At 35.3% G+C, this 57,671-nt stretch carries 42 protein-coding genes (1 of these 42 cut by a window edge); 13 read left to right on the top strand and 29 right to left on the bottom strand.

Annotated features, from left to right (window positions below; all coding sequences use genetic code 11):
* From LV89_RS03955 to dinB, 4 genes are all read left to right on the top strand, one after another.
* Window positions 1-975, top strand: partial view of a methyltransferase RsmF C-terminal domain-like protein gene (locus LV89_RS03955; RefSeq protein WP_109741567.1) — the 3' portion only. It extends 411 nt beyond the left edge of the window; 975 of the gene's 1,386 nt are visible here — the last part of the coding sequence; its start codon lies off the left edge, out of view; the stop codon is at window positions 973-975.
* 337 nt (window positions 976-1,312) lie between these two features.
* Window positions 1,313-3,415 (top strand): DUF349 domain-containing protein, encoded by a 2,103-nt coding sequence (locus tag LV89_RS03950; protein WP_229201468.1) that lies wholly within the window; start codon window positions 1,313-1,315, stop codon window positions 3,413-3,415.
* 345 nt (window positions 3,416-3,760) lie between these two features.
* Window positions 3,761-5,596, top strand: a complete 1,836-nt coding sequence (locus LV89_RS03945) for an ABC transporter ATP-binding protein (protein WP_109741565.1) — start codon at window positions 3,761-3,763, stop codon at window positions 5,594-5,596.
* 140 nt (window positions 5,597-5,736) lie between these two features.
* The gene (gene dinB, locus LV89_RS03940; protein WP_109741564.1) at window positions 5,737-6,801 is read left to right on the top strand and encodes a DNA polymerase IV; all 1,065 of its coding nucleotides are present in this window, start codon (window positions 5,737-5,739) and stop codon (window positions 6,799-6,801) included.
* 60 nt (window positions 6,802-6,861) lie between these two features.
* On the opposite strand, the gene LV89_RS03935 is transcribed toward dinB, so the two are convergent.
* The 4 genes from LV89_RS03935 to LV89_RS03920 form a co-directional block, all read right to left on the bottom strand.
* Complete coding sequence (locus LV89_RS03935; RefSeq protein ID WP_109741563.1) at window positions 6,862-7,845, bottom strand: pyruvate dehydrogenase complex E1 component subunit beta; 984 nt, start codon at window positions 7,843-7,845, stop codon at window positions 6,862-6,864.
* 189 nt (window positions 7,846-8,034) lie between these two features.
* Entirely contained in the window at window positions 8,035-9,261 is a 1,227-nt protein-coding gene (locus LV89_RS03930; RefSeq protein ID WP_109741562.1) for a DUF418 domain-containing protein, read from the bottom strand.
* An 89-nt stretch (window positions 9,262-9,350) separates the two neighbouring features.
* The gene (locus LV89_RS03925) at window positions 9,351-10,298 is read right to left on the bottom strand and encodes an NAD(P)/FAD-dependent oxidoreductase (protein ID WP_158279504.1); all 948 of its coding nucleotides are present in this window, start codon (window positions 10,296-10,298) and stop codon (window positions 9,351-9,353) included.
* A gap of 199 nt (window positions 10,299-10,497) precedes the next feature.
* Window positions 10,498-13,260 carry a TonB-dependent receptor gene (locus LV89_RS03920; RefSeq protein ID WP_109741560.1) on the bottom strand — a complete coding sequence of 921 codons (2,763 nt, stop codon included), beginning with the start codon at window positions 13,258-13,260 and terminating at the stop codon, window positions 10,498-10,500.
* Between the two features lie 626 nt (window positions 13,261-13,886).
* Between LV89_RS03920 and LV89_RS03915 the strand changes: the two genes are divergently transcribed.
* Window positions 13,887-14,126, top strand: a complete 240-nt coding sequence (locus tag LV89_RS03915) for a DUF1456 family protein (RefSeq protein WP_109741559.1) — start codon at window positions 13,887-13,889, stop codon at window positions 14,124-14,126.
* 136 nt (window positions 14,127-14,262) lie between these two features.
* On the opposite strand, the gene LV89_RS03910 is transcribed toward LV89_RS03915, so the two are convergent.
* From LV89_RS03910 to LV89_RS03895, 4 genes are all read right to left on the bottom strand, one after another.
* Window positions 14,263-14,751 carry a PH domain-containing protein gene (locus tag LV89_RS03910; protein ID WP_109741558.1) on the bottom strand — a complete coding sequence of 163 codons (489 nt, stop codon included), beginning with the start codon at window positions 14,749-14,751 and terminating at the stop codon, window positions 14,263-14,265.
* A gap of 41 nt (window positions 14,752-14,792) precedes the next feature.
* The gene (locus LV89_RS03905) at window positions 14,793-15,497 is read right to left on the bottom strand and encodes a LytR/AlgR family response regulator transcription factor (protein ID WP_109741557.1); all 705 of its coding nucleotides are present in this window, start codon (window positions 15,495-15,497) and stop codon (window positions 14,793-14,795) included.
* Window positions 15,498-15,700: 203 nt separating this feature from the next.
* The gene (locus tag LV89_RS03900; protein ID WP_109741556.1) at window positions 15,701-16,885 is read right to left on the bottom strand and encodes a sensor histidine kinase; all 1,185 of its coding nucleotides are present in this window, start codon (window positions 16,883-16,885) and stop codon (window positions 15,701-15,703) included.
* Window position 16,886: 1 nt separating this feature from the next.
* Window positions 16,887-17,636: a CPBP family intramembrane glutamic endopeptidase gene (locus LV89_RS03895; protein ID WP_109741555.1), complete on the bottom strand. Its 750-nt coding sequence runs from the start codon at window positions 17,634-17,636 to the stop codon at window positions 16,887-16,889.
* Between the two features lie 176 nt (window positions 17,637-17,812).
* Between LV89_RS03895 and LV89_RS25525 the strand changes: the two genes are divergently transcribed.
* Window positions 17,813-18,640 carry an endonuclease/exonuclease/phosphatase family protein gene (locus tag LV89_RS25525; protein WP_211321142.1) on the top strand — a complete coding sequence of 276 codons (828 nt, stop codon included), beginning with the start codon at window positions 17,813-17,815 and terminating at the stop codon, window positions 18,638-18,640.
* 1 nt (window position 18,641) lies between these two features.
* Window positions 18,642-19,037 (top strand): hypothetical protein, encoded by a 396-nt coding sequence (locus LV89_RS03885; protein WP_109741554.1) that lies wholly within the window; start codon window positions 18,642-18,644, stop codon window positions 19,035-19,037.
* Window positions 19,038-19,121: 84 nt separating this feature from the next.
* Here LV89_RS03885 and acs read toward each other — a convergent pair whose 3' ends face one another.
* The 9 genes from acs to LV89_RS03830 all read right to left on the bottom strand — a co-directional run bounded on the left by acs (window position 19,122) and on the right by LV89_RS03830 (window position 32,961).
* Entirely contained in the window at window positions 19,122-21,041 is a 1,920-nt protein-coding gene (gene acs / locus LV89_RS03880; RefSeq protein WP_262509850.1) for an acetate--CoA ligase, read from the bottom strand.
* Between the two features lie 286 nt (window positions 21,042-21,327).
* A complete protein-coding gene (locus LV89_RS03875) occupies window positions 21,328-23,226 on the bottom strand; it encodes a propionyl-CoA synthetase (RefSeq protein ID WP_109741553.1) in 1,899 nt (632 codons plus the stop codon).
* A gap of 145 nt (window positions 23,227-23,371) precedes the next feature.
* Window positions 23,372-23,767 (bottom strand): response regulator transcription factor, encoded by a 396-nt coding sequence (locus tag LV89_RS03870; RefSeq protein WP_109741552.1) that lies wholly within the window; start codon window positions 23,765-23,767, stop codon window positions 23,372-23,374.
* A gap of 63 nt (window positions 23,768-23,830) precedes the next feature.
* The gene (locus LV89_RS03865) at window positions 23,831-26,539 is read right to left on the bottom strand and encodes a sensor histidine kinase (RefSeq protein WP_109741551.1); all 2,709 of its coding nucleotides are present in this window, start codon (window positions 26,537-26,539) and stop codon (window positions 23,831-23,833) included.
* Between the two features lie 441 nt (window positions 26,540-26,980).
* The gene (locus LV89_RS03855) at window positions 26,981-27,205 is read right to left on the bottom strand and encodes a DUF6814 family protein (protein WP_109741549.1); all 225 of its coding nucleotides are present in this window, start codon (window positions 27,203-27,205) and stop codon (window positions 26,981-26,983) included.
* Window positions 27,206-27,540: 335 nt separating this feature from the next.
* Window positions 27,541-29,118 carry an MFS transporter gene (locus LV89_RS03845; RefSeq protein ID WP_109741548.1) on the bottom strand — a complete coding sequence of 526 codons (1,578 nt, stop codon included), beginning with the start codon at window positions 29,116-29,118 and terminating at the stop codon, window positions 27,541-27,543.
* A gap of 39 nt (window positions 29,119-29,157) precedes the next feature.
* A complete protein-coding gene (locus tag LV89_RS03840; RefSeq protein WP_146199070.1) occupies window positions 29,158-30,639 on the bottom strand; it encodes a hypothetical protein in 1,482 nt (493 codons plus the stop codon).
* A gap of 211 nt (window positions 30,640-30,850) precedes the next feature.
* Entirely contained in the window at window positions 30,851-31,270 is a 420-nt protein-coding gene (locus LV89_RS03835) for an IS1/IS1595 family N-terminal zinc-binding domain-containing protein (protein ID WP_109741546.1), read from the bottom strand.
* 197 nt (window positions 31,271-31,467) lie between these two features.
* The gene (locus LV89_RS03830) at window positions 31,468-32,961 is read right to left on the bottom strand and encodes a helix-turn-helix domain-containing protein (protein WP_109741545.1); all 1,494 of its coding nucleotides are present in this window, start codon (window positions 32,959-32,961) and stop codon (window positions 31,468-31,470) included.
* 303 nt (window positions 32,962-33,264) lie between these two features.
* Between LV89_RS03830 and aceB the strand changes: the two genes are divergently transcribed.
* Together aceB and aceA are read left to right on the top strand one after the other, a co-directional pair.
* A complete protein-coding gene (aceB, locus tag LV89_RS03825; RefSeq protein ID WP_109741544.1) occupies window positions 33,265-34,884 on the top strand; it encodes a malate synthase A in 1,620 nt (539 codons plus the stop codon).
* Window positions 34,885-34,992: 108 nt separating this feature from the next.
* Entirely contained in the window at window positions 34,993-36,282 is a 1,290-nt protein-coding gene (aceA, locus tag LV89_RS03820) for an isocitrate lyase (RefSeq protein WP_374755132.1), read from the top strand.
* Window positions 36,283-36,477: 195 nt separating this feature from the next.
* On the opposite strand, the gene LV89_RS03815 is transcribed toward aceA, so the two are convergent.
* On the bottom strand, window positions 36,478-39,447 hold the full coding sequence (locus tag LV89_RS03815; RefSeq protein ID WP_109741543.1) for a TonB-dependent receptor domain-containing protein: 2,970 nt from the start codon (window positions 39,445-39,447) through the stop codon (window positions 36,478-36,480).
* 617 nt (window positions 39,448-40,064) lie between these two features.
* On the opposite strand from LV89_RS03815, the gene pckA reads away from it, so the two are divergent.
* The gene (gene pckA, locus LV89_RS03810; RefSeq protein ID WP_229201467.1) at window positions 40,065-41,642 is read left to right on the top strand and encodes a phosphoenolpyruvate carboxykinase (ATP); all 1,578 of its coding nucleotides are present in this window, start codon (window positions 40,065-40,067) and stop codon (window positions 41,640-41,642) included.
* Window positions 41,643-41,899: 257 nt separating this feature from the next.
* The gene (gene fbp / locus LV89_RS03805; RefSeq protein ID WP_109741542.1) at window positions 41,900-42,937 is read left to right on the top strand and encodes a class 1 fructose-bisphosphatase; all 1,038 of its coding nucleotides are present in this window, start codon (window positions 41,900-41,902) and stop codon (window positions 42,935-42,937) included.
* Between the two features lie 226 nt (window positions 42,938-43,163).
* Here fbp and LV89_RS03800 read toward each other — a convergent pair whose 3' ends face one another.
* The gene (locus LV89_RS03800) at window positions 43,164-44,141 is read right to left on the bottom strand and encodes an acyl-ACP desaturase (RefSeq protein WP_109741541.1); all 978 of its coding nucleotides are present in this window, start codon (window positions 44,139-44,141) and stop codon (window positions 43,164-43,166) included.
* Window positions 44,142-44,595: 454 nt separating this feature from the next.
* On the opposite strand from LV89_RS03800, the gene LV89_RS03795 reads away from it, so the two are divergent.
* A complete protein-coding gene (locus tag LV89_RS03795) occupies window positions 44,596-46,479 on the top strand; it encodes a T9SS type B sorting domain-containing protein (RefSeq protein WP_109741540.1) in 1,884 nt (627 codons plus the stop codon).
* Between the two features lie 382 nt (window positions 46,480-46,861).
* Here LV89_RS03795 and LV89_RS03790 read toward each other — a convergent pair whose 3' ends face one another.
* Together LV89_RS03790 and LV89_RS03785 are read right to left on the bottom strand one after the other, a co-directional pair.
* Window positions 46,862-48,235: a M20/M25/M40 family metallo-hydrolase gene (locus tag LV89_RS03790; protein WP_109741539.1), complete on the bottom strand. Its 1,374-nt coding sequence runs from the start codon at window positions 48,233-48,235 to the stop codon at window positions 46,862-46,864.
* 77 nt (window positions 48,236-48,312) lie between these two features.
* On the bottom strand, window positions 48,313-49,089 hold the full coding sequence (locus LV89_RS03785; protein WP_109741538.1) for a polysaccharide deacetylase family protein: 777 nt from the start codon (window positions 49,087-49,089) through the stop codon (window positions 48,313-48,315).
* A 145-nt stretch (window positions 49,090-49,234) separates the two neighbouring features.
* Here LV89_RS03785 and pgeF point away from each other — a divergent pair, with 145 nt between their 5' ends.
* Complete coding sequence (gene pgeF, locus LV89_RS03780) at window positions 49,235-49,984, top strand: peptidoglycan editing factor PgeF (protein WP_109741667.1); 750 nt, start codon at window positions 49,235-49,237, stop codon at window positions 49,982-49,984.
* A 199-nt stretch (window positions 49,985-50,183) separates the two neighbouring features.
* Here pgeF and LV89_RS03775 read toward each other — a convergent pair whose 3' ends face one another.
* From LV89_RS03775 to LV89_RS03740, 8 genes are all read right to left on the bottom strand, one after another.
* Window positions 50,184-51,068, bottom strand: coding sequence for a carbon-nitrogen hydrolase (locus LV89_RS03775; RefSeq protein ID WP_109741537.1), 885 nt, complete (start codon window positions 51,066-51,068; stop codon window positions 50,184-50,186).
* A gap of 8 nt (window positions 51,069-51,076) precedes the next feature.
* Entirely contained in the window at window positions 51,077-51,484 is a 408-nt protein-coding gene (locus LV89_RS03770) for an HNH endonuclease (RefSeq protein WP_109741536.1), read from the bottom strand.
* The gene (locus LV89_RS03765) at window positions 51,481-51,720 is read right to left on the bottom strand and encodes a hypothetical protein (RefSeq protein ID WP_109741535.1); all 240 of its coding nucleotides are present in this window, start codon (window positions 51,718-51,720) and stop codon (window positions 51,481-51,483) included. The genes LV89_RS03770 and LV89_RS03765 overlap by 4 nt, the downstream gene beginning before the upstream one ends.
* Before the next feature lie 24 nt (window positions 51,721-51,744).
* A complete protein-coding gene (locus LV89_RS03760) occupies window positions 51,745-52,719 on the bottom strand; it encodes a glycosyltransferase family 9 protein (protein WP_109741534.1) in 975 nt (324 codons plus the stop codon).
* A 1-nt stretch (window position 52,720) separates the two neighbouring features.
* Window positions 52,721-53,116: a type II toxin-antitoxin system VapC family toxin gene (gene vapC / locus LV89_RS03755; RefSeq protein WP_229201466.1), complete on the bottom strand. Its 396-nt coding sequence runs from the start codon at window positions 53,114-53,116 to the stop codon at window positions 52,721-52,723.
* A complete protein-coding gene (locus LV89_RS03750) occupies window positions 53,113-53,319 on the bottom strand; it encodes a type II toxin-antitoxin system VapB family antitoxin (RefSeq protein WP_109741533.1) in 207 nt (68 codons plus the stop codon). The genes vapC and LV89_RS03750 overlap by 4 nt, the downstream gene beginning before the upstream one ends.
* A 94-nt stretch (window positions 53,320-53,413) precedes the next feature.
* The gene (locus tag LV89_RS03745) at window positions 53,414-55,318 is read right to left on the bottom strand and encodes a hypothetical protein (protein WP_146199069.1); all 1,905 of its coding nucleotides are present in this window, start codon (window positions 55,316-55,318) and stop codon (window positions 53,414-53,416) included.
* Window positions 55,319-55,453: 135 nt separating this feature from the next.
* Window positions 55,454-57,349, bottom strand: coding sequence for an outer membrane protein assembly factor BamB family protein (locus LV89_RS03740; protein WP_109741665.1), 1,896 nt, complete (start codon window positions 57,347-57,349; stop codon window positions 55,454-55,456).
* Between the last annotated feature and the right edge of the window lie 322 nt (window positions 57,350-57,671).

Here is a 57,671-nt window from a genome sequence, read left to right as displayed (position 1 = left end):
ATAAGCAATGAAGTTATCAGGTCGAGAGCCAATATTTTAGCTGATAATTTAACCCGTTGGGGAACAATGAATACCGTTGTGACCAATAATGACCCTAAAGATTTTGCACGATTAACAGGATTCTTTGATGTTTTAGTGATTGATGCACCTTGTTCGGGTTCGGGACTTTTTCGTAAAGACCCAGAAGCCATCAACGAATGGTCATTGGATAATGTTACGATGTGTTCTTTACGTCAAAAACGAATTATTGGAGATGTTTGGGCAAGTTTAAAAGAGGGCGGAACGTTGATATATTCGACGTGTTCCTATTCAGAAGCAGAAAATGAAGACATTGTAAAATGGATTTGCGAAGAATTTGGAGCTAAAAATTTAACACTTGATATTGCTAATTTTCAAATAAATACAGATTTAGAAAATACTAAAGCACAATCGTCACTTCGTTTTTATCCTGACCAAATCAAAGGAGAAGGTTTTTTTATTGCTGCTTTCAAAAAGCTAAATTCAGAAAAAGAAACATTTATTCGTTCGGGGAAACCTATCAAAAATAATAGCAGAAGAACAGAAAGAGAAATCTTTAGAACTTGGGTAAACGGAATTGACAATTTTACGTGGTTTGAAAAAAATGATGACTATTTTTTAATAAATCCAGACCATGAACATATCATTAAGTTGTTACAGTCAAACCTTTATTTACGCAAAGCAGGAATCAGAATGGGAAAAATTGCAGGAAAAGATTTAATTCCTGACCATGAATTGGCATTGAGTTTGTATCTTTCTGAAAATATTGCTCGCCGTGAACTCAGTAGAGAACAAGCCATTTCGTATTTACGAAGAGATGATTTTACTCTCGAACAAGCTCAAAAAGGATGGTCATTGATGACTTATGAAGACCATGGTTTAGGTTGGGCGAAAATCTTACCAAACAGAATTAACAATTATTATCCAAAAGAGTTAAGAATTTTGAGTAGAGCTTAGTGTACAAAAAGACGATAACAAACTAATTATCAATATTTTAAATTTCGAGTACAATCTTATTAACAATCTTTTAACTTTGTAAAATAATAACTCTTTTAGTTAAATTACAGATTAAGAAAGTATTTTACATATTTTTGTAGCGAAATAAAGAGACCACAATAATTAACTGTATGTCAGCAGGTTATTTAAAGTAGAGAATATTATTAGATGTTAGGATTTAGTAGTTAGGAATTAGTACAGTAAGCCACTATTCCGCAACAAAGTAATTATTTCCAAACATTAGATTATTTATCAACTAAAAAAGCCTGATAATAATGTTTATCTCAAATTAACGGTCTTGGTCAAGCATACCGATAAACCGTCAAAAGAACGCATGATTAACGAAGAAGCAAAAGAAATTAAAGAAGAAGTCGAAGCACAAGCTATCGAAACAAGTGAAGCTACTGAGCAAGTAGAAACACCAGTAAGTGAGGTATCAGAAACCTCTGAAACCGCCCAAGAAGTAATTGCTGAAACAGTTGTGGAAACGCCTGTTGAACCAGTAGCAGAACCTATTGCAGAAGCAGTAGAAGTTGCTGAATCAGTAATTGAAACTACACCTATTGAAGTAGTAACTCCAGAAGCCGAAGTTGCAGAAGCTCCAGCAGTTGACTATTCTAATTTTGGCAAAAAAGATTTTGTTCAAGCATTAGAAAAATTATTGGCTGAAGTAAAAGAAAGTCCTTCAGTAGGTTCTTTCAGACGCTCTGAAGACACTTTGAAAGAAGTACGTCCACTTTTTGAACAAATCAAGTCAACTGAAAAAGCAGAAGCTCTTGCAAAATTCAAAGCTGAAAATGAAAATTCAGAAGAAGGTTTTGATTACAAATTCGATGCTGATGTTGAACAATTTGACGCACTTTTCAAGGCATTAAAAGATGAACGTTCTAAGTATTTCCAAAGTATCGAGAAAGAAAAAGATAAGAACTTCAATCAAAAAACCGAGCTTATCAATCGCCTACGTACATTGGTAGAAGGTGAAGATAGCAACGACCCTGCACACATCAAGTCAGGTTTTAACGAATTCAAGAAAATTCAAGACGAATGGAAAGCCGCAGGGAATATCAATTCTCCGCACAACAATACTTTATGGCAAACTTTCCACGCCTTAGTTGATAGATTTTATAGTAACCGTAGTATTTATTTCGAATTATTAGAACTTGACCGCAAACGTAATCTTCAACAAAAGATTGAACTTTGTACCAAGATTGAAAAAATTTCGGAAGCCTCTAAAACAGAAACCGTTACAGGTAAAATGTTGGACGAAGCAGTTGCGGCTTTTGAAGAATACAAACACATTGGACCAGCTCCAAAAGAAGAAAACGAATTAATTTGGCAACGTGTTAAAGATGCTTTAGATGTAATTTATGGCAAACGCCGTGAGCAATCAGAAGCATCAAAAGCAGAAGCAGAACAAGTTTTTGCCTTGAAAGCTTCAATTGCTGAATTGATTGAACCGTTTGCAAGCTTCAATTCAAGTTCAATTTCAGAATGGAACGACCGTACAAAAGCTCTTTTGGCTCTTCAAGACCAATGGAACAATGTAAAAGGTTTCATGCCGAAAGAAAAAGGCAAAGAATTGAGCGACAAATTCTGGGCTGACATCAAAACTTTCTTCCGTAATAAAACTGAATTCTTTAAAGTTTTAGAATCAAAACGTGAGGAAAATTTAGTAGCTAAAACGGCAATTATTACTGAAGTTGAAACACTTTTAGCGAGCGGAGACGAATCGCAAGAAGCAACCAATACCGTAATTCGTTTACAAAAAGAATTCCGTGAAATTGGTCATGTTCCTGAAAAAGATAAAGATTCAATTTACGAAAAATTCAAAACTGCTTGTGATGCGTTCTTTAACGCTAAACGTGCTAAGAATCAGACAGTTGAAAAAGACTTTGAAGCTAATTTAGAAAAGAAAACTGCACTTTGCGAGTTAATTGAGTCTGAGTCAGTAGAAGGTGCAAATACGGCAAGATTAGCAGAATTTAAGTCGGAATGGTCAGCAATTGGTTTTGTTCCAAAGAAAGATATGCAAACAATTGGTAAGCGTTATATCAATGCTATCAATAAGTATGTAAGTGCAATGGGCAAACTTTCAAGCAAAGAAAAAGAGCAATTGACAATTCAAGAAGGCGGTTCTCGTCCTCCACGTGGCGAACGTCCAGAGCGTCATGAGCGTAACGACAGAGGTGGAAATAGAGATTATAACTCAAATAATTCTGGTGGTGGAAATAACGATGTTCGTCGTAAAATTCAAAATATTGAAAACGACATTGCAACTTATAGAAACAACTTAGAATTCTTTGCGAAATCTAAAAATGCTGATAAATTACGTCAAGATGTTGAAGCTAAAATCCAAGCGGCTGAAAAAGAATTGGCAAAATTGAAAGAGCAAGCGAAATAAAAAGTATTAGGTTTTGGGACTTAGGGATTAGTAAACTAAAATCTTAAAATCAATATTTGTTTTCTTCCAATATAAAAATAGGCGAGCAGAAATGTTCGCCTATTTTGTTGTATGAACCCAATTTTAATTCTCTCCGTTATTCAATAAGTGGTGATTAGTTATTGGTGATTAGAAAACTGGTAAAATGTGTATTTCCAAAATTTCAACGCTGACAGGGTTTTTCAACCCTGTCAGCGTTAGGCGGATAAATTCATTAAATTGACTGCATTAGAATACTATTCATCCTGAAAATGTAATATAATAGAGATAAGCAAATAATTCCCCGACTTAATTAACAACCATTCAATGGCTCGAAACTCTCCCAATAATCTCCCAGAAAATAAACCAAATATTCGTGAACGTCTAAAAGCATTAGCCAATTTACCCGCATTTTTGAAAGAAGTTTATCAGACTTCTCCGAGTTTGACTATTGGCAATACTTTGCTTCGGTTATTGCGTTCTTTAATGCCCGTTTCGTCATTATATGTAGCAAAATTGATTATTGATGAAGTAATTTTACAGGTCAGTAATACCCCAAAAGACTTTCATCATTTGTATTTATTAATCGGTGCTGAATTTGCATTGGCAATCATTGGTGATTTATTAGCAAGAGGTATTAGTCTGACAGATAGCCTTTTAGGAGATTTATTTGCTAATAGAACATCAGTTCAATTGATGAAACACGCAGCCTCTTTGGACTTGGCACAATTTGAAGATGCTACTTTTTACGATAAACTTGAGCGTGCCAGACAACAAACCGCTGGACGAACGATTTTACTTTCGCAGACACTCGCACAAGGGCAAGATGCCATCACGATGGGATTATTATTGGTTGGTCTTATTGCTTTCAATCCTTGGTTAATTTTGCTTTTATTAGTTGCCGTTATCCCTTCATTTTTAGGAGAATTACACTTCAATGCCAAAAGCTATTCCCTGCAATATGGCTGGACTCCCCAACGGAGAGAGTTAGATTATTACCGTTTTATCGGGGCAAGTGACGATACCGCCAAAGAGGTAAAATTATTCGGACTTTCAGATTTTTTAATCGACCGATTTCAGACTTTATCAATCCAATATTTCAAAGAAAACCGTAAACTTTCCATTGAACGAGCCTCATGGGGAAGTTTGCTTTTAGCCATTGGCACGTTGGGGTATTTTGCAGCTTATGGAATCATCATTTTTCAAACTGTAAATGGTGCAGTGACCATTGGTAGTTTAACATTTTTGGCGGGTTCTTTCCGTCAACTTCGTGCTTTGTTAGAAGGAATTTTAGGACGTTTCAACAGTATTTCGCAAGGAGCTTTATATTTGAATGATTTATTTGAATTTTATAAAATTGAACCCAAAATTACCTCTCCTGTCCTTGCAAGACCTTTCCCGAAAGAAATCAAAGAAGGATTTAGATTTGAAAATGTGGGTTTTAAATATCCAAATTCCGATAAATGGGCAAATCGTCATCTGAATTTCACCTTGAAAGTTGGAGAAAAATTGGCTTTAGTCGGAGAAAATGGTGCAGGAAAAACAACGCTCGTAAAACTTTTAGGGAGATTATACGACCCCGACGAAGGCACAATTTACTTGGATGGCTTCGACCTTAAAGAATACAATTTGTCAGAACTTAGAGAAAGAATTGGCGTTATTTTCCAAGATTTTCAGCGTTTTCAGTTTACTGCGGGAGATAATATTGCCGTTGGCGATATTTCAAGAAGGGAAGTTTTACCTGAATTGCAAAGAGCCGCTCATCAAAGTTTGGCAGATACCGTTATTGAAAAATTACCTTTAAATTATGAACAACCTTTAGGCAAACGTTTTGCAAAAGGCGTTGAGCTTTCGGGTGGAGAATGGCAAAAAGTGGCTCTTGCACGTGCGTATCTGCGTGAAGCCGATGTGTTAATTTTAGACGAACCAACCGCAGCACTTGATGCCCGTGCAGAATATGAGGTTTTCAAGCGTTTTGCAGAATTGACCAAAGGAAAAACGGCAATCTTAATTTCCCATCGTTTTTCGACGGTACGCATGGCAGATAGAATTTTGGTATTAGACAAAGGACAAGTGCTTGAAATAGGAACTCACCAAGAATTATTAGCTCAAAACGGACGTTACGCAGAATTATTTAATTTGCAAGCGGAGGGTTATCGATAGTTTTTTTAATGGAACACGGATTGAACGGATTAGACACGGATTAGATATTTATTTTCAAAGTCAAATCTCAAATAAATTTCATAAAAAATCTTTGAAATCTGTGTCCAATCCGTTCAATCAGTGTTCCATTTTAAGTATTCATGAGAAAAATCATCCACATAGATATGGACGCATTTTATGCTTCTGTTGAGCAAAGAGATAATCCATCTTTGCGTGGAAAACCTGTGGCTGTGGGTGGTTCTCGTGAGCGTGGCGTTGTTGCAGCTGCCAGTTATGAAGCACGTAAATTTGGCGTTCGGTCGGCGATGTCATCTATTATTGCGGCTCGAAAATGCCCGAATCTAATCTTCGTAAAACCTCGATTTGAAGCCTACAAAGCCGTTTCTAATCAAATCAGGGAAGTTTTTTTAGAATATACTCCATTGGTTGAACCTCTTTCTTTAGACGAAGCCTATCTTGATGTTACCGAAAATTTAAAGGGAATTCAATCGGCAACCCAAATTGCACAAGAAATAAAAATCAAGATAAAAGAACGCACTCAATTAACGGCTTCTGCGGGTGTTTCCTATAATAAATTCTTGGCAAAATTAGCTTCTGACTACAATAAACCTGACGGATTATTTGTGATAAAACCCAATCAGGGCGAGAAATTCGTGGAAGATTTAGACGTTTATCGTTTTCACGGAATCGGCAAAGTGACGGCGGAGAAAATGAATAAAATGGAGATTTTCACGGGATTAGATTTGCGACAAAAAGACGAAGCCTTTCTTCGTAAACACTTTGGAAAAGCAGGTGGCTATTATTTTGACATTGCTCGTGCCGTGGATAATCGCCCTGTAAATCCCGACAGAATTAGAAAATCAGTTGGTTCTGAAAACACTTTTAATACTGATTTAGAAACAAAAATAGAATTGGAAGCAGGTTTAGCTCCGTTGATAGAAGATGTTTGGCGTTACTGCAATCGTACTCACGCTTACGGCAGAACAGTCAGTTTAAAAGTAAAATATCTTGATTTTCAACAGATTACCCGTAGCAAAACAACTTTGTCGAGTATTATGGACAAAGCATTTTTTGAGAAAATTGCTTATGATTTATTAGAGCAAATTCTACCCGTCCCGAAAGGAGTACGATTATTGGGAATTTCTCTTTCAAATTTAGAGTTTGCCGATGAAATGATTGGGAAACAACTAACGCTTAATTTTTAAACAACAAAGCCTTCTGAATTTACTCCAGAAGGCTTTGTTGTTGTTGTTGTATATAAATTGTTATGCTTTATACAATACTTTTTTAACTGCATCGATTGTTCCTTGTACACTTGGAAGAATTGCTTCTAACAATGTTGGAGCATACGGTAAAGGTAAATCTTTTGAGTTGACACGGATAACTGGAGCATCCATAAAATCAAAGGCAAAACGTTGAATGTTATAAGCAATTTCAGAAGAAAGTGCTGCAATTGGGTTTGCTTCTTCAACCACTACACAACGATTTGTTCTTTTTACAGAATCAAGAATTGTTTCGTAATCAATTGGTCTAACAGTTCTTAAATCAATCACTTCTGCATTGATTCCCATTTTCGTTAATTCTGCAACGGCTGGCATAACTACTCTTGAAAGCATTTTACCGAAAGTTACAATAGTAACGTCTGTACCTTCTTTTACGATGTTTGCTTTGCCAATTGGCGTTAAATATTCTCCATCTGGTACAAGTCCTTTATCGCCATACATCAATTCTGATTCCATGAAAATAACTGGGTCGTTATCACGAATGGCAGATTTTAATAAACCTTTTGCATCAGCAGGATTTGAAGGAACTACAACTTTTAAACCTGGTGTATTAGCAAACCAGTTTTCAAAGTTTGATGAGTGTTGAGATGATAATTGTCCAGCATTACCAGTTGGTCCACGGAATACAATTGGACAAGAATACTGACCGCCTGACATTGACATCATTTTGGCAGCAGAGTTAATTACTTGGTCGATAGCTACCAACGAGAAGTTGAAAGTCATGAATTCCACAATTGGACGAAGACCATTTGCTGCCGCACCTACTGCGATACCTGCAAAACCTAATTCAGCGATTGGCGTATCAATTACTCTTTCTGGACCAAATTCGTCTAACATTCCTTGCGAAACCTTATAAGCACCATTGTATTCGGCTACTTCTTCGCCCATTAAAAAAACCGATGCGTCTTTACGCATTTCTTCGTTCATGGCTTCACGGAGTGCCTCTCTGAATTGTATTTCTCTCATTTTAAAGTTGTCAGTTTATGAGTTTATAAGTTTATGACTGTAAGACTATTGAGCAAGAATCTATCACATAAAGTAAATTTGAGATAGCATTTTACTCAATTATTCATAAACTTTAAATCCATACAAAATTAGGCAAGAAAGTTTATTCTGCCAACGTGTAGAATACTTAATTGTTAGTTTAATATTTACTTACTTCTGCATGGGTTGCCACTTTAAGTAAGTTGCCGAACGCCAAAGCCATTCCATTGGGCCATAATTGAATTTTGAGAGCCACCATTTACTAAAAATAATTTGTAAAATGAATATGCCAATTCCGATTAAATAACACCAATCTGCATTAAATTCTCCTGCCAAACCAAAGCCAATTCCATAAAACAACATTACGCCTATTACACTCTGTAACAAATAGTTAGTCAATCCCATTTTACCAACAGAAGCAAATTTATCCAAAATCCAACTCATACTTTTTAGGTTCAGCAATAAAGAAATACCCGTTAAATATAATAAAGTCATCATAACGCAATGAATGGCGTATAAGGTATTGGCAATAATATTCATCCAATCACCCAATTTCTCCCATAATTTTAATTGTTCAACCGTGATAAAAAAGGCAACGATAAAAATATTCGCAATCAAACTCAACCACATTATCTTTTTGAAAAGTGGTTTATATTTTTCAAAATTTTCAAAGAATCGTTTTTTCCCAACCCAAAGTCCCAACAAAAAGAAACCCAAAGTAATGTAAATTCTACCCGACGAAAATTGGAAATCCGCTTTAGATTTAAAATCTCTAAAATTTTGAGCAACAACGTCTAAATATGTTCCTTTTTTCAGTGTATTGTACGAATCCACGGTTTCTTTTTCATACTTTTCTACTTCAAGTTCTTGCTCTTTTTCGGTTTTAGGTTTTTCTTTAGGCTGTGTTTTTTGTACAACATCACGAATAATTACAGGCATATTCAAGATAAAAAACAAAATACCAATCCACAGAACTTTATTACCTACATTCCGAAAAAGTATCATGATAAATCCCAAAACTGCATAAATTCCTAAAATATCGCCTTTCCAATGAATATGATGGACAAAACCAATAATGAATAAAATCACTAAACGCCACATAAATCTTTGAATGAATCGAGTGTCGTCGTCTTTACGTTGGAGTAATTGAATAGCAAAGCTGAGTCCGAATAGAAATGAAAAAAGGGTGTAAAATTTCCCATCAATAAAAATTCCACCAAAATAATTGGCAATGGCAGTTCCTACGTCATTCTGATATTTTTGCCAAACTGTGGCAGGGATTCCTCCTGCAATGAACCAGCCACCAATATGGGCTAAAATAATTCCTAAAAGGGCAAAACCACGTAATCCATCAATCAAGAAAATTCTTTCTTTGGGTGCAACAAGGGCATTTTTCATAGTGCTTAGTTTAAAAGAGCTAAAGGTTTTAATGACTATTAGATGATAAATTAAGCAAAAAGGTTGCAAACCAAAAAATGTAAAAAATGTTAATTAAGTTGATATATTTTCGGTTCTACTAAAATACTCATTGCCAAGCGATACCCCGATAAAAATGCCCCTTCTACATTCCCAATTCCAAAGCCATCTCCTCCTAAATAAATATTTTTGTTTTCTATTTGATAAAAAGGTTGTTCATAACGCTTACACGCAAGGCTATAACGCCAACGATGCACTTGGACTGAAACGATATTTTCGGATATAATCCATTGATTAACAGACGATAACATCATTTCAGCAACTTCTTGCAAATTATCTTCTAAATGTTTTTTGCTAAATTCCGCTGAAGCGTGGATGGTTACCGTTGGAATTTCGGTAATTCCTTTTTGAAAATTATCGGCAATCAATGCAACGGGTTGATTTTCTAAAATAATTCCTCCGCTTGGTATTTCTGTGGCTTGTTTCAAAACTGCCATAACGGCAATACATGGGTCATATTCCACAGAATTGATGACTGATTTATCCTTTTCTGAAAACGAAATTTCAGAAGCCATAAAAAGGTCAATTACTTGCGGAATTGGTATGGTAATAATCAGATTATCAAAACAATATGTATTTCCAGATTCAGTCCTAATCTCGTTTTTGGCAATCAAAACAACTTTTTCATTCAAATGAATCGTTAAATCAGTCGCCATTTTCTTGGGAATGGTATTCATTCCCTTCGCTCCGATATAACGCACATTTTGACGTTGGGTTAAATGCCATTCTTTGGTAATTTCTTCAGTTTGAAGTTCTGAAATTAATGCTTGAAATTCCGCAGATTTTACTGAGAAATATTGAGCTCCGTGGTCGGCTTTGGCATTTTCTATGGTTCGGGTGGACATCCTTCCTCCTATGCCACGACCTTTGTCTAAAATCGTTACGTCGTGTCCTTTTTCTACTAAAACTTTGGCAGCAGAAAGCCCTGCTATTCCTGCTCCGATAATGACTGTTTTCAATATTATTGATTTTTGAATATGTGGTGATTCGTTATTGGTTATTTGAAAATGGGTAAAATGCTTTTTATCAATTTATTATATTTTAAGGAATTACCCGATACATTTAAAATATTAACCATTTTCAACTTTAGATGTTTTATAAAACAAAAAGAGAACTCTTGCGAAGTTCTCTTTTTGAAAATCTAAATATGTAAAAGAATTAGAAACGAATCTGTAAGTTAGCATTGAACATTGTTCCTAACTGACTGAATTGTGACCCGTTATATCCAAGAATATCATAACGACCACTGAAACCTAAGAAACCTCTCAATAATGCTTTTTTCTCAGGTGTATTGATTGCCGCTGCACCTGCTGCATTTTGAGCTTCTAAATCCCATTTTGGTAAAATATTCAACAAGTTGTTTGCATTAGCCGTGAAAGAAACGTTTTTGCTGAAATTATAGCTTACGCTTAAATCTGTAACAACAGCAGGTTTGAATACTGCTTTGATATTTTCCATATCAGAACCACCATTATCTAAATCTTGGAAAGCTGTTGAGCCAAATAATGTATTAGCTAAGTTTACATTCCATTTTTTCACACCATAATTAAAGGCAAGAATTGCTTTGTATTTCGGACGGCTTTCTGTTAATAATGACTTGATTTGCGTGTTCAAAATACTTGAACCTGCTGCTTTAATTGCATCTGGAGTAACAGGATTTCCTACTATTTCGTTTTGCAACATAACATTTCCTGCCAAATTAACCCCTAATTTACCTTGTCCTAAATTGATGTTTTTATAAGCAATTACAAAGTCAATACCTGAGTTTACAGTTTCAATACCATTGATGAAGAATTGAACGGTTTTCACACCTGCTTGAGTCAAAATCTTTCCTAAAGCACTATTTGGGTCACCTGATGAAATTGATGAACTATATACAATTCTGTCTTTTACATTGATAGTAAAATAGTCTAATGTAATGCTCAAATTGTTAGTTGGATTCAAACCTAAACCAACAGTATAGTTAGTTGATTGTTCTGGTTTAAGAGCAGGAATACCTAATAATCTTGCTTGAGAACTTCTGTTGTTAAATAAACCTGACAATTGGATAGTTCCACCCACGAATGCTGCTTGTGTTGATTGTGCATAGATTTGGTGTAACGTTGGAGCTCTAAAACCTGTTGAAGCCGAAGCTCTTAAAACCACTTTATCATCAGCTAATTTATAACGAGTTGATAATTTCCAAACATTTTTTGAACCAAAATCGCTATAATTTTCAGTACGAACTGTACCGTTGATTAAGAAATCTTTAGAAACATCATAGCTTAAATCTAAGTAAGCACCTACGTTGAAACGTTGGTTGCTTCCTGCATTTGCTGCCAAAATACCCGGGAATGAGTTAGAGCCTTCTCCTGTGTAAGATGCTTCGTCACCTCCAACAATTGTATATTTTTCAGAACGAGCTTCCATACCGAAAGCGATACCAAATTTATCTGTAATCGCTTTAGAAACGTCGATGTTACCAACGATATGGCTAAAACCGTATCCACCTGGTTTAAAACGAGTTGGACTTGATGTTCCTAAAGTACGGTTTACGGTATTATCAACGGTATAATCTTGCGTATTTCCACCAATTGTTAAACTTGCATCGTGTTTCCATCCATTGGTTTCTCCTCTGATTCCTAATGAAGCATTGTAATCAATCAAATCTCCTTCAAAGGTTGGCACATAACCCACATAACCTTTGTACATATCTACGTTATCAGTTGAAAATGCTAAGGTTTCTTTCGTGATATAGTTTTTACCGCCATTGTCTGTAACACTGTGTAACAAACCACGGTCTTGTCTCCAATATGGAGTACGATAATTGGCAAAACTTGATACACGTTTTACAACCATTGCAGCGTTTCCGTACAATTCATTTTTTTCACCAACTGGAATACCAAAATTCACTAAGAATTTACCTGCGGTGATTTCTCCTGTTCCGTTGATATTTCCACCTGTTGGATTATCTTTCAAAAATCTTGTAATTAAAGCGTCTTGAGCAGGACTTCCTCCAAATGTTGCAATTTCAGTTGGAACATGAATAATACCAGAACGCACTGCCGAATTTTGATGAGAAAAATCTACGGTATAATTCACAAAACCTTTAGTACCGAAATTTCCACCACCATTTAAAGCTAAACCATACGTTCCGCCGTCACCTGCCGAAGTAATTCCAGAGTTAAAATTCAATGAAGTATATTCATATTTATCCTTCAAAATGATGTTCATAACGCCTGCAATAGCATCAGAACCGTATTGAGCAGAAGCACCATCACGTAGAATTTCTACACGCTTAATTGCGTTTTGAGGAATGGCAGAAATATCCACGCCTGTTTCACCACGACCAGGCGAGAATTGAACATATAATAAAGAACTCAAGTTTTTACGTTTTCCGTTTACAAGCACCAAAGTACGGCTTGGTCCCATGTTACGGATTTCCCAAGGGTCTAATAAAGTAGTGGCATCATTTACAGGCGTATTTACCGTATTGAAAGATGGTACACTGTATTGAAGAGCTTTATCGAAGGTAGTTTGACCTGTCATTTTCAAGTCACTTGCTCCAATAATATCAATTGGAAGGGCTGCATCTGTAACCGTTCTTTGAGCATTACGACTACCCGTTGAAACAACAACTTCATCAAGTTGAGTAGTAGAAGGAGCAAGCTGAACATCAATAACTGTTGCAGAACCAACCGTTTGGGTTACAGAAGTGTAACCAATAAAAGAGAAGACTAATTTGCTACCATCCGCAGCAACAATTTTGTAATTACCGCTGGCATCAGTAACAACACCACGACTTGTACCTTGCACAGATACGTTTACACTTGGAATAACAGCACCGCTTGAAGCATCTGTAACTTTTCCCGTTCTTTCTTGGGCAAATAGAGTACCCATAGTCCCGAACATTATCAGGACAAATGATAAAATTTGTTTCATGTGATTATTAGAAAAGGTTAATGTTAAATAAAATAACAAACCCTAAATTAGCATATTTTGTCTTCAGTAATTAATTACTTGAAACCAAATATTATTCTGACTTAGGGTACAATTAGCAATTATTATTTTATTATTTCGCAATTAACAGATAAAATTTGAAAATCCCAAAAATGTATCTCCTTGCTTTTGTCAGTTATAAATAAAAGTTAAATTTTCTACTTCAAGTTGAACTTTATTTTTCAGAAATTGTACTTTACTATGTTTTTAAAAGTTAAACTACCGTTTTAATAGGGTGATATTCCTCTATTTTTAATCTACGAAGCAAAATGTATTTTCTCTCTTAGTTTATCAAGCATCAATAAAAATAAACGGAACTGTATCCTTATTAATGAAGAACCGCTAACGGGCAATTCCATTGTGGGTAAAAACCGCCATCAGGGGTTAATATGGTCAAAATTTTATTTTGCATTAATAAGTACATAGTTCCGAAAATAAATTAGTGAGTCCATGTTAATTCTCTTAATTTTGCACACTGCTAAAACAAGAATACACAAAATTTCGTGGGATGAATATGAATTAAATCATACACATCAAGCGATTATTTTTTACATTAAAACAAGGTAAATATGTCGAATAACGATATTTTGAAAAAATTGAGAGTTGCTCTTAGTCTTCGTAACGATGACATTATTCATATTTTATCATTGGTTGGTTTTAAAGCAACCAATGCAGAATTAGGCGATATGTTCAGAGCAGAAGACCACCCTAAATTCAAAAAATGTGGCGACCAAATTCTTCGCAATTTCTTAAATGGTTTGGTGATTCATCTGAGAGGTCCGAAAGAAGAAAAAGAAGAGAAAGTTTAATAGACTTCTTGCAAAAGAATAAAATAAAGGCACGGGCGATAATCTGATAACATTGGATTCTCGCCAGTTGCCAACTGTCTGCTCCATTCATTAAAATCATCTTCAAGTGTTGTACTTATTGAAGCTGTTTAAACTTTTAAGATTTGATAAATGCCACAAATGCTTCTGGCTCATCGGGTGTTAAAAGAATTTTCTCTTCCTCAGTTGTTATCACTAATACAAAATTGTCCTTGCGAGTGACATACCACGTCATTTTCCCCAAAGTAGAATTCCAGAATTTACCATAGCTACCGAAAAATCCACCCGAACCGAATGTACGAATACTATTTCTGACTTTGGATTCATCAATCATTTCTACTGATTGAATATCACGTCTCTTAATTTCGACATCACCTATCAAACGATGTATCAAAAGTTTATCGTCAGAAACCGAATAATTATTGGGACGGTATGCGTAAGCAATTAGGCAAATAATGATTATCGGAATGATGGATATTAATAAAATTTGTTGGTCAGTTTGTCCAATTTTGTAAATTGAAAAGCCCACAATTCCAGCAATTAAGACTAATACTGCCGAAGTTGTGATTTTAGTAGATTGGTCTAATGAAGTAGTAAAAATTTTCATTTTTTAGGGATATTTAATTGTCTTCGTGAAAGTAGATAAAATTACATCACCTTCCAAAGTAATTTTAAGGCATCCATTAATTCTCCATGATAATTGGCAGCAATTGGTACAAAAACATTGTCTGTTACGTTTATTTGATGCTTTTCTACTTTCAAAACGTGATTGAGATTGACTAAATACGACTTATGAATCCGCATAAATTTATGTTTTGATAAAGACTCAATTGCTTCCGTCATGGTCATACGAGTGAGCGTTTTTCTATTCTTCTCTTTGAAGGTCAAATAATTTCCTTCCGACTGTACATAGAGCAAATCATCAATCACAATTCGTACTAAATCATAACCTTCTTTCACAAATAAATAAGGCATATCAGCTTCTTTTCCTTTTACTTCTTGCATTCCGTCATACGCTTTTTGGCAAGCCTTCATAAATCGTGTAAATTCGATTGGCTTCATCAAATAGTCGATGGCGTTCAAATTGAAAGCATCAACGGCATATTGAGAATACGCTGTCACGAAAATTACCGACGTATTTTCTGGTAATAACTGCGAGAAATCTAATCCCGTAATATCAGGCATATTGATATCCAAAAACACTAAATCAACAGGATTTTGCTTGATATATGCTAAGGCTTCTTTGGCACTTACAAACGTAGATTGCAGGTCGAGGAAACTTACTTTTTTGGCATGAGCTTTAATAACTTCTAACGCTAATGGTTCGTCGTCGATGGCAATGGCTTTGAGCATTTTGAGTAACACAGGTTTTAACCTGTCATTAGTTAAGGTGGTAGGATAGGTTTCTAATCTGTCATTTGAAAAATCATGGAGTGACAGGTTGTAAGCCCAATGCCGTTTAGTTAGGGAATTTATTTGGTACAAACTTCCCGAAAGTTTAAAACTTTCGGGAAGTTAATCGGCTTAACTAAACGACATTGGGTTTGAAACCTGACCTACAAATTTACGATAAGAGAAACGGCAAAAACATTATCCAATGAACTCGTAGAAAGCTGATAACCAGCAGGATAATACAAATCTAAACGTCGTTTGGTATTTTCTAAACCTGTTCCCGTTCCGACTTCTAATTTATCGTTTAATTTGATAATACTATTTTTACAAATAAAGTAAAGTTGCTGATTTTCAACTCGGAAACTCATTTCGATAAAACTTTCTTCGTTGATACTGATGCCATATTTAAAGGCATTTTCGATGTACGGAATTACCAATAAAGGAGCGATTTGAGCAGGATTTTCATCCCAATCAATGTCCGTTTCAATTCTGATATTGGGACGGTTCGGTATTCTCATTTTGTTCAATTCTATGAAATCATACAAAAAACGTATTTCTTTTTCCACCTCAATTTTTTCATTTTTTGTTCCCTCCACCACGTGTCTCATAATGCTTGACAATTGTAAAATTCCTTCCGAAGTTTTGGGACTTTCTTCTACAATTGCCAAACCGTAAAGATTATTTAGCACATTAAATAAAAAGTGTGGGTTAATCTGAGCTTTCAAAGCCGTTAGTTCCGCTTGAGATTTTTGGGCGATTAATTGGGCTTGAGTTTTGGCGTTCCTAACATAATATTTTACTAAACCATAAGTGATAATAAGTAAAAAAAATAATGCCGTTGAAAGTGTAGCATCTCTTTCTCTATAATCCTTTATCAATGCTCCAACAGCATCTTTTGAGGCAATACTTTTAACCTCTGAGAATTTATCAATGAAAGCATTATTTCTGTTCAACAACCAATAGACTGATTCCCAAAATAAATTATAAAATACAAGCAACCAGATTACAAAAGCTAATATATAAATTGTATCTACTTTTTGAAGAATGAATTTGAAGAAAATATGATAGAAAATCTCCCCAAGTAAATAAATCACTGAACCAAAAATTATTATTATAAAAAATAAAGGAAATATCATTAACACACTTTCTCCAATTGTATTACCACAATCTTTACATCCATCTCTATATCCATCATTCATTCCTTTAGTAAAGTCTATGATAAATTCCCCTCTTTCAACTAAAACAAAAGCACATAATCCCGTAAGCAATAATATCCATCCGTAGTGTTTATCGAAAAAAATCTTGGTTTTTTGTTGCCACACAGGCATATTATTAGTCGTATTTTTCATCTTAAAAAAGTTTAGCAATAAGCATAATTAAAATAGGAAAACTGGCAATAAAATTCCAAACAGCATGTAAACCCATACTATAAAACAGACCAAATTTCATTCTGACAAAACCCAAAACGTAACCCGATACAAATTGACTACACACTAATGGAATGGCTAAAAAGTAGTTATTGATATGCTCAAAATTCGTGAGGTGCATTAGCCCAAAGATAATAGCAGAGAAATGAAAAATAAAAGGGAAAAAGCGAATCCATTGTTTTTCGAGCTGATTATCAAAAGGTTTTATAGCAAGTCTAATAACTGGAATTAGAGAAAACGTAATACCAACAATAAAAGCAATATCTTGGTTAGATTTTACGGTAAATTTTACAATTAGCCAAACAACCATTAATATCATCACTGCAATAGCCGTTTTACTACATCTGAGAGCATATCTAAAGGTAAGTTCTTCAAATATTGGAGCAAAAGCCACAATCATTAAATAGTTCGTCCAGTTTTTGTCCCATGCTACACTTTCAGCACCTGTTAGTTTTTTTGTAATGAAAATAACTAAAAATATGATTGGTAAAAGACTCAATTTGAATTTGAGCAATTGTTTAATGGAAGCAATTTTGAGTTGAAGAGGCATCGTGCTTTCTTCAAAGACATAACTTGGATTTTTAATGTAATTTAAAAATTCCTGAGCCATTTTTTTATACTCACTTTTCGGGCGATTCCATGATACATTTGCAGGCGTAAAGGTAAGTTCCATTGTTGCTAATTAGTTTTGATTTGTTTGATGATTCAAAACTAAACAGAACATTACACTGCTAAAAATGGAAGTGATGAAGTTGAAAAGGTTTGGGATGAAGTGGTGGTTTGGTGGGATTTGGGGGATTTGAAATTTATAGATAGCTTTGTAATAATCATTAATTTTACATCCACAAAATGCAAAGACTTAATTTTTTGTTCTGGAACACCAACCGCAAACCACTTATCAAAGAAATTGCCAACATTGCCAAGCACAATAGTATTGATGTCATCTTGCTTGCAGAACACAAACTGAACGATGCTGATTTATTGTTAGAATTGAATTCTGAAAGTGATAAATATGAAATTCCACGCCCTATTTTCAAGAATAGTAAAATTAAAATTGTCACAAAATTTAGTGCTGATTTAGTTATTCCAGTTGCCGACGAAAAGCATAATAGATATACTTCCTTTAAAATAAAAATCAATGAAACAGAAGAAATATTGGTATTTGGGGTTCATCTCCCTGATAATCGAAATAATAAAAGTGAGAGTATAAACTCCTATGCTGGCGAAGTAGCAAGGGCAATTAAAGCTATTGAAGAAGAGAAAAAACTATACAAAACAATCGTTGTAGGTGATTTTAACCTAAATCCTTATGACAAAGGAATGGTAGATGCTTGCAGTTTCCATGCTATTATGGATAGCGAAATAGTAAAAAAAGGTTTAAGAGTCGTATCAGGCAAAGAATATAGATATTTTTATAACCCGATGTGGAGTTTACACGGAGACATTGGAAACAATGTAGCAGGAAGTTATTTTTATAAAAATGCAGAATTGGTAAATTATCATTGGAATGTTTTTGACCAAGTATTGCTTGGACCGTCTTTAATTGATAATTTTGATAAAAATAGTTTGAAATTTATTGATTCAGATGGCGTTAAGACTCTCTTAAAGAAAGGAGCATTACCTAACAAAAAATATTCCGACCATTTACCATTGATGTTCACCTTAAATTTTTCATAAAATGACAATTAAAACAGAAAATCTTTGGCCCGACTTTTCAGTTGAAGAAACAGTAATAAGCCCTAAAACTATATTAGAAGAACAAATCCAATTTTTAGGAAAAGGAACTAAAAATGTATTGACGGCAAATATAAGAACTGAAACTTTTGAAAATGGTGAGATTAAAAATATATTTCAACTTGTTGCTCCAAAACTTGATGGGTATAAATATACACTTTTCACTCTTACTCAAAAAGACATACGTCCCTTTCCTTGTAAATTTGATGGAGAAAAAACTTTTTCAATTAAAAATAAAGAAACACTCATTGAGAGGTTGAGAGTAGTATTTAATAGTGATGAAACGAAAGAAATTATTAAAATCTTAATTTCTCAGAGTATGGACAACCCAAAGCGATAAAATAAGAACTTTTCTTTCAGAAGATAAAAAAGCCTATCAAACTTAATTTGATAGGCTTTTTTATCTTCTGAAATCTATAAACCCTTACAAAGCCCCAGCCTTAATTTCATCAACAACTGATGGGTCGAGTAATGTTGAAGTATCTCCTAAGTTGCCTGTTTCTCCTTCGGCAACTTTTCTTAAAATTCTACGCATGATTTTTCCAGAGCGTGTTTTTGGTAAACCACTCACAAACTGGATTTTATCAGGTTTTGCAATAGGTCCAATTACACGGGTAACGGTTGCCAAAATATCTTTACGAGTTAAGTCTAAATCTCCAAGGTGTTTTTCGCAGATGACATAAGCATAAATTCCTTGTCCTTTGATGTCGTGCGGATAACCTACTACGGCAGATTCTACCACGCCTAAGTGCATATTGATGGCATTTTCAACTTCGGCAGTACCAATACGGTGTCCAGAAACGTTAATAACGTCATCTACACGTCCTGTAATTCTGTAATAACCGTCTTCATCACGCAAACAACCGTCTCCTGTGAAATAAAGATTTTTGTAAGTTGAGAAATACGTTTGGATACAACGCTCGTGGTCGCCGTAAGTGGTACGAATAATACCCGGCCAAGGGAATTTTATACAAAGGTTTCCAGACACGCTATTTCCTTCAATCTCAACGCCATTTTCATCTACCAAAATAGGCTGAATTCCCGGCAATGGCAACGTTGCGTAAGCTGGTTTTGTCTTCGTGATTCCTGCAATTGGCGAAATCATAATTCCACCCGTTTCAGTTTGCCACCATGTATCTACAATCGGACATTTTCCTTTTCCGATATTGTCGTTATACCAATTCCATGCTTCTTCGTTGATTGGCTCACCTACTGAACCAAGTGTTTTCAACGAGCTAAGGTCTTTATTTTCAACGAATTTATCGCCAAAACCCATCAACGAACGGATTGCCGTTGGTGCGGTATAAAGAATATCTACTTTGTGTTTATCAATCACGTCCCAGAAACGACCTGCGTCTGGATATGTCGGCACTCCTTCAAACATCAAACTGGTTGCTCCATAACATAGTGGACCATAAACAATGTATGAATGTCCTGTAATCCAACCAATATCTGCCGTACAAAAATGTACTTGATTAGGTTGGTATTGGAATACGTTGGCAAATGTATAAGTGGCATAAACCATGTATCCACCGCAAGTATGCACCACTCCTTTTGGTTTACCCGTAGAGCCTGACGTATAAAGAATGAAAAGCATATCTTCTGCGTCCATTTCTTCTGCTGGACAGTCTGACGATACTGTTTTTACTTCATTTTCCCACCATACATCACGACCTTTCAACATTGATACAGGCGTGCGAGTACGAGTTGAGACGATAACCTTTTGAACAGAAGGACACTGTACCAAAGCATCGTCCACCGTAGCTTTCAATCCAATTTCTTTATTTCCTCTAAAAGAACCGTCAGACGTTACAACGATATTACATTGAGCATCATTAATACGGTCAGCGATTGACTGAGCCGAGAAACCACCAAAAACCACCGAGTGAATTGCTCCAATTCTGGCACAAGCCAAAACCGCAATCGCCAACTCAGGAATCATTGGCATATAAATACAAATTCTATCTCCTTTTTTAGCTCCGTGTTTTTTCAAGACGTTTGCAAATTGACAAACTTTCTGATGTAACATCTTGTATGTCAACGTGATTGACTCCTCCTCGGGGTCATTAGACTCCCAAATAATAGCAGGTTGGTCGCCACGAGTAGCTAAATGACGGTCGAGAGCATTTTCGGTAATGTTCATTTTACCACCCACAAACCACTTGGTATGAGCTTTAGAAAAGTCCCACTCCAACGTTTTTTTCCACGGTTTACGCCATTGAAAATTCTGAGCAACTTCCGCCCAAAATCCTTCTGGGTCAGTTACCGATTGATTATAAACTTCTTCGTATTCGTCGAATGATGAGATTTGTAAATTCATTTTTATGGTACTGTTGGTTTTGATTATCAGTTTTTTACCCAAAGGCAAAGTAAATCGGAATTCTAATGGCAATACATTAATTTTCTAAATTAAAATAGATGTGGTACAACGTTGAATATTTTGTAACACAGACTTTAGTCTGTAATCATTTCACTTCATTTACAGACTAAAGTCTGTGCTACTAAGAAAAGTACAATTTATTCTCCTTCAAAACATATCCCAAAATTACAACTCAAAATTACAGAATCTATCCTTGTTTGAAAGTATTACGCTAAAATAATATAGCTTATCTTGCTAAAATAATATCGTTTCAATTTGCCACTTTACCAATCTTTCTTTCTATCAATCTTTGCTTTATTTCATCTAAAATTATAGGGTCATCAATCGTAGAAGGAATTGTGAATGGTACTGCATCTGACAATTGTCGTATCACTTTTCTCAGTATTTTTCCAGAGCGAGTTTTTGGTAAACGCTTTACTAAAATTGTGTTCCGATAGAAAGCAACAGCCCCAATTTGGTCTCGAATGAGGGCAATTGTTTCTTTTTCGAGGTTGTCTTCATCAATTGTTTGTCCATCTTTCAGCACTATAAAACCAATGGGCCTTTGTCCACGCAACTCATCTGCAATACCAACAACCGCACATTCTGCTACTGCTGGATGTGAAGCAATAATCTCCTCCATTTCACCCGTTGAAAGTCGATGCCCTGCCACATTTATTACATCATCTATACGTCCCATTACATATACATAGCCCTCTTCATCTATATATCCACCATCACCTGTCAAATAATAGCCTTCAAAAGTGCTTAGATAAGACTCCTTAAAACGTGTATCATCATTCCAAAGTGTTGGTAAACAACCTGGAGCCATCGGTAATTTAATACAAATAAAACCCTCTTCATTGGCTTTTAATTCTTCACCTGCTTCATTCAAAATCTTCAATTCAAAACCACAAACGGGTTTTGTTGCAGAACCAACTTTAACAGGAAACGCCTCTACTCCCATCATATTAGCAACAATTCCCCAACCTGTTTCTGTTTGCCACCAGTGGTCAATTACGGGAAGTTTTGAAATGTCTTTCAACCATAATAAAGTAGATGGGTCGCAACGTTCACCTGCCACAAAAATGCTTTTCAAAGAACTGAGGTCATATTTTTTCATCAATTCTACCTCTGGGTCTTCCTTCCTGATAGCTCTGAAAGCAGTTGGGGCAGTAAAAAAGCAATTAACTTTATGGTCGGCAATGACACGCCAAAAAGTACCTGCATCGGGCGTTCTGATGGGTTTTCCTTCAAAAAATACAGTGGTACAACCATAAATTAATGGTGCATAAATAATGTAGGAATGTCCCACAACCCAACCAATATCCGATGCCGCCCAAAATACATTTCCTGTTTGAACATTGTAAATATCTTGCATTGAATAGTGCATCGCTACGGCATGACCGCCATTGTCTCTAACAATTCCTTTAGGTTTGCCTGTTGTTCCCGAAGTGTAAAGAATATACAATGGGTCGGTGGCATCAACTTCCACACAATCAGCAGGTTCTGCATTATTTTGCAGTTCGATAAAATCAATATCATGTCCTTCTTTCATACTCGCCTCTGCTTGTGGACGTTGTAAAATTACGGCATAATTTGGTTTAAATTCTGCCATTTCAATGGCGTGGTCTAATAATGGTTTATAGGGAATAACTTTATCAAATTCAATTCCGCAAGAAGCCGAGATGATAATTTTAGGTTTCGCATCGTCGATTCTAATGGCTAATTCATGCGGAGCAAAACCGCCAAAAACTACCGAGTGAATTGCTCCTAATCTGGCACAAGCTAACATTGCCATAGCGGCTTCGGGAACCATCGGCATATAAATGACAACGGTATCGCCTTTTTCAACACCCAAACTTTTTAATCCGCCCGCCAATTTTGCTACGGCATCACGCAATTCTCTAAACGTATATTTCTTTACAGAATTAGTTGCTGGCGAATCATAAATGAGTGCATCTTGTTCACCTCTACCATTTTCAACGTGAAAATCGAGGGCTAAATATGAAGTATTGAGTTTTCCGCCTTTAAACCAACGATAAAAACCGTCTTCATCTTGCGATAAGATGGTTTCTGGCTTTTTGAACCATGCAATTTTATTGGCTTGTTCTGCCCAAAATTGTTCTTTATTATGAATGCTAAAATTATATTTTTCTTGATATTTCATGATTTTAGAAGGATTTAACGGAGCGATTTTTCAAAAAAAGGCAATAGATTTCCCAGAAGGATTTTAGGCTTTTAATGAAAAATAAGCTAATTTATCATTGTTCCTACAATCATTCACACTATTAAAAATCACTCAATTATTGGTTTTAAGAAGCCGAGCCAGAAACTACATTGATGGCTAAGGCATTAACTTTTGCGACTAAAGTTCGAGTAGAAAAAGGTTTGGTGACATATAAATCTGCTCCAACAGAATATCCTTTTTCCATGTCGATTTCTTTATTTTTGGCACTGAGGAAAATTACTTTTATATGCTCGAAACGAAGACTATTTTTGACGTGATAACAAACTTCATAACCATCGACATTAGGCATCATTATGTCCAACAAAATAATTGATGGCACTTCCTTTTCAATAATATCCATCGCTTCTGAGCCGTCACGAGCAATAAAAACCTGATAGCCTTCTTTCTTCATTAGAAATTCTAATGACATCAAAATGCTTGGCTCGTCGTCAACAATTAAAACTTTTATTAACTCTTTCATTTTTTTAGATGCTTGATGTTTCGATGTTTGTTGTTTGATTTTTAATGTTTGGAAAGCTCAATATCAAACAACAGAAATCATAAAGGTAAATTTTGAGCCACTTCCCACTTCACTTTCTACCCAAATTTGACCATTGTGTAATTCTATAATTTTTTTAGAAATTGCCAACCCAAGCCCACTACCTTTCGGTTTTTTTATGGTTTGGTCTTCCGCTTGGAAAAACTTATCAAAAATGAGTCGCTGAAATCTTTTATCAATTCCCGACCCATTGTCTTGCACACTCGTGTAAATACAACCTTCTACGTAATGCGTTGCAATGATGATTTCACCTTTTTGGGGTTCACAATATTTGATGGCATTCGATAATAAATTGACAACCACTTGCATTAATTTATCTCGGTCAGCCTCAAATCTTGGAGCAAAACGGTCTGGAATAAAGACTAATTTGATACTTTTTTCTTTTACTTGTTGATGCAAAGTATCAATAACATCTTTGATAATATCCTGAATATCAACTTCTTCTTTGTCTAATTTTTGTTTTCCAGATTCGTATTTTTCTAAATCTAAAACCTGATTAATCAATCGTCCTAAACGGTCTGATTCTTTAACCACTGTACCCAAAAAATGTTCTCTTTCTTCGGGTTCCATGTCTGGATTATCATAGACAATTTCGGATAAAGCTCTAATCGAAGTAAGTGGCGTTCTGATTTCGTGAGCGACTGTCGAAAGAAAATCGTCTTTCAATTTATCAGTCCGTTTCAGAATTTCATTGGCATCTTTTAGTTCAGAAGTCGCTTTTTCTAACTCAACTGATTTTTTTCTCAAGCTTTTATTGGCTGACAATAATTCTTGCGAAGATTTTAAAATACTGATTACTTCTTCGGTTGAAATTTTCTCTTCTTTTGAGACTGAAGAAATCATGATTCGAGCCGATGCCGTTCCGACTACGCCTGCCAAAAGTTTCTCGACATAACCAACTAATTTTGGGTCTGCTCGGTCGCTTTTTGTATTCAAACCATGTTTTTGGGCAAAAAGTCTCAAAACTTTTTCGGAACGTTTTTCACCAAAAAAATTACTCAAAAGTATCTTAATATCACGTACATAAGCTGTTCCACGCCAAATAGCAGAAGGCTCTAATTGTTCAGAATATTGAAAAATATCAACAAAAATTACCGCTTGGTTATGTTCAATTGAGGAAACAGGGCTATTCATTGAAAAATATAAATAACAACCTACATTAATCAGTAAACTCCAAAATAATCCGTGCGAGATATTATCCATTCCTTGCAAACCAAATAGCGAAAAAGGTTTCAGAAATTCCATTCCAAATAAACCGTGGTCAATAATTGACTGAGGGAAAAAACCTGCTCCCACAATTGAAGGCAACACAAGTGTATAAAACCAAACGATTGAACCAGCAATCAAACCAATTAAAGCCCCTTTTCTATTGCCTGTTTTCCAAAAAATTCCTCCAATAATAGCGGGTGTAAATTGGGCAACGGCAGTAAATGACACCATTCCGATGGAAACTAAAGAATAATGTTCAGCAATTGTTTTGTAATATAAATACGCCAAAAGGAGAATTAAAGCAATGGAAGTTCGTCGGATATTATTGACTAAACCACTCAAATTTCCTTGAAAATGGTCTTGTATTTTTTTATTCTTCAAAACCACAGGCATTACTAAGTTGTTGGAAACCATCACACTAAGAGCAATTGTTTCAACGATAATCATACTGGTTGCGGCAGAAAAACCTCCGATATAAGTAAATAAAGTCAGTATTTTTTGATTGAACTTTAAAGGAATTGCCAATACATAATTATCAGGATTGACGGTATTATTGGTAAAAAGTAATTCTCCACCCAATGCTGTTGGAATCACGAAAATATTAATCAACAATAAATACAGAGGAAACAACCACATGGCTTTGTTGAGATGTTTTTCATTGACATTTTCAACTACGGCTACTTGAAATTGACGAGGCAAAAACATGATAGCCGTCATTGAAAGAAAAATATGCCAAACCCAACCCGAAGCGTCTGAATCGTTATTGAAAACAAATGTTTTTCGTAATTCTGGGACTAAACTGGCTCTCTGAAAAATATCCCCGAAACCATCAAAAACGATGTAGGTAACAAAAATTCCTGTTGCTAAAAATGCCGCTAATTTCACAATCGACTCTGCTGCAATGGCAGTTACCATTCCTTCGTGGCGTTCGGTTGAATCAATTTTGCGAGTTCCGAAAATAATGGTAAAAACCGATAACACAACGGCAATGTAAAAGGCTAAATCGCCCCAAAATAAATTGTCCGCATTTTGGTCGCCTGAAGAGTGTGCAACAATCAAAAAACTACTCGAAATGGCTTTTAACTGAATAGCGATGTAAGGCAAAACTCCTAAAATACAAATCAGCGTTACTAAAACGCCCAAAGTGGCATTTTTACCATAGCGAGACGAAATAAAATCAGCTATCGAGGTGATTCTCTGGACTTTACAAATTCTAATAATCTTTCGTAAAACAAGCCACCAAAGCGGCATCATGATGGTTGGACCAACAAAAACGGCTAAGAATTCTATGCCATTGGTAACTGCCCGCCCAACTGAACCAAAAAATGTCCAAGCAGTACAATAAACTGCCAACGAAAGAGCATATATGTACGGATTGGTAACTAAGCTTTTCCCTTTTTCCGACTGTTTTTCTGCCCAATAAGCAACGCCAAAAAGAAATGCCAGATAAAGTAACGAAACCATTATTAATACTACACTATTCATCTTTTTTGATTTCTTTTCTTTCTTTTTTGATTACTCTGAAAATGGTTACAATAAATAAAATCCAAATAAAGAAAATGTATAGATACAATACAGGTATTCCGCCGACACTACTTTTACTATTGAAAATTGACAAAACGGGAAAGGTAAAAAGTACCAGAAATAAGCAACTTATGATTAATAGTTTTTGGTCTTTACGAGTTTCCATCAGTTAAGATTTAGCATTATAGTTGACAAACTATTCGCTGAGATATATTATCAACACACCTTTTATTTTTGAACAATTTAACTATTTTTTATGGCTATTTTAATAATTCACAAACTATACTTGCTAAGAAAATATAGCTAAAAAGAAAATATGCCAAGAATCCAGATTACTCAAAGATTTCTGTGGCATATTTTACTTAAACATCTATCCCTAAAACTATGTTTTAGTATCTTTAATTAATCTTCAGAATCATATTCTCCTGAAAGAGAATATTTTCCAAAAATCAACAACCCACCCGTAATGATTGGCGTAAGCACAAGCATTATGATAATACCAAATACTAAATCTTCTTGCTTGCCCGAAGCAAATTTTGGAAGACCTAAAACTGCTATGCCAAAGTAGGCAGTCGCTAAACCTAAGAGTATCCAAACTACTCCTAATATTTTTTTGATTCCGTTCATGTTTCTTTTATGTTTTGGCTGTCTGAAAGGATTTAGACTTTAGACTTTAGACTTTAGACTTTAGACTTTAGACTTTAGACTTTAGACTTTAGACTTTAGACTTTAGACTTTAGACTTTAGACTTTAGACTTTAGACTTTAGTACGAATTGACTTTCAGACAGTTGAGTTCAAAATTTGTAATAATATTTTAAAATACTTGAATGAATGATTTGAGATATTAATAGATTTTTAATTTATCTAATAAAACTAATCACCAATAACCAGTAACCAATAACCAGTAACCAATAACCAGTAACTAATCCCCAATAACCAGTAACTAATCACTAAATTTCCTTTAGTCTCTGATACTCTTATCTTCTTTGATATAAAGTAAACCGATTACAAAACAAACTCCTGCCACAATCATTGGGTATTTTAAACCTTCTAAATATGGTTGAGCATTTACAATAGCTTGCCCTGCTTTTTCTGCGGCATCATTTGCATCTTTTGCAGTTGATACTAAATAAGTGGCAATAGCTGGCATTAGTCCACCGAATACACCATTACCAATGTGATACGGCAATGACATTGAGGTATAACGAATTTTCACAGGGAACATTTCTACCAAGAATGCCGCAATTGGCCCATAGGCCATCGTTACAAAAATCAACTGAATAAATACCATCATAATCAAAGTCCATTTGTCTGAATCATTGATTTTTACGGTTTTAGTTACATCTGCTTTTGGTTGGTCTGCTGCATCTTTACCTGCTAAAATCGTTACTTTTTTCACTTCTTTATAAGTTGTTCCATCAACGTAAGCTTTGTTAGTAGTTGTTGTTATCAACGAATCTGTTGTAGAATTGGCAACTAATTCTCTCTTCGTTTCAACTTTAGTTTCAGCCGTGATTTCTTCTTTATTTTTCAAATTAGTGGTTTGGTACATTTTTTCGTAAATCGGACGATAGCAAAGTACACCCAATAACATACCTGTCAACATGATGCCTTTACGACCAATTCTATCCGACAACCATCCAAATAATACGAAGAATGGCGTTCCCATCATTAAAGCAATAATCAAAAGTGTATTCGCTTGGTCAAAATCAATATTCATGATTTTCAGTAAGAAAGTCTGAGCATAAAACTGACCTGTGTACCAAACAACCCCTTGTCCCATTGTTGCTCCAAATAAGGCTAATAATACATATTTGAAGTTCAATTTATTACCAAACGATTCTTTCAAAGGATTTACAGAAGTCTTTCCTTCGGCTTTTGCTTTGGCAAAAAGTGGAGATTCTGACATATTCTTACGAATCAAAACCGACACATAAACCATGATGATTGACACCAAGAAAGGAATTCTCCATCCCCAATCTTCCCAAGATGCTTTTTCCATTGAGTTTTTTGTAACCAAGATTACCCCTAATGAAATAAATAAACCTGCCGTTGCGGTAATCTGAATCCACGAAGTCCAAAAACCACGCTGACCTGCTGGCGAGTGTTCGGCTACATAAGTGGCAGCACCACCATATTCACCTCCAAGAGCAAGACCTTGTAAAAGTCTGAGTACCAATACTAACAGTGGAGCAAAAAACCCAATTGTTTCATATTTTGGCACTAAACCAATGGCAAAAGTCGCCCCTCCCATCAGCACAAGTGTAACCATGAAAGTGTATTTTCTACCAATCAAATCGCCAAGACGACCAAAAAATAATGCTCCAAAAGGACGAACTACGAAACCTGCCGCAAAAGTGGCTAATGTTGAAAGAAATGCCGCCGTTGGGTTATCTTTCGGGAAAAATTGGGTGGAAATAATAGTGGCTAAACTACCAAAAATGTAAAAATCGTACCATTCGATGAGCGTTCCAACTGAGGATGCTCCAATAATAGCAGCTAATCCTTTTGTCGAAGTTTTTTCTGTATGTGTTGACATAATGAAATAAGGGTTTATTTGAGTAATTTGAGTATTTTTTTAAAAGTTATAAACCATAACTGCCGCAACACGACTGTTAGTAGCATCAAAAGCTCTACCTAATGAACTTGTACTTGCTTTGAAAGAGGTAGTTGTTGGTAACGAACCATCTGCATTTGGAACTGTTCCGTCAATATCTGCCCATTTCATCATTGATAATTCATATTCAAGAGCTAATTTCATTTTTCCAGAGTAAAAATCAATTCTCGGAGCAATTCTCAACATATTGTCGAAGGCACGTCCAGTAGCAGAACTAATACCTCTTCCTTGAAATGCTAAAGTTCCCGCTCTAACGCTACTACTCGAAATAGCATCAGATAAGCCTAAATTTTGCAAATATCCTACAAAAACAGCAGGCTGAACTTTCTTTGATTTCGTTGAAATTAACTCGCCCCACATATTCAACTGATTCTGAGCTACATATTTCCATTCGCCTGTGGTGGCATCTCTATATTCCGCAAAACCGCCCATGCCTACGTACTGTGTATAGCTTTGTCCATAAGTAGTATGAAACTTCATCGTTACCTTATCAATTGTCAATTTTGCAAAGGCTAACAAGTTGACTGTGAATAAATTATTACTAATATTTCTCTGCACATTTCCTGTTCCAGTTCCGCCATACACTCCCGTAGAAGTATTTTTTGTATCGGTAATTTTAGGTGTTAAAGTATTTCCTTCAAGACCAACTGTTGCTAAAAACTTCTTGTTTTCATAGCCTAATTGAGCTGCAAAAGCTGGAGTTGTAGAAAATTTCTGAGCATCTACTCCCGAACCTACTGCAAATGTTCCTGCGGGGCTAAACCCTGCCAAATCATATCCGAAAATCATTCCCATCAATGACATCTCCTTTCCTAATTTGTGTGTCAAACGAACTTGCGGAACGAATGAGAAAGGATTAAAAGGAATACCTGTACTAAAATTGGCAGTTCCTGGAAAACATTTTGGAATAAAATTTGGATTCCAATATTGACCAATCATTAATTGATTTTTCGTCCAATCCATTGCCACAAAAGCATGACGAAGACGTAATAAATTTTCAGTTCCACTTCCTGAACCTCCTGTTCCATTGGTAATTCCAAAAAAGTCAGTTTCTAATGTTCCTGATATTTTTGCACCAAAAGCAGAAATTCCTCCCAATTTTACTCCTAAGCGTGTCACAATTGCCGAGTATCCTAATTGCGGAACAGCGTTGGCATCTTCATTTGGATTTGCCGTCAAAGTTGTTCCAGTTCTGGTCGGAAGATTGGTTGCATCTAAAGGATAAACATCTAAAACTCCATCTCTTAAATCAAGATTTCTACGAGAATTGTAGTAAATATCATTTCTCAAAAATCCGTAAACTGTCACTTTTTGTTCTGCAGGCGGAGCTGGGGCTGTCGTTGCAGTAGTTGTACTGGTTGTAGTGGTTGCTGGAGTTTGTTGGGCGAAAATCTGGCAATTAGCCAGCACTCCGCCCAACAGACAGAGTATTACTTTCTTCATGACACTAATGGTTTCTTATGGTTTTGTTTTGTTATATTTTGTACTAAAAAATGATTTTTTTGTACAATGGTGAGCCAAAGGTCATAAAAAAAACTATACTGTCAATAGCATTGATATACACTTGCTACTTTAGTATAGTTTTATTAATATCGTCAAACAAAACAACCATTAAAATAACCAATTAAGGACATTCAATGATTGAGTAATATTCTTAATGTTTTAATCTTTCCCATTTAATGAGCATAAATTTATCTCCAAGCTCAGTAACAATCATTCCTGCGTCTCTTAAATTTTCTCTTTCACTATAAAAACTAACTAACTCCTTATGATTCATTATCTTATAAGTCGGATAGTATTCTGAATTTTTAGGTATTTTAATCTGATATTTCTTCACCCAATTCATTACAGAAACATGAGACACCCCTAAAAGACGTTCAATTTCACGATAACTAACACCTTCTATATATAATTGAAGAGCCTTAATAACATAGTAAGTTGAAATGCCTTTACCCATTTTCTCAACGGTAAAATTATAATTACAGTCTTTGCATTTAAAGCGTTGTTTTTCATTGATAACACCACTTTTTGTTATATTATTACCATCACAGCGGGGACAATTTGGATTTTTCATATAAATAATGTGATATAGTACATTTAGCAAATCTATATTAAATAAGCAACAAAACGAAATTTGTTCAGATAAAATTTATTGACACTTTAAGTATGTTGAATACGAATTTTTCAAAATAAAATTCTGTAAACCAAAAAATAGCCAAATATTATTTGTTTTGTACAATAAGCTCTACGAACTGTTGTATTTATCCAAGATTAGCTTGTCAGTTTTGCCACCGCTTCTTTCAATTTTTCTCTTGCTTGTCTTTTTTTAAGAATAATAGGCTGAATTGCTCGCTCGTTACAATCAACTAAACTACAACGCTCACAGGTTTCATTCACTTTTCTATGCAATAAATTAGAATCACTCAGAAAATTCACACTACTTTTTAAATTATCATCAATCGCAAAACCCAAAGTAATACTGCTATTGACAATACGACTTGGGGGCGAAGGTTTTGCCAAACAAATCACTAAATAATTATTCTCTGTATCAATATATTCTGAAATCTGAGCTTTACAAATCACCTCTTCGGCATCATATCCATTGGTTTTTTGTTCATTTTCTAAATCTTTCAGAATAGTTAACGACAACCACCTACGACAATAATGTTCATTCATGGCAGTACCATGAGGTGTATGTAATTTTGTGAGGTGCATTTCTTTAGTCAGATAAAATAAATTATTATCAACCTGATTATTGAAACGAAGGAAGAATAGATTTTTGATTTTGAAATGACTCGTCATTACATTAGACAAGCGGTGCATAAAAACTTCGGGCGTTACACTAAACAAACGCATGATGTTCAAAAGCATATCTGCATCCCATTTCGGAGAAGCAAAAAAGTAAGTCAAACGCCCAATGAGAATATCTTTATTTACCAAAATTGCTCCTGCAAAATAAGAAGCTCTAAAATTATTCAAAACCTGCTCGAACGATTCAACCTCTAAAACAGAAGAAATCATTGGGCGATTTTTGAGTTGTAAATACTGATAACCTATTTCTCGCCCATACGAAAAAGCCTTTTGTTCTGTACTTAACGTTTTGTTAATGAGCAGTTTATTATTTTTAGGGTCAAATACAGAACGTACCGAAATCAAATCAGGGTATTGCTCTGGCGTAAATTCTTCAATGCGATAATGATAGAAATTTTCAAGAATATCTTTTAAAAGTTTCTCATTCGGCGAAGTTGTAGGCGTAATGTCAAACAACTTTCTAAACTGTTGTGCCGACTCCTCTAAATCTTCAAAATAATTGTCGTGCATTTCTTGATACGACCGTAAAACAGAGAAATAAAACTGCTCCACTCGCATATCATAATTCCGACTAATTTCGATAATTGTACTAATAAATGCTGAAATCTTAGCGGGAGCTTGCGACATCAATTCGATAAAATCAGAAGGTTCAATCCCAAAAATCTCTAAGGGCAATTCCGTCAGAATATTAGAATTGAGCAACTCAGCAATGGGTTCTAATTGCTTATTAAGTTTCAATGACACCAAAGAATCATAATCTACCTCAAAAGCACTCGCCAAAGCCATAATTTTTTCGGTCTTGGGATATTTTTTCCCTTTCTCTATTTCATTGAGATACGAAATGGAAAGATTAGACTTTTCTGCAACTTCACTTAATGATAATTTTTTATCAAGACGTAGCTGTCTAATTTTTAATCCAAAAATGATTTTTACTTTATCGGTATTGATGCTCATGATTTTATTTTTTGTCAAAAGTAGTAAAATATAGCAATACAATTCTTTCAAAAAACATTAATAGCGAATATTCGCTTGAGACGTTTTCTCTAAAAGACATATTTTACGCAAAATTACTTATACTTTTTCCAAAAAACGTATGACTTTTTGAAGAATTTTCGCTATTTTTTATTTTTAGCGAATTTTCGCTTGTTTTTATTATTTCGCTTTATTAGGTTTGTCAAAGAAATCAGAACAAGTTTCTGATTAATAAAATACTTCCTTCCGAATCAGTAAAACGATATATAACAAAGCAAAACAGATATGATACATTCAATTCACGGCGTAGAAATATTGGGAGAAATGCCTCCGCATTATGAAGAAATTTTAACAGAAGATGCTATCGTTTTTATTCGGGATTTACACCGAATGTTCAACAAGCAACGCAAACAACTTTTGCAAAAACGCAAAGACTTGCAAGAAGAAATTAATCAAGGAAAAAAATTAAATTTTCTTGATAATAAAGCCGCCATTAGAGATATTGATTGGGTGGTTTCGCCTATTCCAGCAGATTTGCAAGACAGGCGTACAGAAATTACAGGCCCAGTAGATAGACGCATGATTATCAATGCTTTAAACTCTGGGGCAAAGGTTTTTATGGCTGATTTTGAAGATGCCAATACGCCTTCGTGGCAAAATTTATTGGATGGACAAATCAACTTGCGTGATGCTATCAGAAAGCAAATTGACTTCACGGCAGACAATGGAAAACATTATGCTTTAAAAGAATTTGTAGCCGTTTTGAAAGTTCGCCCAAGAGGTTGGCACATGGAAGAACATCACGTTTTTATTGATGGAACTCCAATTTCTGCTTCTATTTTCGACTTTGGTTTGTATTTCTTTCATAATGCTTGGGAATTGGTAAAACGTGGAAGTGGACCTTATTTTTATCTTCCCAAACTTGAAAATCACCAAGAAGCTCAACTTTGGAATGACATTTTCTTGGCAGCACAAGAAGCCATCGAAATGCCCAAAGCAACCATCAAAGCAACTGTTTTGATTGAAACTATCACGGCTGCCTTTGAAATGAATGAAATTTTATATGTTTTGCGTGAACACATTGCAGGCTTAAACGCAGGACGTTGGGATTACATTTTTTCATGTATCAAAAAATTCCATAAATTTTCAAATTGTGTTCTTCCCGACCGTTCGCAGGTTACAATGTCTGTACCGTTTATGCGTGCTTATGCCAAACTTTTGGTAAAAACTTGCCATAAACGCAAAGCACACGCCATCGGAGGAATGTCTGCGTATATACCGAGTCGTAAGGACGAAAGCATTAATAAATTGGCTTTTGAAAAAGTAAATGCCGATAAAGAATTGGAAGCCTCAACGGGTTTTGATGGTACTTGGGTAGCTCACCCCGACTTAGTGCCAGTGGCTTTGCAACCATTCAACAAGGTTTTGAGAGAAAATCCACATCAAAAACACGTACTATTAGAAAACGAAATTATCACTGCCGAAGAGTTGACAAATTTCAACATTCCAGATGCGTGTATTACCGAAGCAGGCATACGCATGAACATACAAGTCGGCATTTTGTATATAGAATCTTGGTTGAGAGGCATCGGGGCAGCAGCAATTCATAATTTAATGGAGGATGCTGCCACCGCTGAAATTTCGAGAGCCCAACTTTGGCAATGGCTTCATCACCGTGCCAAAACCTATTATGGAGTAACGATTGATATTTCATTGTATAAATTTTTCTTAGCTGACGAAATCCAGAAAATAAAAGATATGGTTGGCGAAGACAACTACTTCAACGGCAGATTCTTCGACGCTATTAACCTTTTCGATAAATTAGTTACCCAAAAGAAATTTGACCTATTCTTAACCACTGAAGCATACAGTACACTCATCGCCACTGAAGAAGTGGAGATATAATGATTAATTGTGAGTTGTGAATGGTGAATTAATACGACAAAACTCTATTCACAATTCGCAACTCACAACTGAAAACAAAACATCAAGCATTTATAACAAAACAAAATCATGAAAATTTCACAAGAAGACCGCATTCAACAATTAGTAACTGATTGGACAACAAATCCACGTTGGAGAGGCGTAGAACGTCCATACACCGCAGCAGACGTAGCACGTTTGGCGGGTTCGTATCAGTTTGATTACAGTATCGCTCGCATGGGAGCAGAACGCCTTTGGAATTTATTACACACCGACGAATGGGTAGCTGGCTTGGGTGCTTTAACGGGAAATCAAGCCGTACAAGAAGTACAAGCAGGAATGAAAGCCATTTATTTGAGTGGCTGGCAAGTGGCTGCTGACGCCAATTTATCAGGAAATATGTACCCCGACCAAAGTTTGTACCCTGCTGATAGCGTGCCGAATGTGGTAAAAAGAATCAATAATGCTTTATTACGTGCCGACCAAATTCAGTCGGTTAGTGGCGACCAAGATATTCATTGGATGGTACCCATTGTAGCCGATGCAGAAGCAGGTTTTGGCGGAAATCTAAACGCTTTTGAATTGATGAAATGGATGATTGAAGCGGGTGCGTCGGGCGTTCATTTTGAAGACCAATTATCCTCCGCTAAAAAATGTGGACACTTGGGCGGTAAAGTTTTAGTACCTACGCAAGAAGCTATCAATAAATTAGTTGCGGCTCGTTTGGCGGCTGACGTTTGCGGAGTTCCAACTTTGGTAATTGCCCGTACTGATGCAGAAGCCGCCAATTTGATTACCTCTGACGTGGACGAAAGAGACGTTCCATTTGTAGATTATGAAAAAGGCAGAACTTCAGAAGGATTCTTTCATGTAAGAAATGGACTACAACAAGGCATCGACCGAGGATTAAGTTATGCACCTTATGCAGATTTAATTTGGATGGAAACAGGAAATCCAGACTTAGAAATGGCTCGTGCTTTTGCCGAAGGTATTCATGCAAAATTTCCGAATAAAATGTTGGCTTACAACTGTTCGCCATCTTTCAATTGGGCAAAATTCATGGACGAAGAAAAAATGGCAACTTTCAGAGAAGAATTAGCGGCAATGGGCTACAAATTCCAATTTATCACCTTAGCAGGTTTCCATGCTTTGAACACCGCCATGTTTGAGCTTTCATCTGACTATGTAACCAACGGAATGGCAGGCTTCTCTAAATTACAACAAAGAGAATTTGCCTTACAATCAAAAGGATTTAAAGCCATCAAGCACCAAGCCTTTGTGGGTACGGGCTATTTTGATGCTATTCAAAATACCGTAACAAGCGGTTTATCGTCAACAGGAGCATTAAAAGGCTCTACCGAAGAAGAACAATTTCATTAATAATAAGTGGTCGAATTAGTTTTGGGGAAAATCAAAAACCTGCTCAATTTTTGGGCAGGTTTTTTTGTAACACAGACTTCAGTCTGTATTAATGCTTAATTATAATTTATGTAAGAACGCAGACAGGGTTTGAAGCCTGTCTGCGTTAATTCATAGTAAAATTTATACAGTACAGACTGAAGTCTGTGCTACTAATTATTTCAACAACTCATCAAAAGTCAATGAAATATAATACATCGAACCTACATTGGGATTACCAAAAGCCGTTACGTAAGATTTACCCATAAGGTTAGTACCACCAACTTTCAGGATAGACTTTAAAGACGTAATTTTCTTTGAAATTTGAGCATCTAAAGTTGAGAAAGCAGGCACAATTGTACTATTGGCATCAAAACCTGCTGTAAAAGCCGACTGCCAAACAAAAGCATCTTGATAACGCAAAATGGCATTGAATCCAAAGCCTGTATTAGCTACATTACGATTGCTAAAACTTGCATTAAATTTATAAGCAGGTGTGTTAAACTCTGGTCTTCCGCCATTGGCAATAATGTTTTGGTCAAATTGCTTTAATTGATTGTACGACACATTCCCGCCAATTAAATATCCTTTTCCAAGTCTGTAATCAAGTCCTAACGACCAACCTTCTGCAATTGTTTCACCTTCAGACGAAGCAGGCAATTGATAAACTTGGCGAGTATTGGCAGACAAAACTCCCGCAGGGCTATCAGTTGTTGATTGAACTACGATTTCGGAGTAAGCAAAGTTTTTGTATTTGCTATAAAAATAACTTCCGTCAATAAATAATCTATCCCCAATTAAACCACGATACCCAATTTCATACGATTGTACAGACTCTGGTCTAAATTTTTTGAATTGATATGGTTTTAAAACTCCCGAAGTTAAAGCCGTTTTTATTCCTTGTTGAGTAGCTAATGAACCCACTAAAGTCGAAATATTTGCCGCCGTTGGAGCAACTCCGTATTTAGCAGCAAAAGCTTGAGGATTTGTTTGAGCTTCTGTTTGTAATGCCACCGCAATAGCTGGTGCTGCGGCAGTTGCACGAGTTTTTACTTCTTCGCCAAATGCCGCAACTGTTGTTGGTGAATAAGCAGGATTTGTTCCGTCTGGACTTAAATTATACTTGGTTATAAATTCGGGCAAACTTCCAATTAAAGTAGCTTGGCTTGTTCTGATGTCAATATATTGATTTTGAACAGGAGGAATTCTAAAACCTGTTTGGAACGACGTTCTAATATGATGATTATCCCAAGGAGAAACCACCAAAGCCAATCTTGGAGAAAACTGTCCTTCAAAATTTTCATTTTTATCATAACGACCCGAAGCCACTACTTTCAAACCTCCATCTAATAAACTTTTAGAAACTTGAAGATAACTCCCCCATTCTTTTACAGAAATTTCACGTCCATCTCTATCTGGATAAAATGTTCCGCCTGAGTTTAGATGAAAAATACGATAATTTCCACCCATAATCACCTCCGCAAATTTCACTTGATTTTTGAAATTATACATTCCTTCAAATTGATACAAACTCGTATTATCTTGTAAATGAGCTCCACCAAAAGGATAAGCAGGATTTGAAAAATCACCGACATTAAGCGTTTTCACACCATTAAGAGCATCGTTAAATGCTTCCGTTCCGGGTAATGGTCTATTGGTATCAGCTACTCCACGAGCAACATTATGAGCTGCAATTCCCGTAATTCCCGACTGCAATGCTTTCAAATACGAAGTCAAATAAGTGGGATACCAAACTTTACTTCCTCCTCCCCAACGTTCATTTAATAATTGTCCTGCCAAACTGGTAGCATAAGAATCTCCCGAATTCTCTTCCGTTTTATATCCTCTAATGAAGAAATTAGACCCACGCAATTCCAATTTGCTTTGCATTCCTGTAAAATTATTGAAAGAATATCGGTCATTTCCCAAATAGGCTGTTGTACCAGCACCGTACATAAATACCCCAACGGCTTCAATATTTTCTGTTAAACGATAATGAAGAGCTACGTTTCCTCGAATAGTTTTGGCTTCTGGAGCAATCAAATCGGCTTCTGTGTAAGGTGTGCGTGTTACATAAGTGCCTTGCGGAATAACATTTAAAGCCGTTGCTGGTAATAAATTCAAGCCAATCATTTGTTCAGCAACCGAGCGTAAATCTTGTACAGTTTGGTCACCATAAGTATTGACGCCGTTGTACGCAGGATTATTCAACTGAGAACTTCCTTCAATAAAATTCTTATTCCCGTCTTTATAATTGGTAGCCGACCAATCGTTTTGGGCTTTCATATAAGAGAAATTGACTTTTATGCCCAATTTATCATTAAATGACTCAGCCCAACGAATACTAAAATCATAAAAAGGAGAATTTACTTGATTTCGATTTTCTTCGTGAGTTATCCCTGTTTTTAGATTTGCACTCAAACCTTTATACAAAAAAGGGCTTTTTGTATTCATCAAAAGAATACCATTTAAAGCATTAGGTCCATATAATGCCGATGAAGTTCCGGGTAAAAACTCGGCACTTTCCATATCAATATCTGAAGTAACCCCGACTGTTCCGACAGAGAAGTTCAGTCCCGGGGCTTGATTATCAATACCATCTACCAATTGTACCAATCTGTTATTTCCACTGGCATTAAAACCACGAGCATTGATAGATGAAAACGTAATTGACTGTGTACTAAAATCTACCCCTTTCAAATACTTCAAACTTTCTAAAAAGTTGAAAGAAGGATTTGCTTGAATGGCACGGCTATCAATTTTTTCAATTGAAACGGGCGAATTCATCACATTTTCCTCAATACGAGCCGCCGCTACTACCACTTCTTCGCTTTGAGTGACTTGCTCAATCAATCCAATTTTAATTTCCGACAGAGGTTTGGTCACGCTTATTTCTTGCGTTTTATACCCTACATAAGAAATTGCTAACTTAAAAGGTAATTCTACATTGCTGTAAAGCGTAAAAGTACCATTAAAATTAGTGGTAGTTCCAGTCACTTTTCCTTTAATAGTGATATTCACTCCTGCTAAAGCATCGCCCGTAGCAGCGTCAGAAATAAGTCCTGTAATTTTTGTTTGTGAAAAAGAAGTAAACGTTAACAAGGAAAAGAGTAACGTTTTGCTGAAGTTTTTGATAAAGTTTTTCATAGAATTTAAGAACGGATGACAGTTTCCGATTTTATGTGTTTTGAAATATTTGTGTTAATAAAACACCCTTTTTAATGAATTTACATGACTTTTAAATTGAAAAATGTGACTTTATCAAGATTAAAATCTTGTTTTATTCCTAATTATTTGGTGTTATTATAAATATATCAAGAGCAATTACATAGTTCAAACACAAATCGTACTGACGTTGAAAATTGCAGACACTCGTAAATTATTGGACTGTCATTTTTTTCAAAGCCTTATTTTCTATAAAAAAAGCCATTGAAATACATCAATTATAGGAATAAAAAAGGATGAAATGTTTAGTCATATACGTTATTGAGCAATGATGTCTTCTTCATTTTTTTGAAAAGCTTATACGTATGTGTTCAAAATCCACCTTCAAAAAATACAATTATTCTAAATTTTATCCTTTGAGAAAAAGGAAACAGAAGTACCATACCATCATTTATTTGCACTTTTCAAAGATTATTGTGAAAATATTATATTTAGCGAAATTTCGCTTGATTTAATTATTCCGCAACAATATCTTTGCATCATAATTAAAGAAAGGAGCTTCTCTTTAGTGAAAATTGGAAATCTAAAAAAATGAAACGATGAAACACGACATTCTTATGACAGACCTAAGCAAGACGGCTAACCATATTGTAAATCATCCAATATTTAGTTTGCACGCAGATATTCATCTAAATCTAAGAGTTTCAACTTTGATAGACGAAGCTTTACAGAATGGCGAGGGTGTATTGACAGACACAGGGGCATTTATGTGTGATACAGGTAAATTCACGGGGCGTTCTCCTAAGGATAAATTTGTGGTTTACGACGACAAAACTGCTGACACCGTAGCTTGGGGCGAAATCAATCAAGCTTTTAATGCTGATAAATTCGATAATTTATACAAGAAAATGCTCGAATTTGCTGCGAATAAAAAACTGTACGCTCGTTATGCTTATGCTTGTGCCTCTGAAAAACACAGAACAAACATTCTCGTTATCAATACTTTAGCATGGCACAATTTATTTTGCAATCATCTTTTCTTACGTCCAATAGACGAAGAAATTGAAAAATTTGAACCCGAATGGACTATTCTGAATATTCCAGAATTTGAAGCAAACCCAATTACAGACGGCACTCGACAAGGAAATTTTACGATTATTGATTTTACTAAAAAAATCATTTTAATTGGTGGAACTGCTTACGCTGGAGAAATGAAAAAAGGGATTTTCACGGTTCTAAACTATGTTTTACCAGAAGAAAAAAAGGTTTTATCAATGCACTGTTCTGCCAATATTGGGCAAGATGGCGACACCGCTTTATTCTTTGGTTTATCAGGAACAGGAAAAACTACGCTTTCAGCCGACCCATACCGAAAACTCATTGGCGACGATGAACACGGTTGGGACGATAACGAAGTTTTCAATTTTGAAGGAGGCTGTTATGCAAAAGTGGTCAATTTGAGCCAAGAACAAGAGCCTGAGATTTTTGGAGCAATTCGTTACGGAGCAATTTTAGAAAATACCAGATTTATTGGCGACAGCACGACCGTCGATTATAGCAATCAATCGGTAACTGAAAATACCAGAACGGCTTACCCAATCAACTATATTCCAAATGTAGCAGTGCCATCAATTGGCAAAGCTCCCCAAAATATTTTCTTCCTCACGGCAGACGCTTTTGGTGTTTTACCGCCAATTTCAAAATTGAGCGTTGAGCAAGCCATGTACTATTTTGTTGCGGGTTATACCTCAAAATTGGCAGGAACAGAAATGGGTATTAAAGAGCCTCAAGCAACATTTTCAGCTTGTTTTGGAGCAGCATTTTTACCACTTGCCCCCAAAAAATATGCTGATTTATTAGGCGAAAAAATCAAGTCGGGCAATGTAAAAGTTTGGTTAGTAAATACAGGTTGGTCAGGTGGTGGGTATGGCATTGGCTCAAGAATGAAATTACCTTTTACTCGTACCATGATTAGAGCGGCACTAACAGGAGATTTTGACAGAATACCATTTACCAAACATGAAATATTTGGTTTAGAAATTCCTCAGAGATGCCCAAATGTTCCAGAAGAAATATTAAACCCACGCAATACTTGGAACGATAAAGTGGCTTATGACCAAAAAGCAAAAGAATTAGCGATTGCATTTGAAGAAAATTACCAAAGAATTATCAAGTAATTATTTATTCGACAAGGCTTTATGAATAAAACTGATAAAAACTAAAAATGTTTGTCCTGTTTTATCCTTATCTATTTCCTTGCAAAATGTTTGTAGAGCAGAATTATGTTATTTTTCAACGCATAATAAACCACAAATTATAAGCAACATAATGGTACAGGGAGGCTTTTAAAGAATAATAGGTAAAATTTGAGGCTGAGAATAGCCAATGTTTGAAACGTTGGCTATTCCATAAATAATTCTCCAAACCAATCAATATGCAGCAAGATAATAATTTAGCTCTTCCAGTAGGCATCACACTTGACCGCTTTATTATGCGTCAACAAGAAGCATTTCCTTATGCAACGGGTGAACTTTCACAGTTGCTGAGAGACATTGCTCTTGCTTCCAAAATTATCAATCGTGAAATCAATCGAGCTGGACTTATTGATATTACGGGAGCTTTGGGGCGTGAAAATGTGCAAGGAGAATCCCAACAAAAATTAGATGTTATTGCTAATATTCGTTTTATCAGAGCATTGATAAATGGCGGGCAAGTAGTTGGAATTTTGTCAGAAGAAGATGACGAAATTATCCAAACGGGGAATCTTAATGCTAAATATGTAGTGGCAATGGACCCGCTTGATGGTTCATCAAATATTGATGTAAACGTTTCTATCGGAACGATTTTCTCAATTTATAGAAGGGTTAGCCCAATCGGAACACCTGCCACAAAAGAGGATTTTCTACAAGGTGGACGCAAACAAATTGCCGCAGGATATATTCTTTATGGTTCATCGACTATCATGGTTTATACCACTGGCAAAGGGGTAAATGGTTTCACTTACGAAAACTCTTTGGGAGAATATTTCTTATCTCACGCCGAAATGCAGATGCCGAAAGATGGGAAAATTTATTCGGTCAATGAGGCATATTTTGATGAATTTGACAATCCAATTAAAGAGTTTATTCAAGAAATGCGACAAGAGGCGGGTTGTATGGCTCGTTATATTGGTTCTTTAGTTGGAGATTTTCACCGAAATTTATTGAAAGGTGGCATTTATTTGTACCCTCCTACTCGCAAAGCACAAAATGGGAAATTGCGTTTATTTTATGAATGTTATCCATTGGCTTTTGTCATTGAACAAGCAGGCGGAAAAGCAACAGATGGACAAAAAGATATTTTGGATATTGCCCCAACAGAAGTTCACCAAAGAAGTATGGCTTATTTAGGTTCTGATTGTTTAATTGATAAATTAGGAAATAAAATCATGGAACATCATGAGTCGGTTATTAAACAATTAGCTAATATTTAATGGTTATTTTTTAGGGTAATTCAAAGATATAAAAAAGGGTAGAAGTTTTAAACTCCTACCCTTTTTCTATGAACCTGTTTAAACTTCCTGTTTTGAGATATAAAGTAATAGAACGTTGATAAAATTTCAGTTTAAAGGATTATTCTAAAAGACTTGGTTTTAGTCGGGGACACCTTGTCGAAAGAGAATTTTAATTATTACGGACAAGGCTGTCCGTAATACAATTTTAGTCAACCCAAGAGAATTTATATTCCAATTCTGGGACTTTAATTCTTTCAGTCAAACGAGTTAAACGGTCAGGTAAACGCATTAAATAATCTTGAGCTTTTTCTGCCGCACTATTCAATCCTGTCATCGTTGAGATATTCCAATCGTTCAACAATATCTCTAAAATATCAATATAGTCTTTTCCTGTATAAACGCCTAAACGTTGAGCTGCATCAGAGAAGTGACCATAAATTCCACCTTTTTCACCATTCAATTCACGTAAAAAGTGAGCAGGCATAACGATTTTTTGCTTCATCATATCAGCAAAAGCAACCATCATATCAGAAGGGTCAAGTTCAAAAATACTTGTAATAAAACTCTTGTATGCTTTATGGTGACGCATTTCATCGGCAGCAATCATGGCACACATTTTCGCTAAAGAATTGTTTCCATGTTTTTTAGCTAAACTTCCTGTTCTACGGTGAGAGATATTAGTTGCTAATTCTTGGAAAGAAGTATAAACGAATGTTTTGTAAGGGTCGTCATCCGTTTTAATATCAAAACCGTCAGCAATTAAATATTGCGTTGAAGTCTCAACGGCTTTCATATTTACTCTTCCCGAAAGATAAATGTACTTATTCAATAAATCACCGTGTCGATTTTCTTCAGCCGTCCAAGCACGAGTCCAACGAGCCCAACCTTGTGGTTCGTTAATCATATCAACACCTTGTACCACCATAATTGATGATTCATAAGTTGGCAAAGCCTCCTCAGTAATCATATCACCAATTAATACAGCCCAATAATCATAAGGTAATTCACGTGCAGCTTGTTGAATTTCTTTCACCTCATCAAAAAAAGAGTCCTTTGATGGGTCTGGCAGAAAATCTGAAGGTTGCCAGTTGGTTTCTATCGGAATCAAGTATTTATCCACAATACCGTCCATACCAAGGGCAAGGTGGTTCATTACTTCAATTCTTTGATTTAGCTTTTCCATGATTAGTCTTAGTCGTGGTTTGGTGAACAGTTTGCAAAAAAGGCTTTTTAAACAAAATTTGCATCTTTGTAATTCGACAAAGATACTCATTTATTTACAGATTATTTCCTGACTTATGTCACTATATTTAGATTATCTTGTAAATACTAACGAGTTTTTTAGTAAATTTCTTAAAGAATTATATATCACTTTAGCTGCAACGGTTTATTCTATTATTCTGTCTAAGCAGAAAGGAATTGAGTGATATAGTTATCTGTAAAATTCATTTCGCAAATTTGACATTCATTCACAATCATAGGCGTATAATTCTATTCCATTCATCAATTTATTTCAATAGTACATACAAATTGAATAATTCTCTTTAGCACAATTTTAATTCTTCTGCCCTTCCAAACTACTGATTACTACGCAATAAGTTCTAAAATATTTGTGTATTCTAAGAAAAAAAAATGGAATGAGAAACTTTACTATTAGGCTATTGATACTATTATTATTAGGGCATTATTCGGTGATAGGACAAACTCAATGCGGTTTTGAGAGTGGTTCTACCGCTGGTTGGGTATTGTCGTATGGAAAAGTAACCGATAATGGCATAAGTACAATTTACTCAGGAGAAGTAACAGGAACAACTGGTACAGGACATATTATCACGCAAAAAAGTAGCGGCAATGACCCCAAAATAAGCAATGAAATAATTCCCCAAGTTGCTCCAGAAAGCAATTATTCCATCCGTTTCGGTAGCGTTATAGAAGGAAGTTCTTTTTATAGATTAACGAAATCATTTACCGTAAATCAAGAAAACACGCTATTTCAATACAAATTTGCGGTTGTACTTCAAGATGATTCTAAAGGTCATGCTTCTTATCAAAAACCGGGATTTGGCGTTAAAATTCTCGACAGTAATGGCAATAATATTACTTGCAGTTTTTATGATGTGCAACTTCAAGCCAGTATATCTGTTGATGGATTTAAGAGACAAGGAGATTTAGAATATCGAAATTGGACAACGGTTGCAGTGGATTTAAGAAATTATGTAGGACAAAACCTAACCGTAGAAGCAACCGTTCATGGATGCACAGGCAAGTCTCATTTTGGTTACGCATATTTTAATGCTACTTGCTTAAAATCTGAAATTCAACCAGAAACAGGATGTGCCGATGGAAATGGTCAGCTTCAGCTTGATGCCCCCGAAGGTTTTGAAAAATATTTGTGGAGTACAGGAGAAACAACTCGTAGCATTTTGGTAAGTGCAGTTTTAGGAACACAATTTTCTGTAAAATTATCTCCTTACAATAGCCTAAATCAAAGCTGTAATTTGCAGATGAATTATACCGTTAAAAAAACGGATATTCCTGCTATTACCAATAAATCAATATGTGCAGGAGAAAGTTACGTTTTTAGAGGTACTACTTATAACACTTCGGGGCAATATACCCAAAGAATAATCAATTCTGCTTTTTGTGATAGTGTAATTACGCTGAATCTAAACGTTAATCCTATCAATTATATCACTAAAAATTTTAACATCTGCGAAGGCAATACCCTAAATTTTCATGGTGACACATACAATTCAGACGGAACATATTTCAAGACAATTACTTCATCAAATGCTTGTGATAGTGTTTTTACAATAAATGTAAAAATTGTGCCGATACCACGTGTATCAAAAAGTTTCTCAATATGTGCGGGAGAAAAAGTGCCAATTGGAGATTCTACTTACACAAAAGCAGGAACTTTCATCACCACCATTAAGCGTCCTAATTTGTGTGATAGTGTTGTAACTGCGAGTATTCAAGTAGAAAATTCGTTCAAAGCAAGTGTACCCGCCAATGTAACAATCGAGAAAGATGAAAGCACTTTTATCACAGTAGATGTTGTTCCGACGGGAAATTACAATTACCAATGGACGCCCAAAGATTATCTTTCGTGTAGCAATTGTGCCAGTGCTTGGGCAAAACCGCCTTCCTCTACAAAATATACCATTGGCGTATCTGCCATTGGAAGTAGATGTGTAAATTATGCTACAACTACGGTCAATGTTTTATGTGGAATTTTAGTACCTACGGCTTTTTCACCCAATAACGACTCGATGAACGATATTTTGTATATCATGAGTAGTAAGTGTGTCAAACAAATTCAAGAAATGAGTATTTATGACCGTTGGGGAGAATTAGTGTTTCGAGATGAAAACTTTCAAGCGGCTGATGCTTCGCATGGTTGGGATGGCAATTTCAGAGGAAAAGCCATGAATCCAGATATATTTACCTATAAAATTGTGGCTGAAATGAAAAATGGAGAAATCAATTATTTCACAGGTTCGGTAACGTTGTTGAAGTAGGGAGGATTTGAGGATGTGGGTATTTGAGGATATGAGGATTTGATTTTTTTGAGGATATGAGGATGTGAGGATGTGAGTTTGGAGGATTTGAGGATGTGAGTTTGGAGGATTTGAGGATGTGAGGATTTGTGTTTGGAGGATTTGAGGATATGAGGATTTGAGGATATGAGGATTTGAGTTTGGAGGATATGAGGATTTGAGTTAAAAAATCAAATCTTCAAATACCCATATCCTCACATACTCAAATCCTCAAAAAATCAAATCCTCAAAAAAATCAAATCCTCAAATACCCAAATCCTCAAAAAAATCAAATCCTCAAAAAATCAAATCCTCAAAAAATCAAATCCTCAAAAAAATCAAATCCTCAAAAAAAATCAAATCCTCAAAAATTCTTATCAATCAAATAAATCATCGCAGCCATTGAGGCAGCTCCCATTTCTAATTCACGCTGATTAACGGTTTCAAAGCGGTCATTTGAAGCATGATGATATTCAAAATAGCGTTGAGGGTCAGGCTTGAAACCTACCAAAACTGTTCCTTGTGGAGCAAGAGGTCCAATATCAACACCGCCAGAACCACGTTCGATTTCATTCAAACCATAGGGAGACAAAAGCGTTTTGAAACCTTGTAATTTGACCACAATATCAGCCGAACCTCCTTGAATACCAAAACCTCTTGGCGTAAATCCTCCGTTGTCTGACTCCATTGCAAAAATATGTTTTTCGTTATTTGCCTTCGCTAAATCAGCATATTTCATTCCTCCACGATTTCCGTTTTCTTCATTCATAAACAACACCACTCTCAAAGTATGTTTTGGTCTGATTCCCAAAGTTTTAAATAATCTCAAAACCTCCATCGACTGAGCAATTCCTGTACCGTCGTCATGAGCCCCTTGTGCTAAATCCCAAGAATCCAAATGTCCACCCACTACAATAATTTCTTCTGGTTTTTCAGAGCCTTTAATTTCTGCCACTACGTTATGCGAAGGAGCGTCTGGTAGAGATTCGCAAGATTGACGGAAATAAAATTTAAGATTGGGATTTTCTTTTAAGGTTTTGTTCAATAAAGTAGCCGCATTGGTACTCAACGCCGCCGCTGGAATCAAAGGAACACCCGTAGCGTATTGCATAGAACCCGTATGTGGAAAATCGTTTTCGGTACTACTCAATGAACGAATAATTACGCCAATTGCTCCCATTTTAGAAGCCTCGTTTGCCCCGCTACGGCGTTGGTCGCCTGCCTGTCCGTAAGCCTCAAAAGTATTGATTTTGGTAGCATCCATCGGGCGATTAAAGAAAATGATTTTACCTTGACATTTCTCTTTGCCTAAATCACGCAATTCTTGAAAAGTTTTCACTTCGATAACTTCGGCAGTAATTCCCTTTTCTGGCGTAGCAATTGACCCACCCAAGGCAACCAATGGCACAGTAACTTTTTGTTTTCCATTCAAAATATAGCCTTCTTCTTTTTTACCACGCACCCAATGAGGAACCATGACGTCTTGCAAGAAAACTTTATCATAACCACCTGACTTTAAAAGATTTTCACCCCAAGAAACTGCTTTTTTTGCTCCTTCTGAGCCACTCAATCTTGGACCAATCTTGGTTGTTAATTCACGTAGCCATTCATAAGATTTGCCTTTCCCGAGTGCTTCATTGAAGAATTTGCGAATTACGGTAGAATCATTGTCTTGCGAAAAACCTGACAAAGAAACTGATAATAATAATGTTGTGATGAAGGTAGTTTGTTTTTTCATAAAGGGTTTGTTGTAACTCGATGCTTCGGCATCGGATTAATAAAATAAAAATTAATTTCAATGCAGAAACATTAGGCTTAAAGTTCTTGCATTGTATAAGATTTCAGGTTCAATTTAGCACTTTCTGCCAAGATTTGTTCTAAAAATTGTACATCAAAACCATATTCATTCAGATTTTGAGTAGTTTTTGTCAGTGGTTTATGTCCGAACATCATCATTACAGAGCCTTCTTTTGATGTCCTTTCTAAACCCTTTTTTATATCCTCAATTGTCAATTTGCCACTTATATCAATCAATAAAGCATTCACTTTCTGAGCATTATCTCTTTGATGATAAATTTCATCCATATTTTCCAAATCACGGATATAATCAAAACCTAAAATACTTCGAGACTTCATAGAAACGTCACGCAAAAGAGTAAAATATTTAAGCAACTCACGGTCGGAATACCAAGTTTGAGAACCTCCTGGGTGGGCAAACGTTTTTGGAGTAAATCCTTGTTTTTTCATCGTTTTCAAAGCGTGAAAAATTTCATTTTCCATGTATTTTTCTAAGGAATTATCCCAAATATAATACATCGACCGAACGTGCATCGCCCCGTGACATCCGATTTCATGACCATCTTTTCTTAACTCATGTAAGATTTGTACCTCTTCCTCAGAAAGACTATCAGGTTGGGTAACATAAAATGTAGCTTTTACGTTATATTTGTTTAAAAGCGGTTTGAGGTCAGTCCATTCTTTCACAAATCTATCATCAAATGAGAGAGCAATTCCTCCTTGTTGAATAGGTTTTCGAGAATTACATGATACTCCCAAAAGCATCAAAATAAAATAGCACAAAAGTTTATTCATATTAAATTGTCAGCAAAATTCTTCAATTAAAAGCCATTTATTTATGGTCTTTTAATTTTTTGTACCTCCTTAAAGCTGTTTGAAGCAAGCGTTTGTATTAATTTTACAATTAATTATAATTACACTAACAGCCAAAATTGATAAAATGTATATAAAACCTGAAATATTTCAGCAGTTTCCTGAGATAATTGCCATTGAAAGCACCCGTCACGGTGGTGTGAGTAAAAGCCCATATCAGTCCCTAAATTTAGGACTTTTTACTGATGATAGCCCCGAAAGCGTACAACAAAATCGAGAACTTCTTTTTGAAGAATTGGGTATAAAGAAAAGCAGGATTGCCCATAGCTACCAAATACATAAAGATTATATTTTAAAAGTTACTCGTTGCAAAGCCTATGAAGGTTATGATGCTTTAATTACGGAAAATGTAAATACTTTTCTAACAGTTACAGTGGCGGATTGTACGCCCATTTTAATTTATGACTCAAAAAATAGAGCTGTGGCGGCTATTCATGCAGGTTGGAAAGGAACAGTGCTTGACATTGCGGCAAAGACTTTGCAAAGTATGCAAAAGGAATTTAAAACAAATCCTGCCGACTGCTACGTATATGTTGGGACGTGTATAGATGACACAAACTTTGAAGTTGGAGAAGAAGTAGCAGAACAATTCAGTATTGAGTTCAAAAGATTAGAAAAGAACAGCAGAAAACCTAAATTTTATGTTGATTTAAAGAAAGCAAATGTAGCTCAATTGGTAAAATGTGGCGTTCCAGAAAGTCAAATTGAAGTTTCGCCGTATTCAACTGTTTTAAATAACCAAGATTATTTTTCTCATAGAAAAGAAAAAGGAAAAACGGGGAGAATGTTAGCTTTGATTGGCGTGAAAAAGAGTTAGGTATGAGGTTATGAGGTATGAGGTATGAGGTTATGAGGTTATGAGGTTATGAGGTTATGAGGTTATGAGGTTATGAGGTTATGAGGTTATGAGGTTATGAGGAAGGCGATTTCGGAAAATTTAGTTCCGAAATCGCCTTTTATTTTTTAAAATTCATGCACTCTCTTTACTCATAAACTCTTTACTCATAAACTTATAACTAATCTATATACCTTTGAGTGATTGGATGATAACTGTCCACTCTTCTATCACGTAAATAAGGCCAAGTTGAACGATAATATTCCGTTTTATCTAAATCAATTTCTTGAACGTGAACCTCCTCTTGGTCGTGAGAGCCTAAATATAAAAGTGTTCCGAAAGGATTAGCCACGAAACTTCCACCCCAAAATTGTTGGTCAGCTTCACATCCAACCCGATTGACAGAAACTACGTGTACGCCATTCGCCACAGCGTGCGAGCGTTGAATGGTTTGCCAAGCAGAATATTGTTCTCTGCTAATACTTGAATCTGTTTCGAGTTTATCCCAACCAATAGCCGTTGGATAAAAAAGCACCTCTGCTCCCATCAAAGCCGTAATTCTTGATGCTTCTGGGTACCACTGGTCCCAACAAATTAAGACACCAATTTTGGCAAATTTTGTTTCAAAAACTTTATATCCAGAATCGTCTGGTGAAGCATCACCCGGAGTAAAATAAAACTTCTCATAATATCCTGGGTCATCAGGAATGTGCATTTTGCGGTATTTACCTAAATACGTTCCGTCGGCATCTAAAACAGCCGTTGTATTGTGGTACAAACCTGCGGCACGTTTTTCAAAAAGTGATGCAATAATTACAACGCCTAATTCTTTAGCAATTGCCGAAAGCGTATCAGTAGAAGGGCCGGGAATTGCTTCCGCCAATTTAAAATTCTCATGGTCTTCCACATCACAAAAATAAAGTGATGTAAATAACTCTTGAAGACAAACGATATTCGCCCCCTTTTGAGCTGCCTCACGGATGCCCGCAATTGCTTTTTGCATATTTGCCTGTACATCAGCAGTACAAGCCATTTGGACTAAGCCTATGTTTATTTTTTTATTCATTGTTTGTATTAATACCGTCCCGACTCTGTCAAAATTTGTCGTAAAATAACTCTATCTACATTATTCAAATCAAGCACTTTTATAGTAGTAAGTCCTATTTTAGTCTTCCCAATAATTTCGCCATTATTTACTTTAAAATGTGTTTTCCATGTGTCTTTTCTTGGATGAAATAAACGCACAAGTCGTTTTGAATCAGGCAAATACGTCCCTAAATTAGAACCTTTGTTTTGATTACACATTGAACATGAATAGGCTAAATTTTCTAAATCTGTTTCTCCACCATGTTTTATACTAATGATATGGTCAATCTGATAAGAAAAGAATAAATCGTCTTCATGAATACGACAATATTCGCATCGAAAATTAGCTAATAAAGCAACATCAAGGCGTAGCTTTTCAGAAATATAACGATTCATCTTTTCAAATACACTCTGGCACGAGCTTTTGCTAAGGCAACAAGATGTTCCAAAGCTAAATAACGGTCTAATTCATACTGATTTTCAGCAGAAAGTCCATTTTCTTTTTTAGTAGAAATCAGTTCTTCAACCCTTAATTGTACCGTTTTTGAAGGTTTTAACTCCAAAAGTTTAGTCGGGTCAAGGGCAGCAATGAAATCTGCTACTTCTTCATATCCCAATAAGTTTGCTGTCATCGTTTTATTTTTTTAATAAAATTACTAAAATTCCAACTCATTCATACACTTAAAATGTCCCGCTGGACATTTGTCGTAACCAATTTTAGAACACGGGCGACAAGTCAAATTTTTATTCTCAATAATCTCAAAACTCGTCTGATACGGGTACATTCCAAACTCAGGAACGGTATTTCCCCAAATAGAAATCACTTTCTTTTTTAACGCCGCCGCTACGTGCATCATTCCTGTATCATGGGTGTAAACAACCTCTGCCTTTTGAATAATGGAAGCCGACTGATTTAAGTTCATTTTTCCACAAGCATCAAAAATAGGACTACTGTTACTGATAACTGATAACTGCTCACTGATAACTGTATCCTCTTTTCCACCAATTAATACTAAAGGCAATTTTATTGTTTTGCATAATTCAACCATTTTATGCAATGGCATTTTTTTAGTTTCGTGTTGCCCACCGATAGCATAAACCGCATATTTACTTTGAAAAGCCTCTGGCAACCATTCTAAAGGCAAATCGTCTTTTTCGGGAATAAAATAATCAAGTCCTTTATTGTCATTTTTCACACCCAAAGATTCCACCGTTTTCATGTATCTGTCCACAATATGAACTTTCGGCATAATGTCTTTCTTGAATTTAACCAAAATCCATTTCTGAAAATTCAATTTATCAAAACTGAAAGACCTCACCCCCGCCCCCTCACCAAAAGAGAGGGGAGATTTTAGCCGTATCTTAATAATCCTTGTTCTCAGATTATTGTGCAAATCTATCACATAATCATATTTCTCTGATTTTAAATCCTTTACCAAATCATTAAGACTTTTTTCTAAGATAAAAACCTTGTCAATGTATGGATTATTTTCAAGAAGCGTTTTGTATGATTTTTTGGTAACATAATGCACCTCCGCATCTGGATATTGTTGCTTTAAACAACGAATTACAGGCGTTGTCAAGACAATATCACCAATAGATGAAAAACGGATAATTAGGAATTTGGTCATGTTATTGCGTAATTTTCAGCGAAGAATTTTGAGCGATTAGGTCAAAATCAGAATCATTATGACAAATCTCTACATTGAAATGTATGGCATAACTTGCTATTAAACAGTCGTTTGGCTTTCTGATTGTTACGCCTTTTTTTCGTAAAGAACGATATAAGTTTGCAGCCTCAACAGCAACTTCAACAGAATTTAATGTTAGTAATTGTTGAGCTAACAATAGTCTTGAAGCTACTTCAAATCGTTTCTGGTCAGATATTCCTTGCAATACTTCTTGAATAATTGTGGGCGTTATGAAAACCCTCGCTCTTATCGCAAAGAAATTTTCTAAAATCACAACCTTTGAGGTTTGTTTTTTATTGAGATAATCAATCCATACAGAAGTATCAAATAAAATCATAGTTCTGTTGCGTCTTGAGTCCTCATCTTTTCCAAATCTCCTTTCCATGTGTTATTTCCTCTTAAAGATTCCATTTCTTGAATCAAAAAGTAGTAATACACATCTCCAAGTGCTTTTTCAATGACAGCCTTTTTGGTTTTCAAACCTGTTGCAAGCATAGCTTTTGCCATCAAATCATCATTTATATCAATATTTGTTCTCATGTTTTTTGATTTATACACAAAAATATGGCTTTTTATACACAAAAAAAACTCACGAAATAAAAATCATGAGTTTTTGCTTGAGATTATAAGAAAATCATTTAAACCCTCCCGAATAAACTTCTTTAATAAAAATCCGATTGGCAAAACCTGAATTAATTTCTATTTTTTCAATTTGTTCTTGATAAAAGGTTTCTCCATAAAAGTCCTCAATTTGATATAAAATTCGGTGTGGTACAGCTCCGCTATTCAAGCTAATTAATTCTCGGTAATCTTGATAAATTTTACGCTCGAAAGACAACTTTTTACCGTCTTCAAATTCAATTTTTTCAGAAGAAATCACTCTATTTTTTTCTTGGTCGATAAACAAATGATGCTCTGTTTTGGGAACACTCCTATTGCTTGAATTAACTGTTTTTTCTATGTATGTCAAATGATAACACAAACGTCCGTCGATGATAGCATCAGCTAAAAGTTCATAATTATTCCATAAATCCAAACGAAATGACGACAGCAAATAAAGTGGGTCTAAATTGGGCAAAACATTCAAATAATCAGAATTTGACATCTTTTTCCACTTTTCAGCTCTCACACGGTCATCATGTTGCCAAGATTCTGCCTGATTGACAACTACATAAAAAAGGTCTGGATTTTTCTTTTTTAAGAGATAATTGGTAAATGCAAGCCCCCATTTTTCATCATAAACAGGAATATTCGTTTCTTCAAAAGTGAGCTTTGAAAGGATATGAACTTTCTCTACACCTTTCAAAATTTGTCCGCCACCGTAGCCATCAACTATTTTCTTGAGTAATGCAGCATTATTCTGTTTCGAGACAGAATCTAACATGGATATTTTAGTGTTTTTGGCAGTTTCAATATACTTTAAACGATTCGTTTTTTCTTGTTCCCAATCGGCAATATCCCTTTCTATTTTCTCAAAAAATGCCAATCTCGTATCCTCTTTTTCTTGAATGGCTTCCTGTTGCATCTGAAACCCTAATTTCTTTAATTCCGAAAATCTTGGTAAATGATGACGAATTTTCAGATTGGCAAAACGAGCGTTATCTGTACGGTCAATCAATTCTCTACCCCAAATTTTTCGCATATCATTTTTAATCAACAAGTCGCTTACCAACAGTGCTTTGTCTTTATTTTCCAATAAAAAATAAAGTTGAGCTAAATTATTTGTGACGATAAAACGAATTTTAGTATTATCTGGCGACGCTGGATATTTTGTCAAAAGTCCTTCTAAATACGCTACATGAGGTACAAGAGCCATTGCATCTAATCCCTTTTCAAGAGTTACTTTTGCCATTTGAGCCGTTATTTCATTCTCAAATTCAAGCATTTTAGCATATTCTGGATGTTCTTTATTGGTTAAAAACACGAACGTTTCTTTACTCTGATTGGTAAAATAGCCTAATTTTTGATTTAATTTCCTCTGAATATTCATCAAGGACATATTAACTGCCTTTTCTATTTCCGACCCAAATTCATTCTTTAACTCAATGTTAGTCAACCCTTTAATTAGTTCTTCTTTGGTTTGAAATTCATCCACAGGGATTCTTTCAAGAGCTTTAAATTCTTCCGTATAAATGCTCTGAGCTTTACATTTCACCTCCACTTTAATGGTTACTTTGAAAACGTAAGAAGGCACATAATAAAATCTGTATGTTTTTTTATTGAAGAACGTATCAACTCGACTTTTCAAATACTCAGGTTGCGAAATGGATACATAAATTTTCATTTGTCCATTCTCATTAACATCTTTTATAAAACCATCAATTTTAAAATAATCTTTTTTTAACATCGGTAAAGCAACTGGTACTTTATCGGCAATTTGGAAAGTCGTTGATTGTGTTAAAACATCATCTAAACAAGGAAATTCGGAAGGAGAAATGCTTGGAATCGTAAAGTTTTTCTTAGTGAATTTTACTTTATCTTGCGAATATGTGCTTATGAAGCAAAATATCAAGATTGTAGTGATTAGTAGTTTTTTCATAAGACAAAAAAATGCCGAAATTGTGTAATAAGTCATATATATTAAGGATTTAGAATTTGAAGAAAATCTTATTTTACGACAAAAACTTGGCACTTAATACCTAATACTTGGTACTCAATTTCGGCATTTTATTAATTATTTCTTAGCGTCAAATATCATTAATTTATTTTCATAAATATAGAAAATATTTTGTGTAGCTGGGTCGATTTCGTAAACAGGTCTATCGTTTTTGAAAATCAATTTATCTACTTCCGAACCATCTTCTTTTCTAATTTTCACTAATATTTTACCTGCTGCTTCGTCTTTTGCGTAGATATATGAGAAATCTCTATTTTGTTTCATCGCATTAAAACGTTTGCTATATCTCGAAGCCAATTGCCCTAAAGCTGCCGAACCAGCAGCAGAAACTCTTGATTCTGCCAATTTACTTTGGTCTGCATCTTTGATTTTCTCTGTTCTCATATTTCCAGCTTCGTCACGGTAAGTCATAGTCCATTCACTTCCTTCGATGCCCGATACTACCGAATTTGCTCCCGCAGCAATACTTCCTACACGAGCTAACCCTTTTACCAACATACGATTTCCTTCACCTGGTTGTGTATAAGTTTTGTGATATTTCTCTTTTCCGTCCATTCCTACGCCCATTACCTCTACTGGACCAGACAATACAACGCCCCAAGGAAATAATTCAATACCACTCAATTCTTTCTCTCTTTTGATATTAACCTCCGCAAATGGCTCAGGTTTATCGTCAATTGAAGGATTAAATTTGTATAATTTCTCATCGTTATAAACTAAGTAAGATTGAGAAACTTCGTCGAAAGTAGGCAACACAGGGCGTTTTTCGTTGAACTTGATATTACGTTTCCATAATTTACGACCACTTTTATAGTCCACCATATTTCCGTAAGTACCTGTTAAATACATTACTTTTTCGCCCACTTTTCCAAGATAATAAATTGGGTCTTCTTTTTCATCAGCAATTTCAATAAAGCTCTTCCAAAGTTTTTCACCGTTTTTATTAATCAACATCATTTCGTTTTCAGCTACATATAAAAAGTCTTGGTCGATTGGAATAACACGTTTTAAACCATCACCACGAGCATCTTTTTTCCAGATTTTTTCTCCTGTTTTCAAGTCAAAAAAGTTAAAACCGCCGTAATGTGCCACTAATATTTTTGTCCCCCAATCTTCTAAATATACAACTCTCTTAGTCTTGATTGATTCTGCCCAAATACTCTTTCCGTTATCCGTATTCAATACGTTTAAGTATTCTTTTGAAGACATAATTCCTTTGCTATTCACCACAACGATGTTTTTGTCATTTTGTGTTAAGAAAAACTTAGTGTATTCTTCTTCACCCGTCCAGTTAAGTTTACCAGACGTTTTATTGAAAGAGTACAATTTGCCATAAAGTAAATAATAGATAGTTTCACCATTGATTTTGGCAATGTTGGTGTTGGCAGATTCTTTCAATGAAAAGCTAAACAAAGATTTGGCTTTACTTACAACTGAAGTCCATTTCAAAGCCCCAGATTTCATGTCTAATAAAGCGATTGACATATCATCTCCCGTTTTCAAAGTCAATAAATATTCGTCCGACTCAGGAAGAAAATCTGATTGAAAAACGAAAAAAGATTCTTTTGAAGAATTATACACGACTTTACCAGTTTCGGTATTGATAATCATGTATTTAGAATTGACAAAAGCCTCCACATACGGGCTATTAGGTACGCTGGTCAATTCTTTTTTCTCCTTGAAAATCTTGCCAAATTCAGGGTCACTCAAAATGTCTTTAACAGAAGCTCCTCCGAAATCATCTTTGGTCAATTTCCAAACTTGTTGTTTGGTTTCAGCATTGATACCTTGTATCGTTGAGCCGACTTTGATGACAATAACGCCTGTAATTTCATTCTGGACTAAATCTTGGATATTTCCTTCTGCTTCGATGACACTGTCAAAAGTACGTTGAGCAAAAGTGGAGAGACTTAAAAATAGTAGTAGTAAAAGAGTGGTAGTTTTAATTTTCATTTTTTGAATTGTTAAAAGTGATTGTGTGGAATTATTAATGATAGTAATTGCACAAATCATTCTAATCAATTAAAGAATGTAGATAAGGAGAATGTGCAGAAACTAATCACAACAAATATAGATGAATCATCTTAATTGACAAAATATTACAAAATTCAGCTTTGGCATGATTATTCTGAAAATGAAAACAAGCAATTCAATCCAAAAAAGCTAACTTTGTAAACAGTTAGCAGTAAACAGTTAGCAGTAAACAGTTATCGGTAAGTAATAATACATTTTGTACCTAATAACTTGTAATAAACTGTTGTTTACTGATGATTGT

The organism is Arcicella aurantiaca (assembly GCF_003148625.1).
Taxonomy (GTDB): domain Bacteria; phylum Bacteroidota; class Bacteroidia; order Cytophagales; family Spirosomataceae; genus Arcicella; species Arcicella aurantiaca.
The sequence above is the reverse complement of the archived record's forward strand: the minus strand, read 5'-3'. Positions and strand labels throughout refer to the sequence as shown.

Coding starts and splice junctions, on each gene's coding strand:
- LV89_RS03815 (WP_109741543.1), bottom strand. CDS start 39,447: ATGAAAAACTTTATCAAAAACTTCAGCAAAACGTTACTCTTTTCCTTG.
- pgeF (WP_109741667.1), top strand. CDS start 49,235: ATGTATATAAAACCTGAAATATTTCAGCAGTTTCCTGAGATAATTGCC.
- LV89_RS03855 (WP_109741549.1), bottom strand. CDS start 27,205: ATGAACGGAATCAAAAAAATATTAGGAGTAGTTTGGATACTCTTAGGT.
- LV89_RS03865 (WP_109741551.1), bottom strand. CDS start 26,539: ATGAATAGTGTAGTATTAATAATGGTTTCGTTACTTTATCTGGCATTT.
- LV89_RS03895 (WP_109741555.1), bottom strand. CDS start 17,636: ATGGAACTTACCTTTACGCCTGCAAATGTATCATGGAATCGCCCGAAA.
- LV89_RS03845 (WP_109741548.1), bottom strand. CDS start 29,118: ATGTCAACACATACAGAAAAAACTTCGACAAAAGGATTAGCTGCTATT.
- LV89_RS03870 (WP_109741552.1), bottom strand. CDS start 23,767: ATGAAAGAGTTAATAAAAGTTTTAATTGTTGACGACGAGCCAAGCATT.
- LV89_RS03800 (WP_109741541.1), bottom strand. CDS start 44,141: ATGGAAAAGCTAAATCAAAGAATTGAAGTAATGAACCACCTTGCCCTT.
- LV89_RS03875 (WP_109741553.1), bottom strand. CDS start 23,226: ATGAAATATCAAGAAAAATATAATTTTAGCATTCATAATAAAGAACAA.
- aceB (WP_109741544.1), top strand. CDS start 33,265: ATGATACATTCAATTCACGGCGTAGAAATATTGGGAGAAATGCCTCCG.
- LV89_RS03905 (WP_109741557.1), bottom strand. CDS start 15,497: ATGCTCAAAGCCATTGCCATCGACGACGAACCATTAGCGTTAGAAGTT.
- LV89_RS03770 (WP_109741536.1), bottom strand. CDS start 51,484: ATGAATCGTTATATTTCTGAAAAGCTACGCCTTGATGTTGCTTTATTA.
- LV89_RS03935 (WP_109741563.1), bottom strand. CDS start 7,845: ATGAGAGAAATACAATTCAGAGAGGCACTCCGTGAAGCCATGAACGAA.
- aceA (WP_374755132.1), top strand. CDS start 34,993: ATGAAAATTTCACAAGAAGACCGCATTCAACAATTAGTAACTGATTGG.
- LV89_RS03765 (WP_109741535.1), bottom strand. CDS start 51,720: ATGACAGCAAACTTATTGGGATATGAAGAAGTAGCAGATTTCATTGCT.
- LV89_RS03885 (WP_109741554.1), top strand. CDS start 18,642: ATGACAATTAAAACAGAAAATCTTTGGCCCGACTTTTCAGTTGAAGAA.
- LV89_RS03795 (WP_109741540.1), top strand. CDS start 44,596: ATGAGAAACTTTACTATTAGGCTATTGATACTATTATTATTAGGGCAT.
- dinB (WP_109741564.1), top strand. CDS start 5,737: ATGAGAAAAATCATCCACATAGATATGGACGCATTTTATGCTTCTGTT.
- LV89_RS03910 (WP_109741558.1), bottom strand. CDS start 14,751: ATGAAAATTTTTACTACTTCATTAGACCAATCTACTAAAATCACAACT.
- LV89_RS03920 (WP_109741560.1), bottom strand. CDS start 13,260: ATGAAACAAATTTTATCATTTGTCCTGATAATGTTCGGGACTATGGGT.
- fbp (WP_109741542.1), top strand. CDS start 41,900: ATGCAGCAAGATAATAATTTAGCTCTTCCAGTAGGCATCACACTTGAC.
- LV89_RS03930 (WP_109741562.1), bottom strand. CDS start 9,261: ATGAAAAATGCCCTTGTTGCACCCAAAGAAAGAATTTTCTTGATTGAT.
- LV89_RS03900 (WP_109741556.1), bottom strand. CDS start 16,885: ATGAAAAATACGACTAATAATATGCCTGTGTGGCAACAAAAAACCAAG.
- LV89_RS03745 (WP_146199069.1), bottom strand. CDS start 55,318: ATGAAAAAACTACTAATCACTACAATCTTGATATTTTGCTTCATAAGC.
- LV89_RS03775 (WP_109741537.1), bottom strand. CDS start 51,068: ATGAATAAAAAAATAAACATAGGCTTAGTCCAAATGGCTTGTACTGCT.
- LV89_RS03760 (WP_109741534.1), bottom strand. CDS start 52,719: ATGACCAAATTCCTAATTATCCGTTTTTCATCTATTGGTGATATTGTC.
- LV89_RS03785 (WP_109741538.1), bottom strand. CDS start 49,089: ATGAATAAACTTTTGTGCTATTTTATTTTGATGCTTTTGGGAGTATCA.
- LV89_RS03740 (WP_109741665.1), bottom strand. CDS start 57,349: ATGAAAATTAAAACTACCACTCTTTTACTACTACTATTTTTAAGTCTC.
- LV89_RS03790 (WP_109741539.1), bottom strand. CDS start 48,235: ATGAAAAAACAAACTACCTTCATCACAACATTATTATTATCAGTTTCT.
- LV89_RS03830 (WP_109741545.1), bottom strand. CDS start 32,961: ATGAGCATCAATACCGATAAAGTAAAAATCATTTTTGGATTAAAAATT.
- vapC (WP_229201466.1), bottom strand. CDS start 53,116: ATGATTTTATTTGATACTTCTGTATGGATTGATTATCTCAATAAAAAA.
- LV89_RS03750 (WP_109741533.1), bottom strand. CDS start 53,319: ATGAGAACAAATATTGATATAAATGATGATTTGATGGCAAAAGCTATG.
- LV89_RS03915 (WP_109741559.1), top strand. CDS start 13,887: ATGTCGAATAACGATATTTTGAAAAAATTGAGAGTTGCTCTTAGTCTT.
- LV89_RS03840 (WP_146199070.1), bottom strand. CDS start 30,639: ATGAAGAAAGTAATACTCTGTCTGTTGGGCGGAGTGCTGGCTAATTGC.
- LV89_RS25525 (WP_211321142.1), top strand. CDS start 17,813: ATGCAAAGACTTAATTTTTTGTTCTGGAACACCAACCGCAAACCACTT.
- LV89_RS03945 (WP_109741565.1), top strand. CDS start 3,761: ATGGCTCGAAACTCTCCCAATAATCTCCCAGAAAATAAACCAAATATT.
- LV89_RS03835 (WP_109741546.1), bottom strand. CDS start 31,270: ATGAAAAATCCAAATTGTCCCCGCTGTGATGGTAATAATATAACAAAA.
- pckA (WP_229201467.1), top strand. CDS start 40,065: ATGAAACACGACATTCTTATGACAGACCTAAGCAAGACGGCTAACCAT.